The organism is Streptomyces sp. NPDC088733 (assembly GCF_044751185.1).
Classification (GTDB): domain Bacteria; phylum Actinomycetota; class Actinomycetes; order Streptomycetales; family Streptomycetaceae; genus Actinacidiphila.
In genome coordinates this window covers 57672-114573 of sequence record NZ_JBIVLH010000020.1, presented here as the reverse complement: position 1 = coordinate 114573, position 56902 = coordinate 57672, and the positions used below count along the sequence as shown (strand labels likewise).

Below are 56902 nucleotides of genomic sequence, written 5' to 3'. Positions count from 1 at the left end.
CGACCGGCTCCCAGGCCTGACGGTGACGGCAGCGAGGTAGCCACAGCCTCGTCGCAGTGACACGCAGGGCTCATCGCCCGGCGTGTCACTGCGTCGAAGCCGGGATGGTCGGCGCTCCGGCCAGGCCGGTGCCAACCAGGCGCGACGTGCTGTTCGGCCAAGGCCCGCGGCCCGACGTCGGGCGATGGGCATACGGCGCGTACCGCGCCGGCCGAACCGTCGTGCCCGGTCTGCTGAGCGTTTCCGGCTGGCCGACTCGCGCCAAGCCGAAGCCGGCCTTCCGCAAGGGAGGCCGGCACCGCAACGGGACCAGGGCAGGGTGCTGTCCCGTCGCGGCCGTCACGCTCACGGTCCTGCTCACGATCACCGCTTCCGGGTCGCCCGGTGCACGAAAGCAGGCGGAAGGTTCGGCCAGACCACCGTCGAGCGCTCCAGCCGGTCGAAACGGTGTGCCAGTTCGGCGGCGAAGTGACGGGCCGGCGGGGTCCAGGCCGCGTGCAGATACGCGAAGGTGGTGAACCGGCCGCCAGGTACGAGGACTTCGGTCACGGCGTCCAGGATGTGCGCGCGGCGTTCGCGCGGCATGACCGTCCACGGCAGCCCGGACACCACCGCATCGACCGGCTCGTCCACCGCGGCGGCCAGCTCGGCCGCCGATCCTCGTACCACGGTCAGCCGCGGGTCCCGCCGACCGGCCGCCAGCCGGGCCGCGAGCACGGGGTTGAGCTCGACCGCGACCAGTCGTGCGTCGGGCGCGAGCCGGGCGAGGATCGCATCGGTGAACACCCCCGTTCCCGGGCCGAGCTCCACAACGAGGCCGGCCCTCTCCAGACCGATGCCTTCGGTCATCGCGCACGCCAGCCGCCGGGAACTGGCGGATACCGCGCCGGTCATGAGGGGCCGTCTGAGGAACTCGGTGGTGATCGACATGACGGACATGCTGAAAGCGTCCCGAGGAGCCGCACATCGTGTTCCCGGCCGGTGCGTGTACGACCACGGGAGGACCCCGAGGCGCCCCGGAGGACGATGCGGCGCGGCGGGCCCCGACCGTAGCGTGAGGTGGTGCACTGGCTGATCGAGACCCTGCCCCGCCTGCGGCGCGGCCACCCGTGGCTGGCGGACCTGCTGCTGGTCGTGGTGGTGGCCATGCCCCCGGTGATCCACGCGCAGCCGGGCTGGCGGCCGGTCTGGGTGCAGACGGGCGTCTACATGGCCCTGGTGCTGCCCCTGCTGGCGCGCCGACGTCGGCCGGTGCTCGTCGCGGCCCTGGTGACGGCGGGGTTCTGGGCGCAGAACCTCGGACAGGTGTGGGGACAGGAATCGGGACGCGGCGCCGTCGCCCTGGCCGCGGTCCTGGCCACGCTCACGGTGCGTGGCCTGCGCCGGTCCGCGGCGACGGTGGTCTGTGCCACCGTCCTCGTACTGCTGTGGATTCCCGCATGGCAGCGGGAGCCGGCGGGCACGGGCGCTCGTGCTGCCTGGCTCACCCCGCTCACGGTGGGCCTTCTGCTGGGCGGTGCATGGGTGTTCGGCGAATACGTCCGTGCCCGGCGGGCCTACGTCGCCGAGTTCGAGCGGAGGGCCGCGCTGGCCGAGTCGGAGCGCCTCGCCCTGGCCCAGGTCGCCGTCGCCGAGGAGCGGGCACGCATCGCCCGCGAGATCCACGACGTACTCGCGCACAGTATGAGCGTGATGGTGTTGAACGCCGAGGGCGGCAGGCTGATGCGCCATGTCGACCCCACTGTCGTGGACCGCACCCTCGGCGTCATCAGCACGACCGGCCGTGAGGCCCTGGGTGAACTGCGGCGGCTGCTGGAGGTGCTGCGCACGCCCGGCGCCGACGCCTCGGCCGACGGCTGCGATCCGGGTGGGGCCGCCGCGTCCCTCCCGGCGGATCTGCGGCGACTGGTCGGACGCCTCAGCGCGAGCGGCAGGCACGCGGTCCTGGAACTCCACGGGGACGGATCCGGCCTTCCCGCGGATCTCACCGTGCAGACGCACCGCATCGTGCAGGAGGCGCTCACCAACGTCGTCAAGCACGCGCCGCCGGACGCCTCGATCCACGTACGGGTCGACACCGGTACCCAGGGGCCCGGGCGCCTGGTCCGGGTCCGGGTGGAGAACTCGGCAGGAACCGGAAGGGCAACCGCCGCCGAACGCCCCGCCCCGCTGCTCTCCTCCGGTCGCGGGCTGGCCGGCATGCGCGAACGCACCGCGCTGTACGGCGGAAGTGTGACCGCCGGGCCCACTCCCGACGGCGGCTACAAGGTCGCCGCCACCCTGCGCCCCACGCAGCCCCAACTCACTGCGGAGACCGCATGACCGGCCCGACCCCGACCCCGGCTCCCCCGCCGCCGCCGTCCCGTGTGCTGATCTGCGACGACCAGGAGCTGATCCGGATGGGGCTGCGGATGGTCGTCGACAGCCAGCCCGATCTGACCGTCGTGGGCGAAGCCGCCGACGGCGACGCGGCGATCGCCGGCGTGGCCGCCCTGGAGCCGGACCTCGTCCTGATGGACGTCCGCATGCCCGGTCTCGACGGGCTCACCGCGACGGAGCATCTCTGCGCCCAGCCCCAAGGCCCCCGGATCCTCGTCGTCACCACCTTCGACCTGGACGAGTACGCCTATGCCGCCCTGCGTGCCGGCGCGAGCGGCTTCCTCGTCAAGGACGCCCCCGCCGAGGAAATCCTGGTGACCGTCCGTGCGGTGCTGCGCGGAGAGGTCATGGTGGCGCCCTCGCTGACCCGGCGCCTGGTGGAACGCTTCGTCCTGCAAGCCCCCGCGTCCGCGCCCGCCCAGCGCGGCCGTCTGTCGGCTCTCACCGAACGGGAACGAGAAGTCCTCTCCCTGGCCGCCCGGGGACTCGCCAACGGCGAGATCGCGGACAGCCTCTTCATCGGGGAGACCACCGTCAAGACCCACCTCGGCCGCATCCTGACCAAACTCGGCCTCCGTGACCGGATCCACGCGGTGATCTTCGCCTACGAGAGCGGTCTGGTACGGGTCGGGGACGAGTCCGTGCACTGAGGAGTGCGACGGCCGTCGAAGGCGACGTCGAAGGCCTGAAGTACGGCTTGTCCGGCATCCGGACGCGGCCGGGTGCAGAGCCACTGCCGCGGGCGGCCCGTTCGTGACGTCGGCGTTGCATTCGTATGGCGGACGACTGTGAAGTCTGGTGGCGGACGCGATCACGACTCCAGACTCTTGTGTTGTCGGTCCCCGATCAGGAAACGACAGGCCCGGACACCAGCGCACCGTCGCAGCGGACCGAGTACGCGCACTTCACCATGTCAGAAAGCAGCGCCAGCATGCCCAGAACCGGCACACCCCCGCCGGACCCCCACACCGTCGCCGGCACGTCCCACATCCGGAGGGAGGCACACTCGTGCTCCGTCACCTGATCAGCAAGGCCGCCGGATGGCTCGCCATGATCGTGGTCGCCACGAACGTGACGTATGTGCTGGCCGCGTGGTTCCTCGACCCGAGGTCCAACTACCGGGGACTGCGCCCGGTCCGGACGGAGGAGCAGATCGACCGCGCTCTGGCGCCGTACGGCCTGGATCCGCGGGTCCCGCTGGCGGATCGGTGGTGGCACTGGTTCAGCGACGTGGTTCTGCATTTCGACTGGGGAAAGTCACCGGTCGGTGTGTCGGTGAACTCGGAGATCGGTTTCCGGGCCGTGGTCAGCGGCCAGTTGGTCACTGCCGCGACGCTCCTGTCCGTGGTCCTGGGTGTGGCGCTCAGTGTGTTCAGCGCGTCCCGGCAGTACGGCTGGTGGGACCGGATCACCCAGTTCGCCTCCGTGTTCCTGTTCAACGTCCCGGCGGCGGTCGCGGCACTGGCGGTGGTCCTGGCCGGGATCTGGCTGAACCAGCACCTCGGGTGGCGCTTCCTGTACGTCGCCGGGGAGAAGTCCCCGACTGTCAAAGGGTTGTGGCCGACGGTCACGGACCGGTTCCAGCACCTGATCCTGCCGACAGCGAGCCTGACCCTGCTGGGCTACGTCGGCTACCACCTGACCCAGCGTTCGCTGCTGCTGGACAGCGTGAACGCGGACTTCGTACGCACCGCGCGCGCCACCGGCCTGACGCGTGCCCAGGCGATCCGGCGGCACGCACTTCGCGCCTCGCTCATCCCGACGGCCACGTCGGTGGCGTTCGGCATCCCGGCGATCTTCACCGGCGCGGTGATCACCGAGACCGTCTTCGGGTGGAACGGCATGGGCCAGTACTTCATCCAGACACTCGCCAAGAACGACGTGCACGGCGCCGTCGCCGTGGCGGCCTTCGGCGCCGCGATGACCGCGGTCGGGGCGATCCTGGCCGATGTCGCGGTCGTCCTCCTCGACCCGCGGGTACGGGTGAGCTGAGATGGCGACCACGGTGACTCCCCTGCCCGAGCCGCTCGACGACGCCGCCGCGCTCCGGCTCGGCAGCGGACTGCTGTACCTGCGGCGGTTCGCCCGCAACCGCGGGGCCCTGCTCGGGGTGACCCTCTTTGTGCTCCTGCTGTTCTTCACGGTGTTCGGAGGCCTGTTCACGCGCTTCGCGTACACCGACACCGACTTCACGGCACTCACCCAGCCCCCCGGCGCGACGCACTACTTCGGCACCAACCAGGGTGGCAACGATGTCTACGCGGAGGCCGTACACGGCCTGCAGCGCTCGTTGGCGATCGCGGTCAGCGTCTCGGTGCTGACGATCGTGCTCGCCGCCGTGATCGGCGCGGGCGCCGCGTACTTCGGTGGGCGTGTCGAGAAGCTGACCCTGACGGTCATCCACTTTCTGCTCGTCGTGCCGTCGTTCCTCATCCTGGCCCTGGTCTCGCACCACCTCGCCGGCGACTGGCGCGTGCTCATCCTGGTGCTGACCGTGTTCGGCTGGATGTCCACGGCACGGGTCATCTGGGCGGTCTCCACATCCCTGCGGGAGCGGGACTACGTGCTGGCCGCCGAGTTCATGGGCGTGCGGCCGTGGCGGATCGTCATGCGGCACATCATCCCCAACCTCGGTTCCCTGCTCATCGTCAACCTGACCCTCGGAGTCGTCGCCACCGTGCTCAGCGAGACCGCCCTGTCCTTCCTCGGTTTCGGTGTGCAGACGCCGGACGTGTCACTGGGCACCATGCTCGCCGACGGCGCGGGGACCATCACCAGTGCTCCCTGGCTGTTCGGCTATCCGGCCGGCCTGGTGGTGCTGCTGACGGTGTCGATGACCCTCATCGGCGACGGCCTGCGCGACGCCCTCGACCCCACGTCGGCCACCGGGGCCTCGGGAGGCCGGCGATGACGTTCACCACCCCTCGGACACACCCCGCCACGGCGTCCGGTACCACGGCACCGGTGCTGTCGGTGCGCGACCTGCACATCTCCTTCCCGTCCGAGGCCGGTCCGGTCCCGGCCGTGCGGGGAGTCAGCTTCGACGTGCTGCCCGGGCGGACCCTCGGCATCGTCGGCGAGTCGGGGTCGGGCAAGTCCGCCACCGCGATGGGCATCATGGGCCTGCTGCCGGAGACCGCCCGGCTGTCGGGGCAGGTACAGCTCGGCGGCCGCGACCTGGTAGGACTGAACGACCGGCAGCTGTCCGCGGTGCGCGGCAAGGACATCGGCATGGTCTTCCAGGACCCGCTGTCCGCGCTGACCCCGATCTTCTCGGTGGGCAGGCTGCTGTCCGACGCACTGCGGGTGCACCAGGACCTGACGAGGCAGGCCGCGTGGAAGCGCGCGGTCGATCTGCTGGACCTGGTCGGCATCCCCGAACCGCACCGCAGGGCACGGTCGTTCCCGCACGAGTTCTCCGGCGGCATGCGCCAGCGCGTCGTGATCGCCCTGGCCATGGCGAACTCACCGTCGGTCATCATCGCCGACGAACCCACCACCGCCCTCGACGTGACCGTGCAGGCGCAGATTCTGGGCGTGCTGCGCACCGCGCAGGCCGAGACCGGTGCGGGTGTCGTACTCATCACCCATGACCTGGGGGTGGTGGCCGGTTACGCGGACGAGGTCGCGGTGATGTACGCCGGCCGGATCGTGGAACAGGCCGCGGCCGAGGAGCTGTACGGCCACCCCACCATGCCCTACACGATCGGGCTGCTGGGCGCGGTGCCCCGGCCCGATGTCCGGGCCGACCGGGCTCTCGTGCCGATCGGCGGCGAGCCCCCCTCGCTGCTGCGGATGCCGGCCGGTTGCCCGTTCGCGGACCGCTGCCCGGCCGCGGTCGACCGTTGCCGCACGGAGGAGCCCGCGCTGGCCCCCGTCGCCGGCCACGGGCGGGTGGCCTGCCTGCGCGCCGACGAGGTGGCCGACGGCCGCCTGGCGAGGGAGTCGCTGTTCCCCGCCGCCGCGGACGCCGGGGAGCGGACCGCCGGCTCCCCCGGTGAGGTGGTGCTCCGCGTCTCCGGCCTGGCCAAGACGTATCCCGTCACCACAGGCGCGTTGCTCAGGCGCCGTGTCGGCACGCTGCACGCCGTCGCCGATGTCGGCTTCGAGCTGCGGGCGGGCCGGACCCTGGGCCTGGTGGGCGAGTCCGGCAGCGGCAAGACCACCACCCTGCTGGAGATCATGCGCCTCAAAGCGCCCGAGCGCGGGCTGATCGAGGTCGAGGGCACGAACGTGGCCGGGCCGGGTTCCGCCGAGCGGGCGCGGGAGCTGCGCCGCGCGGTGCAGATCGTCATGCAGGACCCCATGGGCTCCCTCGACCCCCGGCTCCCGGTCTTCGACCTGCTCGCCGAGCCTTTGCAGGCGGTGGGCGCCGGCCGTGCGGCGATCCGCGCACGCGTGGCCGAGCTCCTCGACCTGGTCGGGCTGGAGGCGTCGGTGTCCGACCGCTTCCCGGCCGCTCTGTCCGGTGGGCAGCGCCAGCGGGTCGGCATCGCCCGGGCGCTGGCGACCGAACCGCAGATCGTGGTGCTCGACGAGCCGGTGTCCGCGCTGGACGTCTCCGTGCAGGCCGGCGTCGTCAACCTGCTCGCGAAACTCCAGCGCGAACTGGGCCTCGCCTACCTGATCGTCGCGCACGACCTCGCGGTGATGAGGCACGTGGCCGACCACATCGCGGTCATGTACCTCGGCCACATCGTCGAGACAGCCGCCACCGAGGATCTCTTCGCCGACCCCAGGCACCCTTACACCGAGGCCCTGCTCTCCGCGATCCCGGTCCCCGACCCACGGGTCGAGCGATCACGGGAGCACATCGTGCTGGAGGGCGAGCAGCCGAACGCATCGGATCTGCCGCCAGGTTGCGTCTTCGTCGGCCGCTGTCCCCTGTACCGGACGCTCGACGAGGCGCTGCGGGAACGCTGTCGCGCCGAGCGGCCCGCCCTGGGCGCGGCGGCAGCCGGCTCCGGCCACCGGCACGCCTGCCACGCCCGCTGAATCAAGGCCCCCCCACCCCGCCGGCATCGCGCCCCGCGGTGCCGCACGCCTCCACACAGGAACGGAACCACTCCCCCATGCGATCGCACATCACCCCCACAGCCGCGCTCGTGGCGGCCCTCGCGCTGGCCGCCACCGCCTGCAGTTCCTCCGGGTCCGGTGCCCCTGTGGCCGGCAGGCCCACCGACAAGGCGGCGACGCCCGCGGTGGCCTCGGCGAAGGTCGACTACAACCCGCAGCCGTACGAGAACATCAAGGACGGCGGGACCTACACCACCCCCGGTACTTTCGACGACCAGGGAAATCCCTTCAACGCCAACGCGACCCTCACCGCCTCCCGCATCTGGTTCTGGTACAACCCCGACGTCATCACGTACTCCCCCACCGGCGAAGTGCAGTACAACCCGGACTACCTCAGCGACGTCAAGGTCACCACCACCGGCGGCAACCAGCGGGTCGTCCTCACCATCAACCCCAAGGCCACCTACAACGACGGCACCCCCATCGACTGGAGCGCCGTCAAGGCGACCTGGCAGGCCAACAACGGCACGAACAAGGACTACAACGCGAGCAACACCGAGGGCTACCGCAACATCATCTCGGTCACCCGCGGCACCGACGACAAGCAGGCGATCATCGAGTTCAAGGGTGTCGACCCCTGGTGGTCCAGCCTGTTCACGACCTTCCTGCACCCCAAGGCCGCCACGGTCGGCGCCTTCAACGACGCCTATGTCAAGAAGGCCCACCCCGAATGGGGCGCCGGCCCCTACACCGTGGGCACGCTCGACACCAAGAGCGGCAACCTCACCTTCGTCCGCAACCCCAAGTGGTGGGGCAAGAAGGGCAAGCTCGACAAGCGGATCTACGTCAACCTGGACTCGGACGCCGCACTCAACGCCTTCAAGAACGGGCAGGTCGACTACGCCGCCACCGGCAGTGCCGAGGGCCTGAAGCAGATCAGCGGCGTCAAGGGAACCGAGATCCGCCGTGGCGGCAGCCCCTTCGAGTACTCGCTCTACGTCAACACCAAGTCGACGGTCCTGGGCGACGTCCACGTCCGCGAGGCCCTGCTGAAGAGCGTGGACCGGGCACAAATCGCCAAGATCCAGTTCCAGGGCCTGGACTACTCCGAACCGCTGCCCGGCTCGGCCCTGCTCTTCAGTTTCCAGAAGGGCTACAGCGACAACATCTCCCCGCTGATCGACTACGCCCCCGACGACGCGAAGAAGGCCCTGGACGCCGCCGGCTGGAAGCCGGGTGGTGACGGTATACGCGAGAAGAACGGCACCAAGCTCAGCGTGGGCTACACCCTCCTCGGCGACGACCCTCTGGACAAGGCCACGGCCAACGCGTTCGCCGCGATGCTCAAGCCGGTCGGCATCCAGCTCGAGATCAAGAAGGCCGACGAAGCGGACTTCGCGAAGATCCTCGGCGACCGGGACTTCGACCTCTTCCTGTCCGGCAACCGGTCCACGGACCCCTTCGGCGCCCGCTACCTCTACCAGTTCTACGGCACCGACAGCGACTCCAACCTGACCGGCGCCGGAACCCCCGACCTGGACAAGGAGATCCACGCCGCGGCCTCGATCTCCGACCCGGACCGGCAGACCGCCCAGGCCAACGCCATCGAGCGCAAGGAACTCGCGCAGTACGCCTTCCTGCCCCTGTTCAGCGGGCCGTCCATCTACGCCGTGAAGAAGGGCCTCGCCAACGTCGGCGCCACCATCTTCGGCACTCCGCTGCCGGAGACCGTGGGCTGGCAGAAGTAGCCGTCCCACGGGCCCACCCGGGCCGGCCGGGACGCGAGTCGCGCTCCCGGCCGGCATGCCGTGCTCTCGGAAGGAACGCCCATGTCCGGTCCCGTTCTGCACCTCGCCGTCGAGATCGACGGCGACGGCGCCCACCCCGCGGCCTGGCGCCGCGCCGCCCACTCCCCCGGCCGGCTGCTGACCCCACGCCGGGTGGCCGGCGTGGCAGCGGCCGCGGAGAACGCCGGGTTCAGCCTCGTCACCCTGGACGACGGTGTGCTGCCGCCCGGCGCCCCGCCGGACCCGGTGGGCCGGATCGGCGCGGTGGAGCGGGCGGCCTTCGTCGCCGCGTCCACGAGCACGATCGGGATCGCGCCGGTGCTACCCGTCACGTACGCGGAACCGTTCCACGTCTCCGGTCAGTTGGCGTCGCTGGACCACGTTTCCGCCGGACGCGCGGGATGGGTGGTGACCGAGGAGGACCTGCCCGAGGCGGCGCGCGCCTGGGGGCGCCCTCTGATCGCCGACGCGGGCGGGCGGGCCCGCGAGACCCGGGACGGGGTGGGGGTGGTGCGTGCCCTGTGGGACTCCTGGGAGGACGACGCCGTGATCCGGTCGGTGGCCAGCAGCCGCTACCTCGACCGCGAACGCCTCCACTACATCGACTTCACCGGGGAGACCTACTCCGTGAAGGGCCCGGCGATCGTGCCGCGCCCACCCCAGGGGCAACCGGTCGTCCTGGGCCGGCCGGACCTGGTGCCCGCCGGGCTGCTCGACGTGGCGCTCGTCAGCGGGCGGGACCCGGCGGCGGTGACGGCTGCCGCCGCCGCGGCGGGCACACCCCGCGTCCTCGCGGAGGTCGACGTCGCCCTCGACACGCCCCGGGCGAGCGCCGCCGAACGCGTCGCCGACCTGGAGCGTCACGCGCCGTGGGCCGATCGTGGGCGGCTGCGGCACATCGGATCGGCCGACGGCCTCGTCGCCCTCCTCGCCGGTCTGCGCGGCCTGGTGGACGGCGTCCGGCTGCACCCGCTCGTCCTGGACGAGGACCTGGCCGTCCTCTCCCGGCTCGTGGTGCCCGCCCTGAGCGAACGACGCCTGGCCGCCCGTCCGCTTCCGGGCGGGTCACTGCGCTCGGCCCTGGGTCTCGAGCGGCCCGCCAACCGTTACGCCACCACCGCCCCCGAGGAGGAGGCCCGATGACCCGCACCGATCCCCTCGACGTCCCTCGCCCCGACGCGCAGCTCCACTTGGGGGTGTTCTTCCAGGGCGTCAACCACTGGACCGTCTGGTCCGCGCCGGAGAGCGGTTCGCAGATCGACCCCGCATCGTTCCGCCGGGTCGCCCAGACCGCCGAGCGGGGCCTGTTCGACGCGTTCTTCCTCGGCGAGGGCCTGCGGTTGCGAGAGGTCGACGGCCGCATCCACGATCTCGACGTGGCCGGGCGGCCGGACGCGATCACCCAGCTCGCCGCACTGGCCGCCGTGACCCGCCGGATCGGCCTGGTCAGCACCTCCAACTCCACCTTCAACGAGCCCGCCGACCTCGCCCGCCGCCTGTCCGGGCTCGACCTGCTCTCCGAAGGCCGCGCAGGGTGGAACGTGGTGACCACGGACAACGCGTGGACCGGCGAGAACTTCCGCCGCGGCGGCTACCTCGACCATGCCGACCGCTACCGGCGGGCGGAGGAGTTCCTCACCGTCGCCCGCTCCCTGTGGGACGGCTGGGAGGACGGGGCCGTCGCCACCTCCGCGGAGGCACCGTCCTGGTCGGTACCGGGCGCCGTCACCCGCGTACGCCACAAAGGCGCCCAGTTCGATGTCGACCTCGTCCCGACCTTGCCCCGCAGTCCCCAGGGGCATCCGGTCGTCTTCCAGGCCGGGGACTCCGGCGAGGGCCGCGACTTCGCCGCCCGCAACGCCGACGTCATCTTCTCCGCGCACGGCAGCGACTTCGACGACGCACTGGCCTTCGCCGAGGACATCCGGCGCCGGCTGCGGGCGGCCGGACGACCCGAGGACGATCTGCGGATCCTGCCCGGCACGGAGATCATCATCGGCGCCACCGAGGAGGAGGCGCACGAGAAGAAGCGCTGGATCCGCCGGCAGCAGGTGACTCCCGCGACGGCGCTCGGCATCGCGGGGCTGTTGTGGGGCATCGACCTGTCGGACCGGGACGCCGACGGGCCTCTTCCCAAGGAGGATCCCGTGGTGGCCGAGAACGACGGCTCCTTCGGCGCCCGGCGCGTCGCCGACCCGCGCGTGGTGGTCGCCGAGTGGCGTGCCAAGGCGGAGGCGCACGGGTGGTCGCTGCGCGAGGCCGTCATCGCGCTCGGGCCCCAGCGTGGCCATGTCGGCACCCCGTCCCGACTCGCCGACCGGTTCGCCTCCTTCGTACGGCACGGAGCGGTCGACGGCTTCAACGTCACGCCTTACCTGATCCCGGACGGCCTCGACGACATCGTCGACCTGCTTGTCCCGGCACTGCAGGAACGCGGTGTCTATCGCACGGAGTACACCGGTAGGACACTCCGCTCCCATCTGGGCCTGCGACCGCCACTGACCCGCCGCGCGGCCTTCGGGAGCCGCCAACGGGCGGATCGGACCGAAGAGTTCGCGCCATTGACGGACGGCGACACCGCTCCGTAGGCTGCGAAGCGGCATTGAGCGTCAGCGTCAAGCCCTGGCTGGCTGACCGGCAACCCTCCGACGCGGCGGGGTGCTCCAGGTGAAAGCCCGGCGGAGTCATCGGCGACTTCCGCAAGCGCGCCGCCCCGTGAACGGAGCCCGGAGGGGGAGGAGTAGGCATGCGGCACCACGGCTACCTGAGCGCCTCCCTCGCGGCCGCGACGCTGTTCTCCGGCTTCTCGCGGCGACGCCATATCGATCTGCAGCGCTCCGCCAGCTGTCTCTGTCACAGCTGACCGGGATCCGCCCCGCCGGCTGACTACGCGCGCCGGCCGCCTCCCCGCACATCCACGCCCCCTGCGGGGTGTACCGGTTCGCGCCCACCGCCGGACCCGCTCTCTCCCTCCCTCTCCCCATCCTCTGAACAGCGTCACCCCGTCGCGGCAGCACGCCTGACGGGGCGTCATATCCGTGCGCTCTCGCTCCCTGCGCCGGTGCGCGGTGACACGAGTAGGAGAACCCTCGGTGACAGCTCATCACGATGCATCCACCGGCCGGGCCGCCGCCGCCCTGGCCGTCCTCATGACCACCGGCGTCCTGCTGACCGCCTGCGGCTCGGGCACCGGCGGGTCCGGCGCCGGTACCGGGCGGCCCAGTTCCGGAGGCACCCTGACCTTCGCCGTCGGTTCCGACGCCGGCTGCGTGGATCCGCAGCAGGTCGGCAGCAACGACACCATCTACTCCCTGCGCCAGGTCGTCGACTCCCTGACCGACCAGGACCCGAAGTCCGGCAAGATCGTGCCGTGGCTGGCCAAGAGCTGGGACGTCAGCCCGGACGCCACCACGTTCACCTTCCACTTGAGACCAGGCGTGACCTTCAGCGACGGTTCACCGCTGACCGCTCAGGTGGTCAAGGACAACTTCGACGCCGTGCCGAAGCTCGGCGCACTGGCCATCCTCGCCCAGGGGTACCTCAGCGGCGTGGAGAGCACGGCCGCCGTCGATCCGTCCACCGTGCGAGTGACGTTCAAGGCGCCCAACGCCCAGTTCCTCCAGGCGACGGCAACGCACTCGCTGGGGATCGAGTCGTCGGCGAGCGTGAAGAAGTCGCCGCAGGACAGGTGCAGCCAGGGGGTGGTCGGATCCGGACCCTTCGTGCTGAAGCAGTACGTGCAGAACCAGTCGATCACCCTGGCCAAGCGGGCCGGGTACCAGTGGGGCTCCTCACTGTGGACCAAGAAGGGCGAGGCGTACCTGGACCAGCTGGTGTTCAAGGTGGTTCCCGAGGCGGGAGTACGGGCCGGCAGCCTCCGGTCCGGCCAGGTGGACGCGATCGGCAGCGTCGGCCGGGCCGACGAGGCGACGCTCAAGGGAGGCCGGGTGAACCTCCAGCAGCGGGCGAACCCCGGCGTCGTGTTCGGACTGGGGTTCAACAACTCCCGGCCGATCCTGAAGGACGCCAGGGTGCGCCAGGCGGTCGGGTACGCCGTCGACCGACAACAGGTCGCCGCCACGGTGTTCCCGACCGGCACCCGGCCGGCCACCAGCGTCCTGTCGCACACCACGCCGGACTACACCGACCTGGGTGCGGAACTGGCCCACGACGGCGCCAAGGCGGGGGCACTGCTGGACGCGGCCGGTTGGAAGCCGGGCCAGGACGGCATCCGCACGAAGAACGGCACACGGCTGAGCCTGACCGTCAAGTGGTTCGCAAACGCGGCCACGAACCAGCCGGCACTGGAACTGATCCAGCAGCAGCTCAAGGCCACCGGCATCGAGCTGGTGCTCAAGGAGTTGCAGATCTCCCAGATCGCCCAGGTGCAGCAGTCCGGCGACTTCGACGCACTGTGGGGAAACCTGACCCGCGCCGACCCGGACATCCTGCGGACCTCGTACTCCACCGAACTCGCCAACACCTACCGCGTGCCGTCGAGCCCACTGGACGCGGTCCTGGACCAGCAGGCGGCCACCACCGACGCGAACCAGCGGGCACAACTGGTCACGCGGGCACAGACGTTGATCGTACGAAATGCCTACACCGTCCCGGTGGTCGAACTGCAGACCCAGCTGGGCGTGTCGAACAAGGTGCACCACCTCGACTTCGACGCCTCCAGCCGGATCCAACTGCACGACACCTGGATCGGCTGACGGCATGGGCGCATACGTGATCAAGCGGTTCGCACAGGCGCTCGCCGTGCTGTGGGCCGCCTACACGCTGTCGTTCGTGGTCCTGGACTACCTGCCCGGTGACCCGGTGTCGGCCATGGCCGGCGCCGGGGCGGACTCCGCTGCCATCGATCCGGCGCAGCTGGCCGCGCTCCGACACCAGTACGGCTTCGACAAGCCAGTTCCGGAGCAGTACATCGAGTACCTCGGCCGGGCCGTGCGCGGCGACTTCGGTGACGCGATCTCCACGGGCCGGTCAGTCACCGCGACCCTGGCCGACGCACTGCCGCAGACCCTGCAACTGACGGGGGCGGCGCTGCTGCTCGCAGTCGCCGCCGGCGGCGGACTGGCGGTGCTGGCGACCCGTACCCCGCGGCGGTGGCTGCGGCAGGTCCTGCTGTCCCTGCCACCGTTGGGAGTGTCGGTTCCCACGTTCTGGGTCGGGCTGATCCTCGTCGAGGCGTTCTCCTTCAGGCTGCGCTGGTTCCCCGCCTTCGGCAACGACGGACTGCGCGCCCTGGTGCTGCCCGCCGTGACGCTGGCCGTCCCGACCGGCGCGCTGGTCGCACAGGTACTGGCCAAGAGCCTGTTCACGGCACTGGGCCAGCCCTACGTGGAGACGGCGCGGGCCAAGGGCGCCGGCCGATGGCGCATCCACCTGCGGCACGCGCTGCGCAACGCGTCCCTGCCGGCGCTCACCATCGTGGGGCTGCTGGTCGGGCAGCTCGTCGCCGGTTCCGTGGTCGTGGAGACCGTCTTCGCCCGCGACGGCCTGGGCCGGGTGACGGTCACCGCGGTCACCGCGCAGGACCTTCCACTCGTCCAGGGCGTGGTGGTGTTCGGCGCGCTGACCTTCGTACTGGCCAACCTGGTGGTCGACCTCGTCTATCCGCTGCTGGACCCGCGCATCGTGGTGGCCTCGGGCAGGAGGGCGAGTTTCGCATGAGCCAGAGCCTTGTCCACGACACCACCGAGTCCACGGCACCTCAGCGGGGGCGTCCGGTGCACGGCACGCCGCCGGGACCGCGGCACGGCGACGCACGGCGGGCGCTGCGCTTCCTGCTGCACCGCCCGGGCCTGCTGGCCTCGATCGTCGTCGTCGTCCTGGTGGTGATCGCCTCCTTCCGCCCTGAGCTGTTCACCTCACGCAATCCGCTGGAAGGCACGCCGTCGCAGAACTTCCGAGGCCCCAGCGGCGTGCACTGGTTCGGCACCGACGAACTGGGACGCGACCTGTTCTCCCGTGTCGTGCACGGGGCACAACTGTCCCTCAAGGCGACGCTGATCGCGGTGGCGGTGGCGTTCGTCCTGGGCGGCCTGCTCGGCCTGGTGGCCGGGTTCGTGGGCCGCTGGATCGACGACGTCCTGATGCGCTTCGTGGACGTCCTGCTCTCCATTCCCGCGCTGTTCCTGTCCCTGGCCCTGGTCACCGCGCTGGGGTACGGGACGGTGAAGGTGGCCTTCGCGGTCGGGATCGCCGGCGTGGCGAGCTTCGCCCGGGTGGCCCGGTCGGAAGTGCTGCGAGTGCGGCAGGCCGTCTTCGTCGAGGCGTCGCGGTCCTGCGGTGCACGCTGGTACTCGGTACTGGGCCGGCACGTGCTCCCGAACGCCGCGGGCCCGATCGTCGTGCTGGCCACCCTCGAACTGGGAACGGCGATCCTGTCCGTGTCGGCATTGAGCTTCCTCGGCTACGGGACGCCACCGCCGGCCCCGGAGTGGGGAACGCTCATCTCCGTGGGCCGCAACTACCAGGCGAACGCCTGGTGGCTGACGGCACTGCCCGGCCTGGTGATCGCAGCGACGGTCCTGGCCACCAATCGCATCGCCCGGGCCCTGGACGGCGAATGGTCGGAGCAGCGATGACCGGGCCGGCGAACCACTCCGCGACACACATGGACGAGGACGTGACCGAAGCCCTTCTGGAGATACGCGGCCTGTCGGTGTCGTACGACACGCGCGGCGGCCCTGTGCATGCCGTACGCGGCGTCGACCTGGACGTCCGCCGGGGCGAGGTGACCGCCGTGGTGGGCGAGTCCGGCTCCGGCAAGAGCACCACCGCACATGCCGTCACCCGCCTGCTGGCGGCGAACGGCAGGATCGACGCCGGCTCCATCCGTTTCGGCCGGCACGACCTGACCGCGCTGACGGAGGCGGAACTGCGGGTCCTGCGCGGCGCGCAGATCGGTCTCGTCCCGCAGGACCCTTCGGTGTCGCTCAACCCGGTCAAGCGCATCGGCGAGCAGGTCGCCGAGGTGCTGCGCATCCACGGACTGGCCTCACGCCGCGCCGCGGCATCGGAGGCCGTCGCCGTCCTGGAGCAGGCCGGAATGCCCGATCCCGCCGTCCGTGCACGGCAGTACCCGCACGAACTCTCCGGCGGTATGCGGCAACGCGCGCTGATCGCGATCGCCATCGCCGCGAAACCGAGACTGATCATCGCCGACGAGCCGACCAGCGCGCTCGACGTCACCGTGCAGCGCCTCATCCTCGACCAACTTCAGCGCCTCACCACGGAGTACGGGACCGCACTCCTGCTCGTGACCCATGATCTCGGGGTTGCCGCCGACCGCGCACAGCACATCGTCGTCATGTCCCAGGGGCAGGTCGTCGAGGCCGGACCGACCCGGGAGGTCCTCCACACGCCGCAACACGTCTACACGCGCCGGCTGTTGGCGAGCGCTCCGAGCCTCGGTACGGGACGCCCAGCCACCCTTCGCACGCCGGCCGCCGGCGCCGTCCAGGCACCGCCTCTGGTCGAGGTCCGCAACGCGGTCAAGGAGTTCAGGCTGCCACGCGCGGCGGGCGAGACCCGGACGCTGCGCGCGGTCGACGAGGTCGGTCTCACCCTGCACCGCGGCCGGACCCTGGCCCTGGTGGGCGAGTCCGGCTCGGGGAAGTCGACCACCGCCCGGCTCGTACTCCGCCTGACCGAACCGACCGCCGGACAGATCCTGTTCGACGGCCACGACGTCACCGACGCCCGCGGCTCCCGGGCCAGAGACCTGCGCCGCCGGGCCCAACTCGTCTACCAGAACCCGTACGCCTCACTGGACCCGCGATTCTCCATCGGAGAGGTGATCACCGAGCCGCTGCGAGCCTTCCGCGTCGGCGACCGGCGCTCCCGGCTCGACCGGGCCCGCGAACTGCTGGACCGCGTGGCACTGCCGGCCTCGGTCCTCGGCCGCCGCCCGGCCGAACTGTCCGGCGGGCAGCGCCAGCGTGTGGCCATCGCACGCGCCCTCGCCCTCTCGCCGGACCTGGTGGTCTGCGACGAACCGGTGTCGGCCCTCGACGTATCCGTCCAGGCCCAGGTCCTCGACCTGCTCGCCGAACTCCAGGCCGGCAGCGAGGTGGCATACCTGTTCATCTCGCACGACCTCGCCGTCGTACGGCAGATCGCGCACGAGGTCGCCGTCATGCGGGCCGGTCGCATCGTGGAGACCGGGACCGTAGAGCAACTGTTCGCCCACCCCGCCCACCCGTACACCCGCGAACTGCTCGCGGCGATCCCGGGCCGAAGCACCCCCTCCCCCGTCGGCCCCGCCGCCGAGTCCGCCACCACGTGAGGACGAACCCCGCATGAGCACCCCTCGGATCACCTCGCTGGCCTTTCTCACCCCGGGCAATTTCGACGACGACGACCCGCACACCGGGCTGGAGGAGACGCTGCAACTGTTCGAGTACGGCGAAGGGCTCGGCTTCGACGGCGCCTGGATCCGGCAGCGCCACCTCGAACACGGCGTCGCGTCGGCCGCGGTGTTCCTCGCCGCGGCCGGCCAGCGCACCCGGCGGGTCGAGCTGGGGACCGCGGTCATTCCCATCGGGTACGAGAGCCCCTTCCGCCTCGCGGAGGACCTGTCGCTCGCCGACGTCCTCTCGCAAGGGCGACTCCAGGCCGGCTTCAGCACCGGCATGCCGCACGCCGAACTGCTGGGGGACCTGGTGTACGACGGGGACTGGCGCAGCTTCGACCTGTCGTACGGCAGAATCGCCCGCCTCGTCGACAACCTGCGCGGCCGCTGGCTGGGCGGCCCGGACACGGTGATCCACTCACCAGGCAACACCCAGCGGCCCCGGCTGCAACCGCACAACCCCGATCTGGCCGACCGTATCTGGTACGGCGCGGGCAGCCTCCGCTCCGCCCGCTGGGCCGCCGAACACGGTCTGCACCTGTTGTCCGGGAACATCGTCAGCGGCGGGGAGGACACCGACGACTTCACCACGGCCCAACTGCGCCTGCTGTCCCAGTACCGACACACCGTGCACGCGGTGCGGCCGGAGGCCCGGATCGCGCTGGGGCGCGTCGTCGTACCGTTCGACAGCGCCGACACCGCCACCCGGACCCGCTACACCGACTACGCCGCCGGCCGCCACAAGCGCACTCTGACGCCGCAGACCATCGGCACACGTCGGATCCTCTTCGCCCCGGACATCGTCGGGACCGCCGAACAGATCCTGGAACAGCTCACCGCCGACCCCGTGATGGCGTCGGTGTCGGAACTCCGCCTCGAACTGCCCTACGAGTTCCATCACGAGGAGTACCAGCAGATCCTGCACGACGTACGACACCTGATCGCCCCGGAACTGGGCTGGCAGCCAACCCCTCAGGGCGACACCGACCGAAGCCCGAACCTCGTGCAGGAGGCAACACCCTGAACGATCGGCCGATCGAGCAGCTCAGGCGGGCAGGCGCGGCACGCTGTCGATCAGCCTGCGCGTGTACGGGTGGGCGGGACGGCCCAGCACCTGGCCGGTGTCGCCCTGCTCGACCACGCGGCCGCGTTCGAGCACGGCGGTGCGCTCGCACAGGGACGCCACGACCGACAGGTCGTGGGAGACCATGACCAGCGTCAGACCCTGTTCCTGCTTGAGCTCCGCCAGCAGGTCCACGACCTTGACGCGGGTGGTGACGTCGAGCGCGCTGACGGGTTCGTCGGCGAGCAGTACCCGTGGGTGGCACACCACGGCCCGGGCGATCGCGATGCGCTGGCGCTGCCCGCCGGAGAACTCGTGCGGATAGCGGTGCAGCGCGTCGGCGGGCAGGCCGACGCGCTCCAGTGCGACGGCCGCTTTCGGCATGGCTACGGACCGTGTGGCGATGCCGAGGGAGCGCAGGGGCTCCGCGACGATGGCTCCCACGCGCCGGCGGGGGTCGAGCGAGGAGTAGGGGTCCTGGAAGACGCACTGCACGCTTCGCCGGAAGCGACGCATCTGCTCACGGTCGCGCAGGGAGAGAGCAGCGCCGTCGAAGTGGACACCTCCGGCCGTGGGACGGGAGAGACCCAGGAGCAGGCGCAGCAGCGTCGTCTTCCCGGCGCCCGACTCACCGACGAGAGCGAGGCTCTCTCCGGCCTCCACGGTGAGGGTGACGTCCCGCACCGCGTCGTCCGCGCTCCCGCGGTGGCGCAGGGTCACGTCCTTCAGTTCCAGTACGGGCGTCACGGTGCGCTCCTCAGGTCCAAAGCGGACTCCAGTTGCCGTGCGCTGGCCACGAGGGCCCTGGTGTACTCATGGTGAGGGGCGCGAACGAGGTCGCGGACCGTGCCCTCCTCGACGGCGCGGCCGTCCTTCATCACCAGGGCGCGGTCGGTCACCCGGGCGACGACGGCGAGGTCGTGGCTGACGAAGAGCACGGCCATGCTCCGTTCCCGCACGAGGGCGTCGACGAGGTCCAGCATCTCCGCCTGCACCGACACGTCCAGCGCGGTCGTCGGCTCGTCCGCGATGAGCAGAGCGGGCGCGCAGGCCAGTGCCATGGCCAGGGCGACGCGCTGTCGCTGTCCGCCGGAGATCTCGTGCGGGAACGCCCGAAAGACCCGCTCCGGATCGGGCAGCCGCACCTGTGTCAGCGCGTCACGCACGGCGTCACGCAGGGTGGCTCCCTTGAGGCCGGTGCGCCGCGCGAGGGGTTCGGCGATCTGCCGGCCCACGCGCATCAGCGGGTCGAGCGCGGTCAGCGGTTCCTGGAAGACGATGGCCGCGTCGCGGCCGCGTACCGCGGTGAGCCGCCTTTCGGGGGCACCGACGATCTGGGTTCCGGCCAGTTCGATGCTGCCGGTGGCGGTCATGCCGTCGGGCAGGAGACCGAGAACGGCAAGCGTGCTGAGCGACTTGCCCGAGCCGGACTCGCCGATGAGACCGAGTCGTTCACCGCTGTCCACGCCGAAGGAGAGGTCGTCGATGAGGGTGCGGCCGTCGGCGGTCCTGACGGTCAGTCCGCGTACGTCGAGGAGGCTCATGTCCGCCTCCTGCGGGTCGCGGGGTCGAGGGAGTCCCGCAGTCCGTCGGCGATCAGATTGACGCCGATGACGAGGAGGACCAGCAGGATGCCAGGGGCGAGTGCCCCGGCGGGGGCGGTGGTGAAGGTGGCCTGCGCCTCCTGGAGCATGCGGCCCCACGAGGCGTTGGGCGGCGGGGCGCCCAGGCCGAGGTAGGACAGGCCCGCCTCGGCCAGTACGGCAAGGCCGAACTGCAGGGCCAGGTTCACCACGAGGGTGGGCCAGATGTTCGGCAGCACGTGGCCGAGCACCGTGCGGGGCCAGGAGGTGCCGGACGTACGGGCTGCGGTGATGTAGTCCTGCGCCAGCACTCGTTTGACCAGGATGCGGACCAGCCGCGCGACGACGGCACTCTGCGCCAGACCGATCGCGAGGACCGCGGAACCGAGGGTCGCCGAGCGCGCCGCGACGATGAGCATGGCGAGCAGCAGCGTCGGGAACGCGATCAGGATGTCGAGGAATGCGGACAGGGTGTCATCGAGCCAGCCCTGCGCGAAGGCGGCGAGGATACCCAGGGTGAGGCCGAGAGCGGCGGCGACGAGCACGGACCCCAGCCCGGCCTCGACGGCGATGCGCGAGCCCGCCATCACCTGGGTGAACAGGTCGCGCCCGAGCTTGTCGGTGCCCAGAAGATGACCCCCACCAGGTGCCGTCAGCCGTCCGCCGGAGGTGTCGTCGGCGGCGTAGGGCGACCAGAACAGGGAGACCAGTGCGAGCAGCACGATCAGGCCCGCCAGGACACAGCCGACGACGAGCGTGGCAGAGCCGCGGAAGCGGCGCCCTGCTCGTGTCGCCCGCCTGCTCCGGGCCGGTTCGAGGATGTCGGACGTCATCGGGCTCCTCCCGACAGCCGTGCGCGCAGTCGCGGGTCGATGATCCGCTGGACCAGGTCGGCGACGAAGCCGATGACCAGTACGGCAAGCGTGGAGACGAACAGCACGCCCTGGATGACCGGGTAGTCGTGCTGCGCGATGCCGGTGGCGAGCATCGAGCCGAGGCCCGGCAGCGCGTACACCGATTCGACCACGACGGCGCCGAGCAGGGTCGTGGCGAGTTCGATGCCGAGGACGGAGATCACCGGGACCGAGGCGTTGCGCAGGCCGTGCCGCCACATCGCCCGGCCGAAGGAGGACCCGAGGGCGCGGGCGGTCCGCAGGTGATCGCTGCCCAGGACGTCCAGGGTCGCGGAGCGCACATAGCGGATCAGGGAAGCGCTCATCACCAGGGCGATGGTCACGACCGGCAGGACGAGGGAGCGGACCGCCTCGGCGGGCTCCGACCAGCCGTCCGGTGGAAAGCCGCCCGCCGGAAGCCAGCCCGCGTTCAGGGCGAACACGTCGATCAGGATCATGCCGAGCCAGAACACCGGGATCGCGATGCCCAGCTGGGAGACGCCGCTGAGCAGGGCTCCGTACCAGGTGTGCCGCTTGTACGCCGCGACGAAGCCTGCGGGCACGGCTACGAGAACGGCGAGCACGAACGCCGCCGAGGTCAGGGGGACCGTGACGTTCAGCCGGGACGCGACCTCGGGGCCGACGGGCAGCGAGCTGACGAAGGACGTGCCGAGGTCGCCCCGGGCCAGCTGCCCGAGCCAGTGGGCGAACTGCTCGGGCAGCGGCCTGTCGGACCCGATGGAATGCCGTGCCGCGGCGATCTGCTCCGGGCTTGCGCCCACCGCGGTGAGCGCGTTGGCCGGGTCACCGGGAAGCAGGCGGAGCAGCACGAACAGGACCACGCTCGCCAGGGCCAGCGACACCAGCAGGAAGACGAGTCGGCGCAGGAGGTAGCGCGCCATCAGCCCTTCTTCTTGATGTCGTGGACGTAGAACTGCGAGTTGAGGCCGTTGAGCGGATAGCCCGACAGCTTGCTGCTCGCGACGACGATCTGCGGGTACAGGTACAGCCAGTCGCTTGCGGCGTCCTCGGCGGTCTTCTCGTTGACCTTCTTCAGCAGCGCGGTCTGCTCATCGGTGGTGGCGGCCTCCTCGGCCTGCTGGACCCACTGCGTGACCTGCTTGTTGTCGTAACCCCAGTAGAAGTCGGGGTTTCCGTACCACACGAGGTCGCGGTCGTTGACGTGCTCCTGGAGCGTCGCCGTGAAGTCGTGGTTCTTGTAGACCTTCGTGTACCACTCGTCGGGGGTGATCGTGTTGATCGTGACGGTGATGCCGACCTTGGCCAGTTCCGACTTGATGAACGTGGCGGCGGTGGGGTGCGGGTCGTAGTTCGGGGTGTCGAGGGTGAAGGCGAAGCCCTTGGCGTACCCGGCCTCGGACAGGAGCTGCTTGGCGTGTGCCGGATCGTAGGCGTTGACCTTGGTGAGGTCCTCGTACCAGGGGTCGGTCGGAGGCACCATGGAGCCGATGAGCTTGCCGTAGCCGCCCCAGACCGACTCCAGCAGCTTCTTGTCGTCGATGGCGGCGGACACGGCCTGACGCACCTTGGCGTCGGTGAACGGCTTGGCCTTGTCGTTGAAGGCGAGCAGCAGCTTGGTCGTGGAGTTGCCGTCGTTGACCTTGTAGTTCTGGTTGCTCTTGAACTGGTCCAGGGCGTCGGGCGACTGCTCGCTGGTGACCACGTCGACAGCGTTGGTCAGCAGCGCGTTGTTGAGGGCTGTGGCGTCCTTGTAGTAGTGGAAGACCGCCTTCTTGTTCGCGGCGGCCTGGCCCCAGTAGCCCGGGAAGCGGTTCAGGCTCAGGGCGGAGCCGCGAGTCCACTTGTCCAGCGTGTAGGGGCCGGTACCGTCTTCCGTCGTCTTCAGGTTCTGGGCCTGGGAGTTGATGATCCAGACGTACGAGAGGTTGTAGATGAAGGAGATCGACTTCTGCGACAGCGTGACCTCGACCGTCCGTGCGTCGGGGGTGGTGATGCCCTTGATCACCTCGAGGTTGCTCTTGCGCGCGGACTGGGAGTCGTCCGCGATGACCTTCTCCAGGCTGTACTTGACGTCCTGGCTGGTGAGTTCCTTGCCGCTGTGGAACTTGACGCCGTCACGGAGGGTGAAGGTGTAGGTGAGCCCGTCACCGCTGACCTTGTAGTCCTGGGCGAGGAGCTTCTCGACCTTGCCGTCGTCGGTGAGTCCGAAGAGGCCTTCGTAGACGTTGCCGTTGAGGGCTTCGGTCACGCCCTGGCCGCCGCCGGCGGTGTTGTCGAGGTTCTGCGGCTCGTAGAGCGAGCCGATGTTGACCGTCGCGTCCTTGTCGTAGGCACCGCCGGCGCTGCTCCCGCCGGAGCCGGAGCCGCCCCCGCACGCCGTGAGGGTCAGAGCCAGCGTGGCGGCCGTCGCGGTGCCGTACAGGGAAGTCTTCTTGAGATTCATGGTGAAGGCGCTTTCGTGCTGCGGTGACGTGGCTTCTGCGGGAGATTCAGTGCTGCGCGAGGAAGCCGTCGCGGAAGACGGGGAGTTTCTCGCCGGCCTCGACGGGCAGGTGGAAACGGTTCTGCCGCGGCGGCATCGGACAGTTGTACTGATCGGAGAAACCGCAGGGCGGCACGAACGCACGGTTGAAGTCCAGCAGGACGCGGTCGTCGTCCTGGGTGCGCTGCACGAAGAGGAAGCGGCCGGCGCCGTAGGTGGTGGCCCCGTTGGTCGGGTCCCCGAAGACCAGCAGCAGTGTGCCGTCGTCGTCGAAGGCGCTGAGGGTGTACTCGTGGCCGTCGAGGGTGAGGGTGATGTCGCCGGGGACGACGAGATCCCGCGTGCCGCCGTTGTCCCGCAGGTGCTCGAAAGCGATCTTGCGCGCGCCGGGCACGGGGTTGTAGGTGGCATGCACCACCCACGCCGGATCGTAGGAGAAGGCATCGACGCGGTCGAAGTACCGGATGGCCGGTGAATCGGCGTCCCAGAAGCGCAGACCGTACTCCGGCTCGCCGGTGACGATGTCGGTGCGCTGGAGCGTGGTGACGGTCACCGTGTCCGGCTGCCCCTCCCCCTCCTTCTCCGCATCAGGGCGCTCACCCGCCGGAAACCAACGGGTCTCCACGAGGGCGAGGTTCCCCGTCGGTGCAGCGAGGCTGCGATGACGCTCCGCACGCCATGCGTGCCACAGCCCGACGGGGACGGACGCAGGTCCAATGGCGCTGGGGTGGGACACGTTGCACTCATTCGCGTAGAGGGATCGCCGACACTCACGCCGCGAGGTGACGCTGCGCGAAGAAATGGCCTATGGGCATGTCCTTTATCCGCCCGGCAGAGATCCCACGTCAAAGATGTTCCATATAGCGAGACGGCGAGCACGGGAAGGGGCGGTCGGTATCGACCCGCGATATCCCGCTGGAGACGACACAAACAGCTTCCGAGCTGGGAAGATGCACACTTCCTTCGCGTTCGGCTCGGAGGGCGACCATATCCAGGGGTGTCCATTATTTGAGATGGCCACTCGAATCATGCGTATCGGTCGGAGTCGCCGTGACACCGGCGCGTCACCGGCCCAACGCGTGTGCTCGAGGCCGCCCGCCCACGCGGTGAACCCGTCCCCGGTGCAGGCACCGCGGGACCCCCGGCTGCGCCCTCGGCCTCGGACTCACTCCCACGGGAGTCTGCACGGGCACGCGGTCACGATGGCCACCGAACCCGATGGAGCCGCCGACGGTCGTCCTGCTCACCGCCTGCGCCGCACGCTGCGAGGCCGCTGAACGGGAAGCGAACACCGGCGGAGACCTGTACGCGATGCGGATCACCTGTGCGCACACCCCGGCAGGGGACTCCGGGCCGGTGTGGCCCGGAGCCCCCTGCCGGGTGAAGCTCGCCCGTGGGTCAGGCGTTGGCCACGCACCAGTTGGCGAACGTCTTGAACGCGGCCTGCGTCCCCGAACCGGCCTGACCGTCGATGGCGCCGGTGTAGCCCCAGCCGTTGTCCCGTAAGAAGCGCTGCAGCGCCGAGACCGTGCCACCGCCGACGACTCCGTCGATGGCGCCGGTATACCCGTGATAGGCCTTGAGGTGGCGCTGGAAGGCCTTCCAGCTCTCCGGGCCCAGCTCGCCGTCGATGCCGCCGGTGTAGCCCCAGTTCGCCTTGAGCCATCGCTGGACGCCCTTGGCCTGCGTAGCGTTCAGGCCGAGGTTCACCACCGCGAACGGCGTCACCACGGCCGTCGTCGCCGACTGCGCCGATGCCGAGCCGGATGCCGCAAAGCTCGTGCTCGCGCCCGCCAAGCTCCCGGCGGCGATCCCTGCCACGGCCGTGACACTGACCAGCGACCTTGCCAGAACGTTCCTTCGCATGCGTCTCTCCCTTAGAAGGCGGACAAAGACCCGGCACCACCACGTCGCATGACCCAGTCCGTGGATCCTGCTGGTGGCACCCCGTGCGTTTCGCGCTACTTCGCATCGCTGCCACGGGGCCCCGAGGTGTGCCGGCCCGCTTCCCGGACCCGACGCAACAGCGGGAGCCCCCTTCCATCCGCTGCCGTGCACCAGAACGGTCACATGCCCGCCCTTCCCTGGCACATCAGAAGCACGCAACTGCCTCAAATCTGACGCATAGTTGGCCAGAACCGGGACTCGTGATGCCGCTGGGACCAGGTGCGCGACCGGGAACTGGTCTGCCCTGCGAGGCGGGCGCGAAGGCGTCCGGATACGGTCGCCGTCGGCTCCCGGGATTCAGTCCGCGGCCGGGGGCTGGATGAGCTCGATGAGGTTGCCCTCGGGGTCCTTCACGTAGGCGAAGCGGGCGCCGGGCTGGACGGCGTCGGCCGGCGGCCACACCGGTTGCGCGCCGGCGGCAGTGAGCGCGGCGAACACCGCGTCCAGGGCCTCGACTTCCAGGGCCCAGTGGCCGTAGCCCTGCTCCCGGCAGGCGTCCAGCGGGTCGGTGAAGACCCGCGGGCGCGTGGAGCCGGCGCGCTCGATGAGCTCGACACGGATTCCCGTGCGGGTCTGCAGGACAGCGGTGCGCACGGGCGGCTCGGGGACCTCGTACCGCTCGATGATCGTTTCGAACCCGAGTACCTGCTGGTACCAGATCGTCTGACGGTCGAGGTCGGCGACCGAGATGCTGACGTGATGGTGGCGCGGAGTGATGGTCGATGTCATGGGTCACGCTCCTGGTCAGGGAAGGGGCCCGCCCGCTTCGGGCAGTCGGCGAAAATGAAGTAGTCAACGACTACATTGCCCATGTAGTCGCTGTCAACATTGCTGGTACGGTGATGCCATGCCGACCGCCCGGAACCAGTACCACCACGGAAACCTTCGCGCGGCCCTCCTCACCGAGGCGCAGACGATGCTCTCGGAAACAGGGGCCGACGCCCTGTCCCTGCGCGAGGTCGCCCGGCGGACGGGCGTCAGCCATGGCGCCCCGCGCCGGCACTTCCCGGACAAGCAGGCACTGCTGTCCGCACTCGTGGAGCAGGGTTACGAACAACTCGGGGCCCGGATCGAATCAGCCCTGGCCGGCACCGGCGGCGACTTCACCGAACGGCTCACGGCATTCGCGTGTGCCTACGTCGACTTCACCCGGCGCAACGACGAACTGATGACTCTGATGCTCTCGTCCAAGACCTGGCCCGACGCCGGACGCCTCATTGCCGCCAACGAACGGGCCTTCGCTCCGGCGGTCGAACTCCTGCGCCAAGCCGCCGAAAGCGGGGACATCGCGACTGCCGACACCGACACCGTCAATACGGCCGTCCTCGCCATGCTGCACGGGCTCGCATACGTGGCCGGGAACGGTCTGGCAGGAACAGGACCCACCACCGACCTGGTCGCCGGCGCGGTCAGGGCCCTGGTCGAGGGTCTACGCCCGCGCTGACCTCGGGCTCCGGCGGTCAGCGTCCTGCCGCACACCCGCGACCGGCCCTGTCAGCCACGAACCGACCCCGCGGTGCACCCAAGGACAGTCCACCTCGCGCACGGGACTCCGACAACCCCGAAGAAATGCGGCCCAGGTCCGGTGTTCCCGGTCAAGGGATGAGGACCAGCTTGCCGTCGATCTCGCCGGCCTCGCCCCGCCGGTGGGCCTCCGCCGCGTCCGCCAGCGGCAGGGTCGTGCCGACCTTGGCGCGCAGTGCGCCTCTGGCGGCCAGGTGAGCGATGGCCCGCATCCCGGCGTGGTCGGACTGGACCATGAGGCCGCGGTAGGCGACACCGAGCCGGTCGGCGAGCGCCAGGGCTTCGTCGTCGGCGCCCAGAAGGGAGACGAGGACCCCGCCGCGGCGGATCGTGCACAGGGCGTCAAGACGGTTCCGTCCGGGAAGTGGGACGAGGGCCGCGTCGACTCCGGAGAGGACGTCGCCGATGGCGGTGGTGCGGTAGTCGACCACCTGGTCGGCGCCGAGCGACCGTACGAAGTCGGCGTCGTCCGCAGAAGCGGTGGCTGTGACGTGGGCGCCCAGGTGGTGGGCGATCTGCACGGCGAGATGGCCCACGCCGCCGGCGCCGCCCTGGATGAGCACACGCTGACCGCCGCTCACGCGGGCGGTGTCGTTCAGTGCCTGCCAGGCGGTCAGGGCGGCCAGCGGCAGGGCGGCCGCCTGGGTGAAGTCGATGCCGGCGGGCTTGTGGACGAAGGCACGGGCCAGACCGGTGGCGAACTCGGCGTAGCCGCCGGGGGCATGGGGATAGGGCAGCATCCCGAAGACCTCGTCGCCCTCGTTGTACAGGGTGACGCCGCGGCCCAGCTTGTCGACCACTCCGGCGACGTCCCAGCCCGTGACGGCGGGCAGTCCGTGATCGTAGGGGATGGTGCCGTCGCGGTGCTTCCAGTCGGTGGGGTTGACTCCCGCGGCCCTGACGCGGATGCGGATCTCGCCCACGGCCGGCTCGGGGATCGGAAGTTCGCCCTCGGTGAGGACCCCAGGGCCTCCGTATGTGTCCTGGATGATTGCGCGCATGCCTCTGCTCCTTCGCTGCTGGTGGTAGGTCCAGGAATGCCCGTCCTTCAGGGAGGGGCGGACGTCAAGCGGAGGTGTCGTCGCGGGCGACGGTGACGACGATCTTCCCGACCTGGGCGCCCGACTCCATGTAACCGTGCGCTTCGGCGATGTCGGCGAGATCGAAGGTGCGGTCGACGACAGGTGCAAGGGAGCCGTCGGCGAGGCCCGCGTTGACGAACGCGACTGCGCGGCGGAGCCGTTCGGGGTCGGCGGTGACCCTGAACATCGTGAACATGCCGGTGCTCAGGTCCGGGTAGTGGGCGGTGTTCGGCAGCGGGGTGGGCCGGGGATCCATGGCGCCGTAGATCAGCAGTCGGCCGCCCGGGGTGATGGCCTCGGCGATGGTCTCGACACCGGGGCCCGCGATCGGGTCGAAGGCCAACCGGACGCCTTCGCCGCCGGTGATCTCCTTGACCCGGGCCGGCAGGTTCTCCTCGTCGGTGACGATGACGTGGTCGGCGCCCGCGTCGAGCAGCGCCTGCTTCTTGCCCGCGCTGCGGGTGGTGGCGATGGAGACCGCGCCGATCCGGCGGGCCGTCTGGATCGCGGCCAGGCCGACACCGCCGGCGGCCGCGGACAGCAGCACATACTCGCCGGCGCGCAGCCCGCCCTCGTCGACGAGGGCGCCGTACGCGGTGATGTACGCCATCCACACGGCGGCGGCCCGGACCGGGTCGGTGCCGGCGGGACGCGGTACGACGGCGGCGGCCGGGACGACGACGTGGTCGCCGTACGTGCCGTAGGCGTTCATGGAGAACGCGGGTACGACGCCGACCGGATCGCCCACGGCGAGACCGGTGACGTTCTCGCCGACGGCCTCCACCGTGCCCGCGGCCTCGTAGCCGAGGGTGCTGGGGAAGGCGGGCTGCAGAAAGTAGCTGCCCTCGCGGAACATCACCTCGGCCCGGTTGAGACCGATCGCCTCCACCTGGATGAGCACCTCGTCCGCGCCGGGTGGACCCACCTCGATGTCGCGCACCGTGAGGACCTCGGGGCCGCCGAAGCGGTCGAATTGCACTTGCCTGGCCATGGAACACACCTTTTCCGGCTGCCTGCGGGGCGGGCAGCTCCGTGGCGGAGCTCCTGGGTCCCGAAGGCGTGAAGGGTCGGGTCGCGTCGGTCCGCGGACACCTGGGCCTTGACCCATGGGTGCCGAACCGCAGCAAGAGGGGTGAAAGTGCCGGTTATCGGCATCTGTGGATCATGATGCACTCCGCGCCAGGGCCGACGACAGTGGCAGGTATGTCATTACCCGATAGAATCCTGCCATGGGTCATTCCGAGCGGCCGCACAAGGTCGCCGTCCTCGCACTGGACGGCGTCTACCCCTTCGAGCTGGGGATCCCGGCCCGCATCCTCGGCTCGGCGGACGACGCGTACAAGGTCGTCGTCTGTTCCGTCGACGGTGGTCCGGTCGAGACCAACGCCGGGTTCCGCGTCGTTCCGCAGCACGGGCCGGAGGTGCTCGAAACAGCCCATACCGTCATCGTCACGCCGGTCGATACAGCCCGGATCGGCCGCGAGCCGGCCCCGGAGGTCGCCGCCGCACTCGCCCGGATCCGTCCCGGTGCCCGGATCGCCTCCATCTGCAGCGGAGTCTTCGTGCTGGCGGGAGCCGGCCTGCTCGACGGGCGTCCGGCCACCTGCCACTGGGAGAGCGCGGAGCAGTTCCGGAACTGGTTTCCACGGATCCACCTCGACGAGGACGTCCTCTTCGTCGACGACGGCGACGTACTCACGTCGGCGGGCGCCGCCTCCGGCGTCGACCTGTGCCTCCATCTCATCCGCACGGACCACGGAGCCCAACTGGCGAACCGGGCCGCGCGGCGCTGCGTGGTGGCACCCTTCCGAGAGGGCGGGCAGGCCCAGTACATCGACCGGCCCGTCGCCGACGATCCCGCCGATTCCACATCGGCCACCCGCCAATGGGCTCTGGAGCGGCTGACGGAGAAACTCACCGTGGAACAACTGGCCCGACATGCCCACATGAGCCCGCGGACCTTCGTACGCCGCTTCCACGCCGAGACCGGCCTGCCTCCCGGCCAGTGGCTGACGAGGCAACGCCTCGCGCACGCCAGGAGCCTCCTGGAATCCACGGACCTGACGGTGGACCAGATCGCCTACGAGATCGGCTTCGCGACCGCCGCCTCGCTGCGCCAGCACCTCAATGCCGAACTGGGAGTCTCACCTCAGGCCTACCGCCGCACCTTCCGGACAGCCGCCGCCTCCAGCAAGGCGTGAACACGTCGGATCGAGCAGAGTTCTTCGTCCCCGTTTGCCGCGCGTGCCGGGCACACTGGGGTCGCTCCTGGGTGGAAGGGCGATGTCAGACCCGTGCGCAAGGATGCGAGGCATGACGACAGCAATCCTTGCTCCGCTCGCTGACCGCGCCGCGTATCACTCCGCCGTGGACGAGGCCCTGGCGGCATGCGCCGCCTACTACGCCGACGGGACCAGCCCGCTCGACGACGCCGCCTACGACGCCCTGGCCGGCCGTATCCGGGTTTTCGAGCTGGAGCACCCCGGCAACGTCCGGGAGGACTCCCCCACGGGCAAGGTCGGCGGCGGCGCGGCCCCCACGGGCGACGTCGCCCACACGGTGCCGATGTTGTCGTTGGACAACGTCTTCAGCGGCGAGGAACTCACCAAGTGGGACGCCTCGCTCGCACGACGCCTCGGCGGCCCGGCGGCGGGTGGGTACGTCGCGGAACCCAAGCTGGACGGCGCCGCGATCGCCGCCCGCTACGTGGACGGGCACCTGGTCCAGCTCGTCACCCGCGGCAACGGAGCCTTGGGCGAGGACATCTCGCACGCGATCGGTTCCATCGTCGGTCTCCCCCGGGACTTGAGCACACCCGCCACGTTCGAGGTCCGCGGCGAAGTCCTCCTCACCAGCGAGCAGTTCCTGGCGGCCAACGCGATCCGGCAGGCCCACGGGGCGAAGGTCTTCTCCAACCCCCGCAACGGCACGGCCGGCACGCTGCGGGCCAAGGACAGGCCGTACGTCATCGAGACGACGTTCTACGCCTACGGTGTGGTCGGACTGGCCGGCGACACGCACGCAGAGATGATGGCGGCGGTCGCTGCCACCGGCGTGCAGACCACGGCGGCCACGCCCGCGGGTCTGCGGGTGCTCGGCACCGTGGCGGAGGTCCAGCAGCGCGTCGAGGAGATCGCGGCCATGCGCGCGGAGCTTCCCTTCGGCATCGACGGCGTCGTCATCAAGGCCAACGCGGTCGCCGAGCAGGAGAAAGCCGGACTCGCGACCCGCCATCCGCACTGGGCGACGGCCTACAAACTGCCCCCGACCGTGTCGCGGTCCAAGCTCCTGGCCGTGGAATGGAACGTCGGCCGCACCGGCGTCATCGCCCCGCGCGCCGTGCTGGAGCCGGTCGAAGTGGACGGCAGCGTCGTGCAGTACGCGACACTGCACAACCCGCGGTTCATCCGCGACAGCGGCCTCATGATCGGCGACACGGTCGGCGTGTTCAAGGCGGGCGACATCATCCCGCGCGTGGAAGCCCCGGTGGTCGAACTCCGCACCGGCGAGGAGACGCCGATCGTCCTGCCTGAGACCTGCCCGAAGTGCGGGGGCGAGATCGACAGCTCCGGTGAGCGGTGGGAGTGCGCGGGCGGCGCCGGCGGGGGCTGCGGACTGCTCGCCGCCCTGCGATATGCCGTCGGCCGCGACCAGCTCGACATCGACGGCCTGGGCGTCACCTACATCGAAGCCCTGGTCGACAGCGGCGCGGTCGCCGACATCGGCGACCTGTTCACCCTCAGCCGCGAGCAGCTGGTCGACGCCACCCGCAGCGAAAAGCGGGCCGACACGGTCCTCGGCCAGATCGAAGCGGCCAAGACCAAGCCCCTGTCCAAGGTGTTCTGTGCACTGGGAGTTGTGCGCACCGGGCGAACCCTCTCCAGGGAGATCGCACGGTACTTCGGCACCATGGACGCGATCCGCGCGGCGGACGCGGATGCTCTCGCCGCGGTGCCGAAGCTGCCCGCCGCCAACTCCTCGAAGATCGCCGCTCACATCGCCGCGTTGGGGCTGGTCGTCGACAAGCTCGTCGGCGCGGGCGTGAACATGACCGAGCCGGTCGTCCCCACCGCTGAGGGCGGCCCTCTGACCGGCGAGGTCGTAGTGATCACCGGCGGCATGCACGGCCCCTTGGCGGGGCGGAACCGAACCGAGATGAACGACCTCGTCAGCCAGGCCGGTGGTGCCTCTTCCGGCACCGTGTCGCGGAAGACGACCATCCTGGTCGCCGGCGAGGGAGCCGGGTCGAAGCTCCAGAAGGCTCAAGAACTCGGCACCAGGGTCCTCAGCGAACTGGAGTTCGCGGACCTCATAGCCGACTACCTCACGTAGGTGGCACCTCATGCCGACCTCGCACGGCGGGGTCTTGGCCGACGCCTACACCAGACGAGGTTGAAGCAGTGACAGCGGTCCCGCGGACACCCGGGCCAGGGGTCCACCGCCTCGGGGAAGCGGCCGGTGGAGCGGGGCTGCCCCGGCCAGGAGGTTTTCGGGTTGTTCACACCGGCCCGCGGGCGGAGCGTTCTACCAGCACACCAGCACCGGCGCTTCCCGACGATCCCCGCACCCCGCTGAACAGCAGGTCATGCGCGGCCGTAGTCATGCGGGAGTGACGTGCATGCCGCCCTGGTGCAGGACGTCGAGGACCTCGCGGAACAGGTCGCGGGGCTGCCCTTCCGGTGTCAGCGTCCGGGACATGTGCTCGCGTGCGGTCATGGCGTCACGCCAGAGCAGTGTCGCGGGAGCTGTGCGGCCGAAGGTGCCGCGCAAGCAGTCGGCGAGGGCGTCCAGGCAACCGCCGAAGTAACCGCCCGGCCCGTTCACCGCCTCGCCGAGCGCCAAGTAGAAGCCCGGCTCGTCGGTGACGTGTCGTCCGTCGAGTTCGTAGACGTGACCGGCCGGCCGGTCGCATCGGGCCCGTTGGAAGGCCCGCTCTCGGACGAGATCGTGCCAGGCCCCGCGGCAGCGGTTGTCCAGACCGGCCCAGGCACCCTGAGTGCCGGGCGGCCCGGCGAGCCACCGCTCCCAGATCGGCCGGGCGTATTCGGGAACGGGCGTGACGTGCTCCGCCTTGAGCTCCACGTCGATCAGATCCGTCCCGTACGAGGACGGGCGCCAGGCGCTGACTCTCGCCCACAGCAGGCGCTCGGTGAGCGGCTCCCCCTGATCGTCGCGTAGCTCAAGAGCGGCCTCTTCCAAGTCCAGTTCCCGTCGGGTGCCCTTTGCCAATGCCGCCCGCAGCTCTTTGCCCGGGGCGAGCCCTCGCAGGACGAGTGGGGGCGCCGGCTGCTCCGGCGGCAGGACACGGGCGAGTTCCCGGCAAGAGCCCAGCCAGCGGAGCCCGTCGTGCACGCGAATCCGGCCCCGGTGACCCTCGGGCGGGCCTTCGTAGTGGTCCAGCCCGGTCACTGCGAGACTGCCTGTCCCGAAAAGCCGGCCCATACTTTCCGCGCCCTCCAGCAGCCAGGGGCCGAGCGTCTTGTCGTCCGGCACCAGCCACACCCGGTCGCCCACCCACCGGCCGACTCCGGGTTGCGGAACCCAGCCGAACAGCTCGTAGGTCCCGCGCCGAATGTCTCCGAACAGTCCTTCCACCTCGGCACAGACGCCCCAGGCATGCCCGTGCTTCGTGTCCCTCAGCGTGTACCGCCTTCGCCCGCGTCGCTCCTGGTCCTGATGCACGACGCGAATCATGCCGGGACCAGGCCGCCACAGCGAAGGCATTTCCCCTGCGGGGGTCGTGATGCCGCAACAGGCGCGTTCAAGAACCGGCACGACCGACGTGCTCAAGGGCCTGCCCACGCACGACTTTGATCGCGCTGTGCCGGCGGCCGAGCATCGTCACCACGCGGGTCGACCTTGCGTGCGGCTTCCCGCGCCCCGATGAACACGGCGGGCCCCGCCCCATGAGGGGCGCGGCCCGCCGCCTGCTGGGTCATCCGTGGGGCACTGCTACCAGGAGGACTTGGTCACGCCGGGCAGGAACCCCCCATGGGCCTGTTCGCGCATCCGCACCCGGGAGAGCCCGAACTTGCGCAGATGGCCACGGGGGCGGCCGTCCACGCTGTCACGGTTGCGGACGCGGGTGGGGCTGGCGTCGCGCGGCTGGCGGCTCAGTTGCGCCTGCGCGGCCTGGCGTTCGGCTGCCGTGCTGGACGGGCGTCGGATGATCTCCTTCAGTTCGGCACGTCGCGCCGCGTAGCGCGCCACTGTCTCCCTGCGCTGGTCATTGCGGGCGATCTTGCTCTTCTTGGCCATCAGACCTTTTCCCCTCGGGCTCGGATCCTGGCGACGGCGGCCTCGATGCCGATCGCGTCAATGGTCTTGATGGCCTTGGCGCTCAGCGTGAGGCGGACATGCCGTCCCTCACTGGCGAGCCAGTAGCGCTTGGTCTGGACGTTGAGGTTGAACCGGCGCGAAGTGCGCCGGTGAGAGTGGGAGATCCGGTTGCCGAAGCCCGGCTTGGCGCCGGTGAGCTGACAGTGGGCGGACAAGGGACTACCTGCTTCCTGCGGACAACCGCGTTTCGCTAATGAAAACCATTCCCATATAGTAGCGGCATGGCTCGCAACGAACTCCGTCCCGTCATCAAGCTCCGCTCCACCGCAGGAACCGGCTACACCTACGTGACCCGCAAGAACCGCCGCAACGACCCGGACCGCATGGTCCTGCGCAAGTACGACCCGGTGGCCGGACGGCACGTCGACTTCCGCGAAGAGCGCTGACCCCCACCAGGAGGCAATCCCATGAAGCAGTCGATCCACCCCGCCTACGGCCCGGTCGTCTTCCGCGACCGCAGCGCCGACTTCGCGTTCCTGACCCGCTCCACACTGACCAGCGACAAGACCGTCCTGTGGGAAGACGGCAACACCTATCCCGTCATCGACGTCGAGATCTCCAGCGCGAGCCACCCCTTCTACACCGGCACGGCACGGGTCCTGGACACCGCCGGGCGCGTCGAGCGGTTCGAGCGCCGGTACGGCCGACGCGAGGGCGCCCGATGAACGAGGAGGCCAGCCGGCTGCCCGTGGTCATCGTCGCCGGCCTGCACGCGGATGCCCGCCGGTACGTGGTGGACCGCCTGCTGCGCACCGTGCCGGGAAGTGTCGCGCTGCACCACGACCTGTCGACGGCACAGGACACCTGGGTGCGGCGCACCGTGCGCGACGCCTCCGGCGAGTTGGACAGCGGCACTGCCCCGCTGGTCAACGACTGCGCCTGCTGCGCCCTGCGCGAGGATCTGCTGCCGGAACTGGAACGCCTGACGGGCAGCGGCCTGACCACGCTCGCCATCGTCGAGCTGTGGGACTCCGTGGAACCCAAGGCGATGGCCGAGGTGATCTGCGCGCACGGAAGCCGGAGCATGGAACTCACCGGTGTCATCACCGCCGTCGACCCCGCGCTGATCCTTCCCTACCTCGCCAACGGCGACGATCTGGCGGAAGCCGGCCTGCAAGCGGCCCCCACCGACGAACGCACCATCGGGGACACCTGGGCCCGGCAGCTGGAGTACGCGCCGGTCATCGCACTCGTCCACAGCGAGGAGACCGACGAGCGGGACGACCAGGACGCGGCACTGCTGACGCAGCTCCATCCCACGGCCCGTCATGTGTCGGCCGATTCGGGGGAACTGGCTGCCGCGGCTCTTGCGGGCTTCGACGTCGAAGCGGCAGCAGCGGCTCAGCACCCCGCATGCGCACTGCTCCCACAGGAAGCGGACGAGCACGGCGTCGCCACGGTGGTGTGGCACCGAACGCGGCCCTTTCACTCCGAACGCCTCTACCAGGCCCTGGAGGATCTGTCGTGCGCGGCCGCCCGCAGCCGCGGGCGGTTCTGGCTCGCGGACCGGCCGGACACCCTCCTGTCGTGGGAGGCCGCGGGCGGAGCCTTGTGCGTCGAGGAGACCGGGCCCTGGCTGGCCGCACTTCCCGACGCCGCCTGGGAGATGGTCCCGCCGGTGCGCAGGGCCGCCGCGGCCCTGGACTGGGATGCCGAGCACGGCGACCGCTGCCAGCATCTGGTCTTCACGTCACCCGGTCTGGACCGGGAAGGGCTGGTGCAGCTCCTCGAATCCTGCCTGCTGACCGACGCCGAGTACGGTGCGGGGCCGGAAGCCTGGAGGCGCCTGCCCGCCGCGTTCGACGCTCTCCTCGACCCCATTCACTGACCTCGCCCGAACATGTCCGGCGAATCACCCACAAGGAACCTCATGGCTCGACGTCTCGCTCCCCACAAGGCCGTCAAGGCCCGCCCCAACCCGCTCGAGGTGGCCGGGATCACCTACATCGACTACAAGAACACCGACCTGTTGCGGAAGTTCATCTCCGACCGCGGCAAGATCCGCAGCCGCCGCGTCACCCGCGTCACCGCCCAGCAGCAGCGCCGGCTGGCACGGGCGATCAAGAACGCGCGCGAAATGGCGCTTCTGCCGTACGCGCATCGGTAGAAGTCCGCGCGCCGGCTCCCGCGGCCGTCCGCCTCGGCAGGCGCCCGTCCTGCGGGTGGGGGCACCGCCGCCGCGGTGTCCCCACGAGCAGGCTCGGCTCCGCGCGTCTGCGGGACACAACGCGGCGTCACGCAGGCCGGCCCGCTTGAACCGGACTGTTTCGTCATCGTCCGCGCGGGGCCCGAGGTGATGCCATGGCCGGCCGGTGGTCAGTCGTCCTTGGCGAGTTCCTGCCGCCAGAGGCGGTCGCAGAGCAACTCCGTGCCCCTGGTGAGGTGTCGGCGGTACGTGGTGAAGGGAACGGCCAGTGACTGTGCGGCCAGTTCCTGGGTCGGAGCAGTGCCCAGGAACGTCGCGTCGAGCACCCGGTGCAGCTTCGCGAGCCGCTGGTCCGCGGCCATGGCCCGGATCGTGTGCGTCAGCAGTTCCCGCAGTTCGCGTGTGCGGTCGGCGAGGTCACCGGTGGCCACCAAATGGCTGCGTACGAGGGGATTGTCGGCCAGGGCATCGCTGTGCAACGTCCGGAGGGCAGCGCGCACCGCCTCGTCGAACTCGGGCCGGGACAGCACCGAGTACTCCTCCTCGTCGGCGTCCGGGAGGACCGCCTGGCCGGACATCGCCTGGGTCGTGAGCAGATCCAGCCAGGGCTCCAGCGGTGTCCTGCGCCAGTCGCGGGCGAAGAGGGCGAAGTCCGTGGCTCCGATCCGCCTGGTGCCGGGAACCAGGGTGTGCTGGATGCCGGCGAAGTTGTCCTGCCACAGCAGGGAATGGGCCGCGACGCAGAACGACCAGGCGAGCCCCTCTCCCATGAGCCATGCCTGCGCGTTCCTGAACAGCATCTGGTCCATCACGGGCGAGGATCGCTCGTACTGCTCGGGGTCGACGAAGAACCGCGAGATGCCCAGGTGCTCCCCCGGCCGCAGCCCGCCCTGGTCCGCGACGTGGTTCCACGCGGCGTCGACCACCGGATCGGTACGGCGGTCGTGCTCGTCCGGTTCGCTCAGCCGCAGCCACGCGGAGAAGCCGACCGGCAGTCCGGTGGAGGTCCGGCGGCACACCTGGAACGCCTCGGGGGCGCGGTCCAGCCAGTGATCCACGATCGCGGCGAGTTCGGCGCCCTCGGCCCGCCGGGCGAGGTCCAGGACTCCTTGCCGGTCGGCCTCTCGGTAAAGGTCGCCGAAGACGTCCTCGGCGCCGCCCCAGTGGAGGAAAGCGGCCATGACCGGGGAGCGCCGAAAGGTGAAGAGGAGTTCACGCACCGTCCGCAGCGCCTCCGCGTCGGCGGACGCCCGTACGCGCTCCAGCAGGTGTCCTCGGACGGAGCGGTGGATCGACGCGTAGCCTTCAGGATCGCGCCACCGCAGATCGGCCTCCAGCGCGTTGCGCGCCACGTCGTGCGGATACACCCCGCGGGCACCGGACTCGGTGAACGCCAGGCCCCGCAGCCACGTGAACAGGGGGCCCGCCTGATCGGGGGGTACCACGGCACGCACAAGGTCCTCGGTGGTGGCCTCGGCGTGCGCGCACACCGCCAGGGCCCGGCGGTGCTGGTCGGAGGGCACCTCGCCCACCAGGTGGCCGAGGAGGGACGCGACCACCTCCTGCCCGGGCTCCCAGGAACGGCCGGGGTCCCGGGACGGCAGCGAGCCTGGCTCGTCCCTGGCCACCTCGGCCGCCAGCGTCAGAGCGAGGGGATGGCCGCCGGTGAAGCCCAGGACTCTGGCACGCAGGTGCTCGGCCACCCCTCTTCTCTCCATCAAGGCAGCGGCCTCGTCCGGGTCGAGGTTGCGCAGCCTGATCACGCGCAGCGTCTCCGACCAGGCAGGGTCGGCCCGCCAGCCGGGAGTGGGCGGGAGTCTGCTGCCCAGCACCACGATCGCGTCGTAGGGCAGTCGCGGCAGGAACCTCTGGCTGAGCCACGTCTCGAGGCCCTGGCACCGTTCGAAGGTGTCGATCACCAGGACCGCGCCCTCCGCCGGCTCTCCGACGGCGTTCTCGAACGCGCGCGGCGACGCCTCGACGAGCCGCCCGTCCACCTCCACCACGGGCCGGCCGGCTCCCCGGGCATCGGCCGCGAAGCGGTTCAGCAGTGTGGACTTTCCGATGCCGCCTGGTCCGTGGACGTAGAACACCGAGAAGGCCCCGGCCTCACCGGCCAGCGCCGCGGCGAAAAGGTGACGTTCGTCGGCCCGGCCGACGAACGACCTGCGCCGGGCGGCATCCAGCCGGTCGCGCACGGTCCGCACACTTTCCCTTTCCGACGGCAGGACGCCTCCCCCCTCCCATGGCTCGGGCACCCGGCGCACCTGCGGGGGCTCACCGGCTCGCGTCCCGGGCGTAAGAGCACCGATGAGCAGTGATTGGACACCGGACGGACTGGAGAGTGGACAGCCGATCTTCTTAACGTCATCCCATGTTACGACTCCCGGCGCAGTCGCCGAGGGGTCGCGATCAAGAGTGCCGAAGCGGCATTTCCATGAGTGCAGGGCCATGCCTCGAGCGGGGCCCGGAAAGTCAGCCCCATGTCTTCTCAGGTCCGTCAGCCGGCCGACTCCACCCACCGGGGATCCCTGTGAACAAGATCCTCGTGCAGACGACGCAGGGCGCCGTTCAAGGCGTCACGGACAAGGGCGTCACCGTCTTCAAGGGCATTCCGTACGCCGCGCCCCTCGACGGCCCCAGGCGCTTCCAGGCGCCGCAGCCTCCGCAGCCGTGGGACGGCGTCCTCGACGCCACCGCTTTCAGCGCCGCGCCGCCGCAGGCCCAGATGCCTCCCCTGCCGGCGCTGTGGCACCCCGGCGACGACACCAACTGCCTCACCGTCAATGTCTGGACGCCCGATTCCGGGGCGGCCGGTCTCCCGGTGATGGTCTGGCTCTACGGGGGAGCGTTCATCTTTGGTTCCGCGAGCCAGCCCGAGTTCGACGGCACCAACCTGGCCCTCTCGGGCGTCGTGCTGGTGACCCTCAACTACCGCACCGGCTTCGAGGGCCTGGGCTGGCTGCCGGACGCGCCGCACAACCGGGCGCTGCTCGACCAACTCGCCGCCCTGCGCTGGGTGCAGGAGAACATAGCGGGTTTCGGCGGCGCCCCGGACAACGTGACGATCTTCGGGCAGTCGGCGGGAGGCAGCTCTGTGGCGGCGCTGACGGCCGCCGAGGCCGGCCGCGGGCTGTTCGGCCGGGCGATCGGGCAGAGTGTCGCAGCGGCGTTTCTGCCGGAAGAGCGGGCGCGTGAGACGGCAGAGCGGATCGCGGCGGCGCTCGGTGTTCCGCTCACTTCCGAGGCCTTCGCGGGCGTGGCGCCCGAGGCGATCCACGCCGTGCAGTCCAGGGAGGGCGAGGTCACTCCCTACGGACCGGTGGTGGACGGGGATCTGGTGCGCGACCAGCCCTGGCGCGGCCTGCGTGCGGAGGTCGACCTCATGACCGGGTACACCAGCGACGAGTACCGGTTCTTCGCCATGGCGATGGGCGAGGACCTGTCCGCCGTCGACGTCTCCGGTGTCGCGGCGATGCACGGCGTTCCGCTCGACGCCTACCGAGCCGCGTACCCGGGCGCCTCCGACGCCGATCTGTACCTGCTCATCCAGTCCGACGCGTTCTTCCGCATCCCGTCGATGTGGTGCGCACAGGAGCACACCGGCCGCAGTTGGTGCTACGAAGTGGCCTGGCCGACCCCTGTGTTCGGCGGGGCGCTCGGCGCCTGCCACCTGCTCGACGTGCCGCTGACGTTCGGCAACTTCCACGGCCCGATGGCGGGCATGCTCCTCGGCGAGGCCATTCCGCCGGAGGCGATCGGCCTGGCCGAGGAGGTCCGCAGGTCGTTGACGGCCTTCGCCGCCACCGGTGACCCCGGCTGGCCGCAGTACCGGAGGGGTGAGGCGCTCACGCGGATCTGGGACGTGCCCGTCTCGGTGGTGGCCGACCCCGAGTCCGCGTCCCGGAAGATCTGGGCGGACAAGGTGTAACGCCCTCCCCGGAGTCCGCCGGGCGTGGACGAGCGGTGGGCCCGCGCCCGACCCGGGCTGTGGGGGCGTCAGCGGTCTCCCGCCGGTTCAGCCGGCGACCGATGACGGCACACCCCACCAGCCCGAGGAGAACGCCGAAGGGGGTCCGCCCATGACCTGGGCGGACTGGATTGGTCGGGACAGGGTGCCACCGCTCACGCTGTGCTCGTTGTCCTGAACGCCGCCGTGAGAGGATCAGGTGCATGACCGATTCCCGCATGCAGGTCAATGCGCTCATCGTCGATGCCACTGACCCCGAGCGGCTCGCTGAGTTCTGGTCCGAGCTGCTCGGCAGGCCCGTCGTGGGCCGCATGGGCCCGTACGTATGGCTTCGGCGGGAGAACGGCCTCGGCCTGGGCTTCCAGCGGACCAGCGAGGCCAAGTCGGGCAAGAACCGTATGCACTTCGACATCACCTCGCCCTTCCCCGCAGCCGAGCAGCAGCGGGTGGAGACGCTCGGCGGGCGCAGACTGGAGCAGTACGACGACGGGGGTTTCCTGGTGATGGCGGACCCTGAAGGCAATGAGTTCTGCATCATCCCTGAGGGCGCTTTCGAGCTCGACGACGAAGGACGCGCGAACTACCTCGGCTGAGGCCCTCTGTATAGGTACAGCAACTCGACCCTCGCTGTCACAGGACGGTGACCCACCGATCGCCGCCTTGCTTCATGCCCGCCACCAGGGTCACCGCTCCAGCAGCCCATCGGGTTGGAATCAGAGCAGTGAGGTTTTCTCAATGAAGATCACTTCCACTGCCCGCTGAGGACGAGGGCTGCGCGGACGATGTCGCCGATGCGGGTCGGGCCGAGCGTGACGTGCTTGAGTGCGCGCCAGCGTTCCCTGAGTTCGGCGGCAGCGCGCTCGCCGAGGGCGCGCAGGTCTCTGATCAGGGTGTTCGTGGACCGGGTGTCGGTGTGCAGGGCCTGCTCGGACTGGCGGACATGATCCTGCCAAACCTGTCCTGCCAGGGAATTCAGGCCCGACCGCCGGCGGGACCCGCCCGATTCGTACCGGTCGAGATGGCTCGGTGTCCGCGTTTGAACCGAATGCCCAGTGGATCTCACAGTCGGCGCCTGCCCTTTGGCCGTGCACAACGGAGAATCCGCGGTTGGTCGCGCTTCCGCCGCAGTACCGTGGGCCGGTGGATGAGATGCCAACCCCGACGCCGGGTATGACGATCAGCGTTCGGATGCGCCAGGACGTGGTGATCATCGACCCGGAGCGCTTTGTCGCTTCGGCCCGCGCGGCATACCGGGAAGCCTCCGCTGAAATCACCGAGGAGGGGGCAGCCGAGGAAATCCGTGATGTCTACGACGCTGTCTGGGCTCTGCTGGACCGCTTCGGTCGACTCGCAGCCGACGCGCCAGCGTCCGCCGGACTCCCGGGCCAACGAGTTCTGGACCGCCCAGACGGGCTCTCACCTGCGGGCGAGTGGAAGCGCATCGTGCTGAACGATCCGCAACCACTCCAGGACTACGGCTGTTTCATGCCCGAGGGGTACGACCCGTTCGCCATCCCGCCAGGGGTGTGAGTCCGTCTACCGCGACAGGGAAGTTCGCAAGATCATTTCCCCTGAGAAAACCTCAATTCCCCGACGACGCGTTCAGTTCGATGACCTGGGGGATCATCGCGGCGTTTCCCACGTTGTGAAGAACCGTGTAGTTCACGGAGACCACTTTCCAGCTTCCGTCAATGCGACGCAGCCCGTGCGTACCCCGGCCGTAGTGAGTCCACGTGTTCACGTCTTCGCTTTCACCCAGAGCCGAGTGGTAATGCAACGCCTGCAGGTAGTACGTGACGGATGCCTCGTCACCGTCAACGGTGACAATCTGACTGGACAGCATGTGCACCACGACTTCCAGGGGCCTGAGCTGACGCTCCCAGACGTCGATCAGCGTGTCGGCGGCAACGACGCCCTCAGCCTCCGGATTGACACCCCCGAAGTCGACGGTGAGTTCGTCGGCCCACAGTGACCGCTCGCCGCTGAAATCCTTGGAGTCGCAGAGGTGAAAGTCCTGGTGCACTACGTTCAACACGTCGTTGTAATCCTGAGCGTTAATCAAGTTCCCTCACTTCGATCAGAGCAGCCTGGAAGGCCGCACGGCATGAACAGATGGGGTACCTCACGCCCAGCTCACTCCACTTTGCAATCGGAACCAGGCACTCCGCACGTTATCCAGGAATCGCCGGGCGCGCCAAAAGCTTTCACTCGATGAAAATGTCGTTCACAGGTGCCGGGACGGCCGGCTCGTACGGCGAGGGCCCTTCGGCCGTTCTGGAACAGAGCTGATGCGCCGAGACATCGCGTGGTCCCGCCGGATCGCGTGACGTCACGAGCCTGGGCGTGGCCGACGTCCGGCGCTGCTACCTGGTCCGTGCGGAGGTGGGCGGATCCACGCGTGCGACCTCGACGGAAGGAGCGCTCCGCGGGCGCAGGCCCAGCACCAGGCCGAGGATGAGCACGGTGATCCCCAGCCATACCGACGGGCTCGGCGTGCCGCTGCCCGAGATGCCGCCGACGGCCGCCGCGGCCAGCGGCGCGATGCCGGTGAGCAGTCCGGCCCGCCCGGAGCCGACGGCGCGGACCGTCGAGTACCACAGGACGAAGGCGACCGCCGTCACCATCAACGCCAGGTAGCCGATGGCGGCCCACTCGGGACCTGACAACTCCCCCACTGCCGAGGGCCCTTCGCAGGTCGCGCCGAGAACGGCCAGGAGTACGGCGGCCATCCACATCGCGTGCACGGACACCCCCCACGGGGAGTGCCTGCGCAGGACCGGTACCGCGAGAAGGGTGAAGGCGGCCTCGCACGCCAGGGCCAGCGCTGCCCAGGCCACGCCGACGGCGTCTGTGCGGCCTGTTCCCTCCACCAGTACCGCTCCCGTCACGACCACGGGAGCCGCCAACAGGATCTGCCGGCTGGGCCGGCGCCGCTCCAGCGCCGGGCCCACCGCCGCGAGGACCACCGGTACGGACGCGACCGCGACGGCGACCACCGCGGGCTCGGCATGGGCGACGCCCCGGACCACGGCCACGTTGAACAGCAGCAGACCGGTGACAGCGATCCCGGCGAACCACAGCCACTCCCGTCCACGCGGCCGCACCGGCCGTGTCCCGGCGAACTGGGCGACGACCAGCAGGATCACCGTGGCGATCGCATAGCGAACCGCCTGCGCGGTGAACAGCGGGGCGTCCACCAGGGTGCGCGAAACGGTGACGCTGCTGCCGACCAGCGCCATCCCCAACATGCCGGGCACGAGCGGGGTGAGGGAAGCGGAAGGTGTGCGCATACCACTCACGCTGCCCGCACAATGGACGTCATGGACAGGTCCACAAAGGCATCGGTGGAGGGGTCCAATCAGGCGGAGGATCCAGCCGACAAGGCGCCGGGCCCCGGTGGTTCACCGGGTTCGGACTTCCTGCAACTGGAGATCGGCCACGTACCCGCAGGCGGGCGCACCGCCTGGCTCACGGACCGGCTCCGGTCCGCCATCGCCGACGGCCGGCTGCACGTCGGAGCGCGGCTGCCCGCCAGTCGCGTCCTGGCGGAGGAGCTGCACGTCACCAGGGGCGTGGTCACCGAGGCCTACCGGCGGCTCGCCGAGTCGGGACAGGTCGCCGGTCGGGGTCGACTGGGGACGGTGGTCGTGGCGGCCCCTGCCGCTCCGCCCGGGCGCGCACACGACGTGCCGGGAACCGGAGCCGGATCCGGGGCCGCGATCTTCTCCTCGGGCGACCGCGACGGCGTCGTCGACGTGCTCCGGGCCATGCCCTGCCGCATCGACCTGTCACCGGGTGTCCCCGACCTCGCCGCCTTCCCGCGCCCCGGGTGGCTGCGCGCCGAGCGTGCCGTCCTCGCGGACGCCGCCCCGGCCGACTTCGGCTACGGCGATCCCAGGGGCACGCCCGCCCTGCGCCGAGCGGTCGTTGGCTGGCTGGCGCGCAACCGCGGCATCCGCGCCGACCCCGGGGAAGTCGTGGTGGTCGCGGGGGTGGCGCAGGCTCTGAGCCTGCTCGCGCGACTTCTCTTGGCGGACGGCATCCGCCGTGTCGCCGTCGAGGACCCCGGATCCCTCGGGGCGCGCCAGCAGTTGGAGTACGGAGGCCACTCGGTCGTGCCCATCCGTGTGGACGCGGGTGGCCTCGACGTCGGTGCGCTGCGTGCCAGTGGCGCCCGGGCGGTGCTGCTGACCCCGGCGCACCAGTTCCCGACCGGTGTCGTCCTCGACGGGGAACGCCGCAGAGAGCTGCTGGGCTGGGCCGCCGAGGGCGGGGTGGTGATCGAGGACGACTACGACGCCGAGCACCGCTACGACCGGCCACCGGTGCCGGCGCTGCGGTCGTTGATGCCCGAGGGGGTCTGCTACGCGGGCAGCGTCTCCAAGCTGCTCGCGCCCGCGCTCCGCATCGGATGGCTCCTCGTACCGCCGGACCGGCTGGACGCCGTCGTGGCCGCCAAGCGGTACGCCGACCTGGGCAACGGCGTCCTCACCCAGCTGGTCCTCGCCCGGCTGATGGACTCCGGCGAGCTGGAACGGCATCTGCGCCACGTCCGGAGGCGCCACCGCCGGCGCCGGGACGTGATGCTGAGAGCGATCGAGGAGCACTTGCGCGGTGCGCGCGTGCACGGGACGGCCGCCGGCCTGCACCTCATGGTCACGTTCGGCGACCCGCCGGACGGCGCCCGCGGCCCCGGCCTGTCCGACGGCGCCCTCGCCGCCGCGGCGCTCGACCGGGGCGTGAAGGTGCATCCGCTGTCCTGGCATCGCATCGGCCCCGGGCCGCCCGGCCTGGTGCTCGGCTACGCGGCGGGCTCCGTCCACGACATCGAGGAGGGCATCGCCACCATCGGGGCCGCTCTGCGCGGGCTGCGTCCCTGAGGCCGCGGGGGTCCCATGGCTTTCCCGGATGCCGGTCGTGTGCCTGAGCACCCCCCGCAGGGCGTGCTCAGGCACACGACGGTCGTCGGCGGCTCAGTCGACCGGCATCACCCACACGTCGGCGATCGAGGGGTCGTAGTCGGCGTCGGTGTCCTGGAAGCGGATCCGCACGGTGCCGTCCGACGTGGCGGCGGAGGGTTCGACCACGAACTGGTGGGTGATCGTGCCCTGGCCGCCCTCGCTTCGCCTCAGGTCGACGCTGTGCACGGCCTTGCCGTCGATCTGGACGTCATAGGTCTTGCGCCGGGCACCGTCGAAGGTCTCGACCATGCGGACCACGAAGCGGCCGGTGGTCGGTACGGCGGCATCGAACTCGAACCAGCCGCCCGGGTAGGAGGAGTGGGTGTACCGGCGTGTCAGCCCGGCCTCGGTGTTCGTCCCCGAGTGCTCCGACGCCGTCAGCCGGTGGGCGGACTCCGACGGCCCGTCACCGAGGTCGATGTGGTCGCTCGACTTCGCGGGCGGGGTCGGCAGCGAGACCGCGATCGTGCCGGTCGCCTGCTCCGCCGCCGTCGGGCCGGTCGCCGCGGTGACCGTGGCCTTCTGACCGACGACGGTCAGCGGCACCGTCACGACGGCTTCGACCGTTGCCCGCTCCCCCGGGTCCAGGCGGTAGCCGGTCGGGTCCGGCGCCGTCCAGCCGTCGGGGAGGGCGAGCGTGAGCTTGCCGGACTGCACCACCTTGGTGCGGTTGGCCAGCACGGCGGCGACGGTGGCCCGCTCACCCGGGCCGGCCGGATCAGGCGCGGTGGACACGCCCTCGATGGCGACGCCGGGGGCGACCACCAGGCCCGCGGACACCGGCAGCGTCGCCGTTCCCCCCGCGTACCGGTAGGACACCGAGCCGGTGAGGTCGGCGACGGAGGCCTGAGCGTCGGTCGCCACCGTGACGTCGTAGGCGTGCTCGACCGTACTGCCCGCACCCGTGGTGGACGCGTGCCGGCCCACGGACTTCACCGTCCAGCCGCTGGGTGCCCGCAGCGTCGAATCGACTCCGGTCAGCGGCTGCTTGCCGGTGTTCTTCAACGCGACGTTCACGCGGACGACGTCGCCCGGGAGGATCTCGCCGGCCGGCACGTCCAGCGTGGCCACCGCGCCGACCAGGCGCGACGATGCCCGCGAAAGGATCTTCTCGATGCCGGCCAGTGAGTCACGCAGCTTCGTGGCCGCCGCCTTGTCGATCGCGCCCTGATCGGCGTACGTCTGCGTCCACCGGTCGAGGTCGGCCACGCCGGCGAGCGCACGGTGCACCGCTGCGGCGGTCAACCGCTCGTCCGCGCCCTGGGCCTGCAGGCGCCACGCGGCGTCGAGCTCCTTCCGCGTCAGGGCGGTACGAAGCTGCAGGTGCCCCTTGGCGATCTTGCCGAGACCGCGCACCTGCAGTGCGTCGACATCGTCGGCGAACGACTCCGCCTGGGCCCGGGCCGCCCCCAGGTCGCCGAGCACCGGGTCGACCGCGAACGCGTAGTGCCCCGAGCCGACCTCCAGCACCACATCGCCGCCGGCCTGCTCGACGTAGGTCACATCATGGACGTCGCCGATCGGCGTGCCGCCCTCGGTGACCGCCCAGCGGTTCGCCGCCGGGATGCGCACCTCGGCGGTGGTGTTCGCCGGCACGGTGACGTCGAGCTTCATCGCGCCGCCCGTCGTGTCCCACGCGCTGCGCACCGTGCCGTACGGCGTCTGGTGGCTGAAGTCGACGTGGTCGATGCCCTCACCGGGCTCGGGGGCGATGAGCACCTTGCGGTAGCCCGGTTCCGCCGCCGAGACGCCCGCCATGGTGCGGTACATCCACTCGCCGACGGCGCCGTACGCGTAGTGGTTGAACGAGTTCATCCCCACGTCGTTGAAGGTGCCGTCGGGGTTGATGGAGTTCCACCGTTCCCAGACGGTGGTCGCACCCTTCCCGATCTCGTAGCCCCAGGACGGGTAGTCCGTGTGCTGCAGCAGCCGGTAGGCGATGTCGGAGCGGCCCGCCTCGGTGAGTGCCGGCAGCAGTCCGTCGACGCCGAGGAAGCCGGTCGACAGGTGGTAGTCGCGGCGCTCCAGGGTCTTGACGAACTTGGCGACGATCGCGTCGCGCCGGTCGGCGGGGGCGAGGCCGTTGGTCAGCGTCAGGATGTACGAGGTCTGACTGTCGCCCTTGACGGTGCCGTCGGCGCCGATGAACGCCGCCTGGTACGCCGACCTGATCGCCTCGTAGCGCTGCTGGTACGCCGCCGCGTCGCCGTCCCGGCCGACGGCGGCCGCCATCTGCGCGAACTCCCGTGTGCTCTTGGCGACGAACGCGGTGTCGAGTACGTCGGCCGGGGTCGCGTCGTCGAGGTTGAGCCAGTCGAGATAGCCGCCGGCGGAGCGGATGTGGTTGGTGGAGTCCGCGTCGAGGAAGTCGACGTAGGCCTTCATCATGTCGTAGTTCTCGCGGATGACGTCGGTGTCGCCGTAGGCCTGCCACACCGTCCACGGCACGTGCACGCCGGCGTCCATCCAGCCCGCCGACTCGTAGCCGCCGTCGAAGCGGCCGGGGACCACGGGAGCGACGCCGGGCAGCGAGCCGTTGGGCCGCTGGGTGTCCCGCAGGTCCTGCAGCCACTTGCCCAGGAAGGACTGCGCGTCCATGTTGTAGACCGCGGTGCGGGCGAAGACATCGATGTCGCCCGTCCAGCCCATCCGCTCGTCGCGCGCCGGGGTGTCCGTGGGGATCGACAGGAAGTTGCCCCGCATGCCCCAGACGATGTTGCTCTGCAACTGGTTGACCAGGGCGGAGTTGGTGTCGAGGCTGCTGGTGAGGTCGCCGTCGGTGCCGACGACGACACCGACCAGGTCCTTGGCCGCGGGGGCCTGGTCGACACCGGATATCTCGACGTACCGGAAGCCGTGGAAGGTGAACGACGGCTCGAACGTCTCCGGCTGGTCGGTGGCGAAGGTGTAGTGGTCGGTCGCCTTCGCGGTACGCAGGTTCGCGGTGTAGAGCGTGCCGTCGGGGTTGAGCACCTCGCCGTGCCGGATCGTCACCGTCCGGCCGGGCTCGCCCTTGAGCGTGAGGCGGACGTGGCCGACCATGTTCTGCCCGAGGTCGTAGAGGTAGACGCCGGCGGTCGGCGAGTCGATCCGCTTCGCGGTCCTGAGCTCCTGGGTGACCCGTACGTCGACCGCGGTCTGCGGTTCGAGTACGTTCACCGGCTCGTCGCGGACGTCCGCCGCGGCCCAGTTCGCGGCGTCGAAGCCGGGCTTGTCCCAGCCGGCGACCTGCTTCGCCACCCGTGCGTCATAGGACTCGCCGTCGAGCAGGTCGGCCTCGCGGGTCGGCCCGGAGGTGGTGGTCCAGGTGCCGTCGGTACGGATCGTGGTGCTGGTGCCGTCGGTGAACTCGACCAGCATCTGGGCGATCACCGAGTCGTCCTGCCCGTAGACGTCGGTGCCGAACATGGCGACCTTGCCGCTGTACCAGCCGGGTGCGACCTCGGCGCCGAGGACGTTGGCGCCGGCGCGGACCTGCCGGGTCACGTCGTAGGTCTGGTAGTCGATGCGTTTGTCGTACGCCGTCAGGCCGGGCGCGAGTTCGGCGTCGCCCACCCGCGCGCCGTTGAGGCGGAGTTCGTACACACCGCGCGCCGACGCGTAGACGCGTGCCCGGGCGACCTTCTTGCCGCCGAGGTCGAACTCCTTGCGCAGCAGCGGTACCGGCTCGTCGCGGCGCAGCCAGGCCTCGCCGCCCGCGCTGTCGACGCGCAGGCCGCCGGCGGTCACGGTGCCCGACGCGAAGGTGCGGTCGCCCGCCGGGAAGGCGGTGTCGACCAGGACGGTGCCGTCGGCGCCGGTGACCGTGACGTCGTGGACCAGACCGCGCTCCGCGCCGCTGGTGCGGAAACCCATCGTGCCGGGGCCGCCGAACGTCGCATCGGTGCGCTGGTCCAGCTGCTTGCCGTCGACGGTGGTGGTGATCGTGGCGCCGTCGACGGCGATCGCGTAGTCGTGCTCGGCGGCGAAGTCGAACCCGGCCGGGAACGGTGTCGCCTTGAGGACCGAGTAGTTGCTGTTGCGCTTCACGTGGGGGCGCAATGCGTCGTCGGTCTCGCTGATCTGCCACATGTAGGCGTTCTCGGTGTCCTGACCGCGGAAGTAGACACCGAGCGCCCCGTTGATGTCGGAAGCGGTGAACTCGACCGTGTAGTCCTTCCACTTGGCACCCAGCGCCGGTGTGTCCGCACCGATCCACGCGGCGGTCCACGGCTGGTCGCCCAGAGCGGTGCCGAACGTGGCGGGCTTGCTCCACTGCGAGGCGGTGCCCCGGTCGTCCCACACCCGGACGGACCAGACGTAGTCGGTGTGCGGCTGCAGCGCGGGGCCGCCGTATCGGACACCGACCGACTGGCCTGAGGTGACCTTTCCGCTGTCCCAGACGTCGGGTCTCTCGATGCGGCCGGCCGAGGAGGCAACGCGAATCTCGTAGGCCCGCTGCGTGACCCCGCGGCGTTCGGAGCCGAGCTGCCAGCCCAGGGCGGGCGCTGTCAACGGGATGCCGAGCGGGTCGTCAAGGGCGTTGACCGTCAAATGGCCGACGCTCGTTGCAGCTGCGGCGGGGGCGGTGGAGGTCACGGGTGGACTTGCTGCCGTCGCCGTCGCGGGTCCCACCGCGACGAGGACTGATGCAGCGACCACCGCGGCGATCTGCTGACGCACGGGCGCTCCTCAAGAAGAGTCATTGAAACGCTTCAATCACACCCTGGCGGTGACTACCCCTCCATGGCAATGAGTTGGACAGATTTGATGAAACGGTTGCGCGAGATCAATGAATCGGTTTAAGTCGACGGGCCAGGCATCCACGGGGCAGCGGGCCGACCTGGTGGCGTCCGGTGCCCGGCAGGCAGCCGTCGACGCACGGGGGCGAGTGCATGACCGCGAACGATGACGGCCGACACGGCGTATCAGGGCTCGGGGCGGGCGGCGGAACGATGGTCACCGCTCTGTGCGCCCTGTCAGCGCAGACCTCCGCCCGGAAACGGCCGAGCGGCAAGCGCCGGTGCGTCACTCAGGAACAGATCGCTCCGCCCGGGTCCGCGTGGTTCCCCGGCCTGCCTGAACGTCGCGGCGCGGCCCGGCCGACACCCGCGGCTTACCCGGCCACCTCCGCGACACCGTCGATCAGCCGCTGCACGTCCTCGCCGTCGACGTACGGTGCGAGCCCGGCACGCACCGCGCCCGTGTCGCCAAGCCCCAGCAGCCGCGACGCCTCCAGCGCGTAGAAGTTGCCCGCGGGGGCGTTCACACCGCGCCGCGCCAGCCGCTCGTACACCTCCCGGCCGGGCACTCCGGCCACGGAGAAGAACACCGTCGGCGTACGGCGTGCCGGCGCGCCGTACAGCCGCACCCCTCCGATGCCCGACAGCCCGTCCACCAGGCGTCCCAGCAGCCGCTCCTCGTATGCCTCGACCGCTCGCATCGACTCCAGGACCCGGCTGCGCCGGTCGCCCGAGGAAGAGGCGAGCGAGGCGATGTACTCCACGGCCGCGGTGGTGCCGGCCAGCATCTCGTACGGCAGGGTGCCCAACTCGAAACGTTCCGGGACGTCATCGGTGGAGGGCAGCAGTTTGTCCGGGTGCAGTTCCTCCCACAGTCCGGGATCGGCGACCACGACACCATGGTGGGGGCCGAAGAACTTGTAGGGCGAGCACGAGAAGAAGTCGGCGCCCATGCCGGCCAGGTCGATCGGCGCGTGCGGCGTCAGGTGCACCCCGTCCACGTACAGCAAGGCTCCGACCTCGTGAACGGCCGCCGCGATCGCCGCGGTGTCGGGGCGCGTGCCCAGCACGTTCGACCCACCGGTCACCGCCACCAGCCGGGTCCGGCCGGACAACTGCTCCCGGACGGCGTCGACGCTCAACTCACCGCTCACAGGGTCGAACGCGGCCCACCGCACCACCCCGCCGACGGATTCAGCCGCCTGGATCCACGGCCGGATGTTGGCATCGTGGTCCAGACGGGTCACGACCACCTCGTCACCGGCTGTCCACTGCCGCGCCAGGGACCGGGAAACGTCATACGCCCCTTGCGTCGCCGACCGTGTGAAGACAACACCACGCGACTCACAGCCCAGAAGGTCGGCCATGGCCTGCCGCGCCTCCGTGACGACCTGCTCGGCACGGCGCTCGGCTGCTGTCACCGAGCCGCGGTTGGAGATGCCCGAGCACATCACCGCAGCCATCGCCTCGGCGACCTGGCGAGGCACCTGTGAGCCGCCCGGCCCGTCGAAGTGGGCCACCTTCTCCCGCAGCGCGGGGAAGTCGTCACGGATGCGCAGGACATCGAGATGCATGCACCCATCCTGCCCGAGCCCGGACTCCGCACGCACGGTCCCGATCGCGACCGACGCATCAGTTCGCGGCCCAGTCGCCAGGCAGCGTGAAGTGCCAGCCGGGGCGCCAAGCCGGTGGCGTGCGGAGCAGGTCTTCCAGCGGCGTGCCGACGAGCAGGTGATCGAGTGCCCATCGGTTGGCCGAGTGAGCGATCACCAGGACCATCCGGCCGTCCCAGTCGGCGGCGAGCTCTTGGAGGAAAGCGCGGGTGGCCGCGACGACCTGGCGGTAGCTCTGGCCCGCGGGGAACGGATCGTCAATGCGCAGGTTTCGCTGACCGGCGACGACGGAGAGCGCGTCGCCGTTGAGTTCCCCGTAGTTGCACTCCCGCAGTCGACTGTCCTGGTGGATCGGGGGCCGGCCGTGGGGGAACGCGATGCGGGCCGTCTCCACGGCGCGGTGCAGGTCGGAGGAGAACACGGCCGCGAGGCCGTCACCCGCTCGGCGCTCACCCAGCTCCTGGGCCTGTCGGCGCCCCAGTTCCGAGAGCCGCCCCGGTAGCCAACCGGTCGCGATGCCTGCCTCGTTGTCCGTGGTGGTCGCGTGCGTCTCGTAGACGATCTCCACCGCCATCACGCACCTGCCGCTTCCCGGAGGACGACCAGGTCCGTGGGACGCATCGGCTGCGCATGTCCTGGCCGCGGGGTCAGCGGGACTGCGAACAAGACGACCGGGACGGCCTTCAGGCCGAGCCGAATCGCTACGGCGACCCTGTGATGTCCGTCCAGCGTCGCGAACTCCTCATTGAAGCCGAGTCGGAGCGGTGTGCGCATACCGTGTGCTCGGATGCTGGCCGTGAGCGCTTCCAGATGACGGGGGGTGTCCACGATCGCCGAGCCGACGATCTCGCGATCCACCGCCCGGTATCGCGCGACGAGGGCCGTTGGCAGGTGAACTTCCGACAGCGACATGGAAGCAGCTTATTTCGCCGTCCGCGCCGTGAGCCCGGGATGGGAGCGCTCAGCCGTGCCGACCGGTCCCGGTGATGACTTCTCGCGCCCGCAGCCGTCACACCTGTCGCGGGACACGACAGGACGGAAGGATGACGACGTGATGAGTGCGGACACATGGCCGGCGGAGCGGGGCGGGAGCGGCCTTGGCGAGGGCGACGAGCCGGCGTTCTCCGGGCTGGCGGAGCGGCACCGGCGGGAGCTGCACGTGCACTGCTACCGGATGCTCGGGTCGTTCGAGGACGCCGAGGACACGGTGCAGGAGACGTTCCTGCGGGCCTGGCGGCGGCGGGAGACCTTCGAGGGGCGGTCGACCTTCCGGGCCTGGCTCTACCGGATCGCCACCAACGCCTGCCTGGATCTGCTCGCCAAGCGCCGCCCGGAGCCCGCGACCGGCGGCGAGGTGCCGTGGTTGCAGCCCTACCCGGACCGGCTGCTCGACGAGCTGCCCGCGGCCGGCGCCGACGAGCCGGAGACCGTCGCCGTCGCGCGCGAGACGATCGAGTTGGCGTACCTCGTCGCCGTCCAGCATCTCGCGCCGCGCCCCCGCGCGGTGCTCATCCTGCGCGACGTGCTCGGCTGGCCGGCGAAGGAGGTCGCGGCACTCCTCGGCAACTCCGTGAACTCCGTCAACAGCGCGCTGCAACGGGCCCGCGCCGGCATGCGGGAGCACCTGCCCGCCGAGCGGCAGGACTGGAGCGGCGGCGCCGAGGACTCCGGGACGCGCGAGCTGGTCCGTCGCTTCACCGAGGCGAGCGTGGCCACGGACGTCGCCCGGCTCGCCGGCATGCTCCGTGACGACGCCCGCTGCTCGATGCCGCCGACGCCGGGCCTGTCCCTGGGCCGGGACGCGGTGGTGACCGACTGGGTCGAGGACGGTTTCGAGGGCATGCAGGGACTGCGCGGCGTCCCCACGTCGGTGAACCGGCAGCCCGCTGTCGCCTTCTACCTCTGGAACGAACGCGAGAGCGCCCACCTGCCGTTGACGCTCGACGTCCTCCGCATCTCCGGCGGGGTGATCACCGAGATCGTCATCTTCCACGCCGACCGGTTCCCGCGGCTCGGGCTGCCGGAGCGCCTGTTGGCGGACGGCGCGGAGTAGTGCGGCGAGGGGCACTCATGTCGCGGGCATCCCGCACGCTCCAAAGCCTTGCAGGCGGCGAGGTAGCTCGGGATTTTGAGAACCGGTTCGTGAGAGCCCGAACGTGGCCCGGCCATTCGCCGGCTATCGCGCCGCAACCCGGCGCGACACCCTCCCTCTTCGCTCCGGAACCCGCCGCAAGCAGGACTGGCCGAACCTGTGTCCTCGTCGTGGCGGTCAGGGTGTGACGATGGCGAAGTCGGGGTCCGGGGCTGCGAGGTAGCCGAGGAGTTCTTCCAGTTTGCCCGGATCGCCGGCGATGTGGATGCCTGGGCGTGCTTGGAGGTCGGTAGGGCTGCTCGTGCCGAGGAGAAGGTCGCGCAGGTCGGCTTCCTCCAGGGTGATGTCGAGATGCGGGTGCGGCGTGGCGGGTCCGATCGCGGAGGTGTGGGTGAGGACTCCGTTGTGGAGTGTGAGCGTGATCGGGTCCTTGCCGTTGATGTTCCAGCGGACGGTGATGTTCGCGTCCCAGCAGCGGGGGCCGTCGATGCGGATGGCGAGGGCGTCGAAGAGCTGGTCCAGTGTCAGTGCGGCAAGGACGTCGGGCGAGGCGGTGACGGTGGGGGTGCCGACGGAGCCGTGACGGAGTTCGAGGGCACCGGTGAGGTAGAGGTTTCGCCAGGTGCCGTTCTCGCTGCCGTACCCGAGTTGTTCCAGTGCGTCGGCCTGGAGCGCGCGGGCGTCGGCGTGGTCGGGATGGGCGAACAGGACGTGGTCGAGGACTTGGGCGACCCAGCGGTGGTCGCCGGTGTCGAAGGACTCGCGGGCGCGGCGTACGACGTCGTCGGCGCCGCCCATGAAGTCGACGTAGCGGCGGGCGGCTTCGACCGGGGGGTGTTCCCACAGGTGGGCGGGGTTGCCGTCGAACCAGCCGAGGTAGCGCTGGTAGACGGCCTTGGCGTTGTGGCTGACCGAGCCGTAGTAGCCGTGGGTGTGCCAGGCACGTTCCAGGGCGGGGGGCATCTGGAGGGCCTCGGCGATCTCCAGTGCGGTCATACCCTGGTTGAGCATGCGCAGGGTCTGGTCGTGGAGGTAGGCATACAGGTCACGCTGCTGGGTGAGGAACACGGTGAGGCGTTCGCGGCCCCAGGTCGGCCAGTGGTGCGAGGCGAAGACGACATCGCTGGCCCCCGCGAACAACTCGACGGCCTGTGTGAGGTAGCGGGCCCACACTCGCGGGTTGCGTACTTCGGCGCCCCGGAGCGTCAGCAGGTTGTGCAGGTTGTGGGTGGCGTTCTCGGCCATGCACAGTGCCGCGTGGTCGGGGAAGTGGATGTTCAGCTCTGCCGGTGCCTCCGTACCCGGGGTGAGCTGGAAGACCATGCGAATGCCGTCGACGGTCTCCGCCTGTCCGGTGCGGGTGATGTCAGCAGTCGGCGGGATCAGGCCGACAGCTCCGGTCGACGTCGTCAGCCCCAGACCCGCGCCGATCTGCCCACTGCCGCCCTTGGGCAGTGCCGCTCCGTACATGTAGGCGGCGCGGCGGCCCATGGCGGTGCCCGCGTAAACGTTCTCGCTGACGGCGTGCTCCAGGAATCCTTGTGGGGCCAGCACCGGCACGCCGTCGGTGAGCTCCTGCTCGCCGACCACTCCGCGCACGCCGCCGAAGTGGTCGACGTGGCTGTGCGTGTACAGCACTCCCGTGACAGGCCGCTGACCGCGGTGGCTGCGATACAGCGCCAGGCCGGCCGCCGCGGTCTCCGCGCACAGCAAGGGGTCGATCACGAAAACCCCGCGGTCGCCCTCCACCAGCGTCATGTTCGACAGGTCGAAGCCGCGGATTTGGTAGATGCCCTCGGTCACCTGGAACAGGCCGTGATCCGAGCAGAGCCGGCTCTGCCGCCACAGGCTCGGGTTGGCGGTGTCCGGGCAGTCCTGGTCGAGGAAGCCGTAGGCGCCCAGATCCCACACCGAGCGCCCCGCACGGTCGCGGATGACGTCGTCCGAGGCGGTACCGAGGAATCCGCGCCGGGCATCGGCCAGATCCTGGGTGTCGTCGAACGGGAAGCGCGATGTCACCTGCTCGTTGGCCTGGGCGACGGCAGGTTGGGCGGGCTTGGCTCCGCTGTGCTGGGACAAGGCAGTCTCCCTCGCAGGCCCGGAGCACGATCGGCCGCCGCGGCATGTGTCGTGACGCCTCGAATCCTCGCCCGGGATCTGCGGCTCCACCAGCGGTGCTGCGCTGTCGGGGAGCCTGACGCAGCCCTGCCGCCCGCGAGGCCTCATCCGAGCGGACCGGGCCGGCTCGCACGACGGCCGACCGCGCTGAATGATCGAGGTTCCATGGTCCCAGGGGTGAGAAGCGAGGTGGTCGGCCCGTGGCCGGGTGGCACGCGTGCGGCAGGCCGCGCTCCTCCCTGGCCCGGAACCGCCGGATCATGGGAGCCGGCCCCAGTGACGCCGGAAGTACCGGTTCGGCGATGCGCTCATGGCGGCCCAGGTGACAACCCGACGCCCTGTTCATTCGCGGGGCATCCACCATGCCCGGCGCCTGCACGGTCGAAGCATCGCGCTGATCCTGGTCGTGGGAGGCGGGTTGCTGGGGTGGTTCCTGCCGCTGTGGGAACGGCATCTGCCGACACCAGGTCTGGGATTCGACACCAGTACGGCGCAGGCGACACTCGCCTCCGTCGCGGGCAGCATGATCACGCTGGCGGGCTTCATCGTCACGGCCATCACCCTCATCGTGCAGACCGTCCAGGCCATGTCGCCACGGCTCGTCGCGGCCCTGGGGCACTTCAGCCGCTACCTCGTACTGTTCGGATTGCTGATCGGCACGGCTCTCTATGCGCTGGTCACACTCAGCCATGTCCGTGGCGACAGCGTCCCGCGCCTGAGCGTGACTCTGGCCGTTGTCCTGGTACTCCTGGACGCTGTCATCGTCCTGCGCCTGCTGGCCTCGCTCCGTCACGCCGTCACCGGTGGCGGCCTCTCCCGAGCCGTCGGGGAACGTCTGC

At 70.4% G+C, this 56902-nt stretch carries 51 protein-coding genes and 1 riboswitch (2 of these 52 only partly in view); of the genes, 28 read left to right on the top strand and 23 right to left on the bottom strand.

Annotated elements, in window-relative coordinates; translation table 11 throughout:
* On the top strand, positions 1-20 hold the final stretch of the coding sequence (locus ACIP64_RS30200) for a hypothetical protein (protein ID WP_401592783.1). 1168 nt of this gene lie to the left of the window's left edge; the window shows 20 of its 1188 coding nt (coding positions 1169-1188); its start codon lies beyond the left edge, outside the window; it ends in the stop codon at positions 18-20.
* Between the two features lie 343 nt (positions 21-363).
* On the opposite strand, the gene ACIP64_RS30195 is transcribed toward ACIP64_RS30200, so the two are convergent.
* On the bottom strand, positions 364-930 hold the full coding sequence (locus tag ACIP64_RS30195; protein ID WP_401592781.1) for a class I SAM-dependent methyltransferase: 567 nt from the start codon (positions 928-930) through the stop codon (positions 364-366).
* Between the two features lie 132 nt (positions 931-1062).
* Here ACIP64_RS30195 and ACIP64_RS30190 point away from each other — a divergent pair, with 132 nt between their 5' ends.
* From ACIP64_RS30190 to ACIP64_RS30125, 14 genes are all read left to right on the top strand, one after another.
* The gene (locus ACIP64_RS30190) at positions 1063-2322 is read left to right on the top strand and encodes a sensor histidine kinase (RefSeq protein WP_401592779.1); all 1260 of its coding nucleotides are present in this window, start codon (positions 1063-1065) and stop codon (positions 2320-2322) included.
* Positions 2319-3029, top strand: a complete 711-nt coding sequence (locus tag ACIP64_RS30185) for a response regulator (RefSeq protein WP_401592777.1) — start codon at positions 2319-2321, stop codon at positions 3027-3029. The genes ACIP64_RS30190 and ACIP64_RS30185 overlap by 4 nt, the downstream gene beginning before the upstream one ends.
* A gap of 400 nt (positions 3030-3429) precedes the next feature.
* Positions 3430-4371 (top strand): ABC transporter permease, encoded by a 942-nt coding sequence (locus ACIP64_RS30180; protein WP_401592887.1) that lies wholly within the window; start codon positions 3430-3432, stop codon positions 4369-4371.
* Between the two features lies 1 nt (position 4372).
* Complete coding sequence (locus ACIP64_RS30175; protein ID WP_401592775.1) at positions 4373-5290, top strand: ABC transporter permease; 918 nt, start codon at positions 4373-4375, stop codon at positions 5288-5290.
* Positions 5287-7374 carry a dipeptide ABC transporter ATP-binding protein gene (locus ACIP64_RS30170; protein WP_401592773.1) on the top strand — a complete coding sequence of 696 codons (2088 nt, stop codon included), beginning with the start codon at positions 5287-5289 and terminating at the stop codon, positions 7372-7374. The genes ACIP64_RS30175 and ACIP64_RS30170 overlap by 4 nt, the downstream gene beginning before the upstream one ends.
* A gap of 77 nt (positions 7375-7451) precedes the next feature.
* Positions 7452-9143: an ABC transporter family substrate-binding protein gene (locus tag ACIP64_RS30165; protein WP_401592771.1), complete on the top strand. Its 1692-nt coding sequence runs from the start codon at positions 7452-7454 to the stop codon at positions 9141-9143.
* A gap of 81 nt (positions 9144-9224) precedes the next feature.
* Positions 9225-10325, top strand: a complete 1101-nt coding sequence (locus tag ACIP64_RS30160) for an LLM class flavin-dependent oxidoreductase (protein WP_401592769.1) — start codon at positions 9225-9227, stop codon at positions 10323-10325.
* Positions 10322-11770 (top strand): NtaA/DmoA family FMN-dependent monooxygenase, encoded by a 1449-nt coding sequence (locus ACIP64_RS30155; protein ID WP_401592767.1) that lies wholly within the window; start codon positions 10322-10324, stop codon positions 11768-11770. The genes ACIP64_RS30160 and ACIP64_RS30155 overlap by 4 nt, the downstream gene beginning before the upstream one ends.
* Positions 11771-11780: 10 nt before the next feature.
* Positions 11781-11894, top strand: a riboswitch (SAM riboswitch).
* A 34-nt stretch (positions 11895-11928) separates the two neighbouring features.
* Positions 11929-12045, top strand: coding sequence for a putative leader peptide (locus tag ACIP64_RS30150; protein WP_401592765.1), 117 nt, complete (start codon positions 11929-11931; stop codon positions 12043-12045).
* Positions 12046-12331: 286 nt separating this feature from the next.
* Complete coding sequence (locus tag ACIP64_RS30145; RefSeq protein ID WP_401592885.1) at positions 12332-13897, top strand: ABC transporter substrate-binding protein; 1566 nt, start codon at positions 12332-12334, stop codon at positions 13895-13897.
* 4 nt (positions 13898-13901) lie between these two features.
* On the top strand, positions 13902-14861 hold the full coding sequence (locus ACIP64_RS30140; RefSeq protein WP_401592763.1) for an ABC transporter permease: 960 nt from the start codon (positions 13902-13904) through the stop codon (positions 14859-14861).
* A complete protein-coding gene (locus tag ACIP64_RS30135) occupies positions 14858-15778 on the top strand; it encodes an ABC transporter permease (protein ID WP_401592761.1) in 921 nt (306 codons plus the stop codon). The genes ACIP64_RS30140 and ACIP64_RS30135 overlap by 4 nt, the downstream gene beginning before the upstream one ends.
* Positions 15779-15807: 29 nt before the next feature.
* Complete coding sequence (locus ACIP64_RS30130) at positions 15808-17481, top strand: dipeptide ABC transporter ATP-binding protein (protein WP_401592883.1); 1674 nt, start codon at positions 15808-15810, stop codon at positions 17479-17481.
* Positions 17482-17494: 13 nt separating this feature from the next.
* A complete protein-coding gene (locus ACIP64_RS30125; protein WP_401592759.1) occupies positions 17495-18571 on the top strand; it encodes an LLM class flavin-dependent oxidoreductase in 1077 nt (358 codons plus the stop codon).
* Between the two features lie 21 nt (positions 18572-18592).
* On the opposite strand, the gene ACIP64_RS30120 is transcribed toward ACIP64_RS30125, so the two are convergent.
* From ACIP64_RS30120 to ACIP64_RS30085, 8 genes are all read right to left on the bottom strand, one after another.
* The gene (locus ACIP64_RS30120; RefSeq protein ID WP_401592757.1) at positions 18593-19357 is read right to left on the bottom strand and encodes an ABC transporter ATP-binding protein; all 765 of its coding nucleotides are present in this window, start codon (positions 19355-19357) and stop codon (positions 18593-18595) included.
* Entirely contained in the window at positions 19354-20154 is an 801-nt protein-coding gene (locus ACIP64_RS30115) for an ATP-binding cassette domain-containing protein (RefSeq protein WP_401592755.1), read from the bottom strand. Before ACIP64_RS30115 ends, ACIP64_RS30120 begins: the two co-directional genes overlap by 4 nt.
* Complete coding sequence (locus ACIP64_RS30110; RefSeq protein WP_401592753.1) at positions 20151-21026, bottom strand: ABC transporter permease; 876 nt, start codon at positions 21024-21026, stop codon at positions 20151-20153. The genes ACIP64_RS30115 and ACIP64_RS30110 overlap by 4 nt, the downstream gene beginning before the upstream one ends.
* Positions 21023-21988 (bottom strand): ABC transporter permease, encoded by a 966-nt coding sequence (locus ACIP64_RS30105; RefSeq protein ID WP_401592751.1) that lies wholly within the window; start codon positions 21986-21988, stop codon positions 21023-21025. The genes ACIP64_RS30110 and ACIP64_RS30105 overlap by 4 nt, the downstream gene beginning before the upstream one ends.
* Entirely contained in the window at positions 21988-23511 is a 1524-nt protein-coding gene (locus ACIP64_RS30100) for an ABC transporter substrate-binding protein (protein WP_401592749.1), read from the bottom strand. Before ACIP64_RS30100 ends, ACIP64_RS30105 begins: the two co-directional genes overlap by 1 nt.
* Before the next feature lie 46 nt (positions 23512-23557).
* Complete coding sequence (locus ACIP64_RS30095; protein ID WP_401592747.1) at positions 23558-24286, bottom strand: DUF1684 domain-containing protein; 729 nt, start codon at positions 24284-24286, stop codon at positions 23558-23560.
* Between the two features lie 662 nt (positions 24287-24948).
* Positions 24949-25416 carry a peptidoglycan-binding protein gene (locus tag ACIP64_RS30090; RefSeq protein WP_401592745.1) on the bottom strand — a complete coding sequence of 156 codons (468 nt, stop codon included), beginning with the start codon at positions 25414-25416 and terminating at the stop codon, positions 24949-24951.
* Between the two features lie 378 nt (positions 25417-25794).
* Positions 25795-26226: a VOC family protein gene (locus tag ACIP64_RS30085; protein WP_401592743.1), complete on the bottom strand. Its 432-nt coding sequence runs from the start codon at positions 26224-26226 to the stop codon at positions 25795-25797.
* Between the two features lie 118 nt (positions 26227-26344).
* Here ACIP64_RS30085 and ACIP64_RS30080 point away from each other — a divergent pair, with 118 nt between their 5' ends.
* Complete coding sequence (locus ACIP64_RS30080; protein WP_401592741.1) at positions 26345-26941, top strand: TetR/AcrR family transcriptional regulator; 597 nt, start codon at positions 26345-26347, stop codon at positions 26939-26941.
* A gap of 151 nt (positions 26942-27092) precedes the next feature.
* On the opposite strand, the gene ACIP64_RS30075 is transcribed toward ACIP64_RS30080, so the two are convergent.
* Both ACIP64_RS30075 and ACIP64_RS30070 read right to left on the bottom strand, forming a co-directional pair.
* A complete protein-coding gene (locus ACIP64_RS30075; RefSeq protein WP_401592739.1) occupies positions 27093-28022 on the bottom strand; it encodes an NADP-dependent oxidoreductase in 930 nt (309 codons plus the stop codon).
* A gap of 64 nt (positions 28023-28086) precedes the next feature.
* Positions 28087-29094 (bottom strand): zinc-dependent alcohol dehydrogenase family protein, encoded by a 1008-nt coding sequence (locus ACIP64_RS30070; RefSeq protein WP_401592737.1) that lies wholly within the window; start codon positions 29092-29094, stop codon positions 28087-28089.
* 238 nt (positions 29095-29332) lie between these two features.
* Here ACIP64_RS30070 and ACIP64_RS30065 point away from each other — a divergent pair, with 238 nt between their 5' ends.
* Both ACIP64_RS30065 and ligA read left to right on the top strand, forming a co-directional pair.
* A complete protein-coding gene (locus tag ACIP64_RS30065; RefSeq protein WP_401592735.1) occupies positions 29333-30304 on the top strand; it encodes a GlxA family transcriptional regulator in 972 nt (323 codons plus the stop codon).
* Between the two features lie 112 nt (positions 30305-30416).
* Positions 30417-32435 carry an NAD-dependent DNA ligase LigA gene (gene ligA / locus ACIP64_RS30060; protein WP_401592733.1) on the top strand — a complete coding sequence of 673 codons (2019 nt, stop codon included), beginning with the start codon at positions 30417-30419 and terminating at the stop codon, positions 32433-32435.
* A gap of 267 nt (positions 32436-32702) precedes the next feature.
* Here the strand turns inward: ligA and ACIP64_RS30055 are convergent, their stop codons facing one another.
* The 3 genes from ACIP64_RS30055 to rpmB form a co-directional block, all read right to left on the bottom strand.
* Entirely contained in the window at positions 32703-33797 is a 1095-nt protein-coding gene (locus ACIP64_RS30055; RefSeq protein ID WP_401592731.1) for a barstar family protein, read from the bottom strand.
* Between the two features lie 258 nt (positions 33798-34055).
* Positions 34056-34361: a 30S ribosomal protein S14 gene (gene rpsN, locus ACIP64_RS30050; RefSeq protein WP_401592729.1), complete on the bottom strand. Its 306-nt coding sequence runs from the start codon at positions 34359-34361 to the stop codon at positions 34056-34058.
* On the bottom strand, positions 34361-34597 hold the full coding sequence (rpmB, locus tag ACIP64_RS30045) for a 50S ribosomal protein L28 (protein WP_360917781.1): 237 nt from the start codon (positions 34595-34597) through the stop codon (positions 34361-34363). The genes rpsN and rpmB overlap by 1 nt, the downstream gene beginning before the upstream one ends.
* A 66-nt stretch (positions 34598-34663) precedes the next feature.
* Here rpmB and rpmG point away from each other — a divergent pair, with 66 nt between their 5' ends.
* The 4 genes from rpmG to rpsR are packed head-to-tail and all read left to right on the top strand — an operon-like array spanning position 34664 to position 36549.
* Positions 34664-34828: a 50S ribosomal protein L33 gene (gene rpmG / locus ACIP64_RS30040; protein ID WP_201843023.1), complete on the top strand. Its 165-nt coding sequence runs from the start codon at positions 34664-34666 to the stop codon at positions 34826-34828.
* Positions 34829-34849: 21 nt separating this feature from the next.
* The gene (locus ACIP64_RS30035; RefSeq protein WP_360917779.1) at positions 34850-35107 is read left to right on the top strand and encodes a type B 50S ribosomal protein L31; all 258 of its coding nucleotides are present in this window, start codon (positions 34850-34852) and stop codon (positions 35105-35107) included.
* The gene (locus ACIP64_RS30030) at positions 35104-36270 is read left to right on the top strand and encodes a CobW family GTP-binding protein (protein ID WP_401592725.1); all 1167 of its coding nucleotides are present in this window, start codon (positions 35104-35106) and stop codon (positions 36268-36270) included. Before ACIP64_RS30035 ends, ACIP64_RS30030 begins: the two co-directional genes overlap by 4 nt.
* A 42-nt stretch (positions 36271-36312) precedes the next feature.
* Positions 36313-36549 (top strand): 30S ribosomal protein S18, encoded by a 237-nt coding sequence (gene rpsR / locus ACIP64_RS30025; protein ID WP_360917775.1) that lies wholly within the window; start codon positions 36313-36315, stop codon positions 36547-36549.
* A 209-nt stretch (positions 36550-36758) separates the two neighbouring features.
* Here rpsR and ACIP64_RS30020 read toward each other — a convergent pair whose 3' ends face one another.
* Complete coding sequence (locus ACIP64_RS30020) at positions 36759-38786, bottom strand: ATP-binding protein (RefSeq protein ID WP_401592723.1); 2028 nt, start codon at positions 38784-38786, stop codon at positions 36759-36761.
* Positions 38787-39121: 335 nt separating this feature from the next.
* On the opposite strand from ACIP64_RS30020, the gene ACIP64_RS30015 reads away from it, so the two are divergent.
* Both ACIP64_RS30015 and ACIP64_RS30010 read left to right on the top strand, forming a co-directional pair.
* Complete coding sequence (locus ACIP64_RS30015; RefSeq protein WP_401592721.1) at positions 39122-40519, top strand: carboxylesterase/lipase family protein; 1398 nt, start codon at positions 39122-39124, stop codon at positions 40517-40519.
* A 242-nt stretch (positions 40520-40761) separates the two neighbouring features.
* Positions 40762-41151: a VOC family protein gene (locus ACIP64_RS30010; RefSeq protein ID WP_401592719.1), complete on the top strand. Its 390-nt coding sequence runs from the start codon at positions 40762-40764 to the stop codon at positions 41149-41151.
* Between the two features lie 149 nt (positions 41152-41300).
* On the opposite strand, the gene ACIP64_RS30005 is transcribed toward ACIP64_RS30010, so the two are convergent.
* Positions 41301-41621 carry a hypothetical protein gene (locus ACIP64_RS30005; RefSeq protein ID WP_401592717.1) on the bottom strand — a complete coding sequence of 107 codons (321 nt, stop codon included), beginning with the start codon at positions 41619-41621 and terminating at the stop codon, positions 41301-41303.
* 77 nt (positions 41622-41698) lie between these two features.
* Here ACIP64_RS30005 and ACIP64_RS30000 point away from each other — a divergent pair, with 77 nt between their 5' ends.
* Positions 41699-42088, top strand: a complete 390-nt coding sequence (locus ACIP64_RS30000) for a hypothetical protein (RefSeq protein ID WP_401592715.1) — start codon at positions 41699-41701, stop codon at positions 42086-42088.
* A gap of 52 nt (positions 42089-42140) precedes the next feature.
* On the opposite strand, the gene ACIP64_RS29995 is transcribed toward ACIP64_RS30000, so the two are convergent.
* Together ACIP64_RS29995 and ACIP64_RS29990 are read right to left on the bottom strand one after the other, a co-directional pair.
* Positions 42141-42620 (bottom strand): nuclear transport factor 2 family protein, encoded by a 480-nt coding sequence (locus tag ACIP64_RS29995; protein ID WP_401592713.1) that lies wholly within the window; start codon positions 42618-42620, stop codon positions 42141-42143.
* A 301-nt stretch (positions 42621-42921) separates the two neighbouring features.
* Positions 42922-43848: a DMT family transporter gene (locus tag ACIP64_RS29990; RefSeq protein WP_401592711.1), complete on the bottom strand. Its 927-nt coding sequence runs from the start codon at positions 43846-43848 to the stop codon at positions 42922-42924.
* 21 nt (positions 43849-43869) lie between these two features.
* On the opposite strand from ACIP64_RS29990, the gene ACIP64_RS29985 reads away from it, so the two are divergent.
* Complete coding sequence (locus ACIP64_RS29985; RefSeq protein ID WP_401592709.1) at positions 43870-45438, top strand: PLP-dependent aminotransferase family protein; 1569 nt, start codon at positions 43870-43872, stop codon at positions 45436-45438.
* Between the two features lie 93 nt (positions 45439-45531).
* Here ACIP64_RS29985 and ACIP64_RS29980 read toward each other — a convergent pair whose 3' ends face one another.
* From ACIP64_RS29980 to ACIP64_RS29965, 4 genes are all read right to left on the bottom strand, one after another.
* Positions 45532-50181 (bottom strand): family 78 glycoside hydrolase catalytic domain, encoded by a 4650-nt coding sequence (locus ACIP64_RS29980; RefSeq protein ID WP_401592707.1) that lies wholly within the window; start codon positions 50179-50181, stop codon positions 45532-45534.
* Between the two features lie 433 nt (positions 50182-50614).
* Positions 50615-51814, bottom strand: coding sequence for a cysteine desulfurase-like protein (locus tag ACIP64_RS29975; RefSeq protein ID WP_401592705.1), 1200 nt, complete (start codon positions 51812-51814; stop codon positions 50615-50617).
* A gap of 58 nt (positions 51815-51872) precedes the next feature.
* The gene (locus ACIP64_RS29970) at positions 51873-52427 is read right to left on the bottom strand and encodes a histidine phosphatase family protein (RefSeq protein ID WP_401592703.1); all 555 of its coding nucleotides are present in this window, start codon (positions 52425-52427) and stop codon (positions 51873-51875) included.
* The gene (locus ACIP64_RS29965; protein WP_401592701.1) at positions 52427-52765 is read right to left on the bottom strand and encodes a ParB N-terminal domain-containing protein; all 339 of its coding nucleotides are present in this window, start codon (positions 52763-52765) and stop codon (positions 52427-52429) included. The genes ACIP64_RS29970 and ACIP64_RS29965 overlap by 1 nt, the downstream gene beginning before the upstream one ends.
* Positions 52766-52907: 142 nt before the next feature.
* Here ACIP64_RS29965 and ACIP64_RS29960 point away from each other — a divergent pair, with 142 nt between their 5' ends.
* Entirely contained in the window at positions 52908-53906 is a 999-nt protein-coding gene (locus tag ACIP64_RS29960; RefSeq protein ID WP_401592699.1) for an RNA polymerase subunit sigma-70, read from the top strand.
* Positions 53907-54122: 216 nt separating this feature from the next.
* Here ACIP64_RS29960 and ACIP64_RS29955 read toward each other — a convergent pair whose 3' ends face one another.
* On the bottom strand, positions 54123-56024 hold the full coding sequence (locus ACIP64_RS29955; protein WP_401592697.1) for an alkyl/aryl-sulfatase: 1902 nt from the start codon (positions 56022-56024) through the stop codon (positions 54123-54125).
* Between the two features lie 349 nt (positions 56025-56373).
* Between ACIP64_RS29955 and ACIP64_RS29950 the strand changes: the two genes are divergently transcribed.
* Positions 56374-56902 carry the beginning of a DUF2254 family protein gene (locus tag ACIP64_RS29950; RefSeq protein WP_401592695.1) on the top strand. Its footprint extends 785 nt past the window's final position, so 529 of the gene's 1314 nt are visible here — the first part of the coding sequence; its start codon is at positions 56374-56376; its stop codon lies beyond the right edge, outside the window.

Coding starts and splice junctions, on each gene's coding strand:
- ACIP64_RS30150 (WP_401592765.1), top strand. CDS start 11,929: ATGCGGCACCACGGCTACCTGAGCGCCTCCCTCGCGGCCGCGACGCTG.
- ACIP64_RS30055 (WP_401592731.1), bottom strand. CDS start 33,797: ATGATTCGCGTCGTGCATCAGGACCAGGAGCGACGCGGGCGAAGGCGG.
- ACIP64_RS29990 (WP_401592711.1), bottom strand. CDS start 43,848: ATGCGCACACCTTCCGCTTCCCTCACCCCGCTCGTGCCCGGCATGTTG.
- ACIP64_RS30155 (WP_401592767.1), top strand. CDS start 10,322: ATGACCCGCACCGATCCCCTCGACGTCCCTCGCCCCGACGCGCAGCTC.
- ACIP64_RS30075 (WP_401592739.1), bottom strand. CDS start 28,022: ATGCGCGCAATCATCCAGGACACATACGGAGGCCCTGGGGTCCTCACC.
- ACIP64_RS30195 (WP_401592781.1), bottom strand. CDS start 930: ATGTCGATCACCACCGAGTTCCTCAGACGGCCCCTCATGACCGGCGCG.
- ACIP64_RS30110 (WP_401592753.1), bottom strand. CDS start 21,026: ATGACGTCCGACATCCTCGAACCGGCCCGGAGCAGGCGGGCGACACGA.
- ACIP64_RS30105 (WP_401592751.1), bottom strand. CDS start 21,988: ATGGCGCGCTACCTCCTGCGCCGACTCGTCTTCCTGCTGGTGTCGCTG.
- ACIP64_RS30175 (WP_401592775.1), top strand. CDS start 4,373: ATGGCGACCACGGTGACTCCCCTGCCCGAGCCGCTCGACGACGCCGCC.
- ACIP64_RS30080 (WP_401592741.1), top strand. CDS start 26,345: ATGCCGACCGCCCGGAACCAGTACCACCACGGAAACCTTCGCGCGGCC.
- ACIP64_RS30135 (WP_401592761.1), top strand. CDS start 14,858: ATGAGCCAGAGCCTTGTCCACGACACCACCGAGTCCACGGCACCTCAG.
- ACIP64_RS30160 (WP_401592769.1), top strand. CDS start 9,225: ATGTCCGGTCCCGTTCTGCACCTCGCCGTCGAGATCGACGGCGACGGC.
- ACIP64_RS30030 (WP_401592725.1), top strand. CDS start 35,104: ATGAACGAGGAGGCCAGCCGGCTGCCCGTGGTCATCGTCGCCGGCCTG.
- ligA (WP_401592733.1), top strand. CDS start 30,417: ATGACGACAGCAATCCTTGCTCCGCTCGCTGACCGCGCCGCGTATCAC.
- ACIP64_RS30165 (WP_401592771.1), top strand. CDS start 7,452: ATGCGATCGCACATCACCCCCACAGCCGCGCTCGTGGCGGCCCTCGCG.
- rpsR (WP_360917775.1), top strand. CDS start 36,313: ATGGCTCGACGTCTCGCTCCCCACAAGGCCGTCAAGGCCCGCCCCAAC.
- ACIP64_RS30100 (WP_401592749.1), bottom strand. CDS start 23,511: ATGAATCTCAAGAAGACTTCCCTGTACGGCACCGCGACGGCCGCCACG.
- ACIP64_RS30125 (WP_401592759.1), top strand. CDS start 17,495: ATGAGCACCCCTCGGATCACCTCGCTGGCCTTTCTCACCCCGGGCAAT.
- ACIP64_RS29965 (WP_401592701.1), bottom strand. CDS start 52,765: ATGTCGCTGTCGGAAGTTCACCTGCCAACGGCCCTCGTCGCGCGATAC.
- ACIP64_RS30090 (WP_401592745.1), bottom strand. CDS start 25,416: ATGCGAAGGAACGTTCTGGCAAGGTCGCTGGTCAGTGTCACGGCCGTG.
- ACIP64_RS30115 (WP_401592755.1), bottom strand. CDS start 20,154: ATGAGCCTCCTCGACGTACGCGGACTGACCGTCAGGACCGCCGACGGC.
- ACIP64_RS29960 (WP_401592699.1), top strand. CDS start 52,908: ATGAGTGCGGACACATGGCCGGCGGAGCGGGGCGGGAGCGGCCTTGGC.
- ACIP64_RS30170 (WP_401592773.1), top strand. CDS start 5,287: ATGACGTTCACCACCCCTCGGACACACCCCGCCACGGCGTCCGGTACC.
- ACIP64_RS30010 (WP_401592719.1), top strand. CDS start 40,762: ATGACCGATTCCCGCATGCAGGTCAATGCGCTCATCGTCGATGCCACT.
- ACIP64_RS30085 (WP_401592743.1), bottom strand. CDS start 26,226: ATGACATCGACCATCACTCCGCGCCACCATCACGTCAGCATCTCGGTC.
- ACIP64_RS30070 (WP_401592737.1), bottom strand. CDS start 29,094: ATGGCCAGGCAAGTGCAATTCGACCGCTTCGGCGGCCCCGAGGTCCTC.
- ACIP64_RS30145 (WP_401592885.1), top strand. CDS start 12,332: ATGACCACCGGCGTCCTGCTGACCGCCTGCGGCTCGGGCACCGGCGGG.
- ACIP64_RS30035 (WP_360917779.1), top strand. CDS start 34,850: ATGAAGCAGTCGATCCACCCCGCCTACGGCCCGGTCGTCTTCCGCGAC.
- ACIP64_RS30130 (WP_401592883.1), top strand. CDS start 15,808: ATGGACGAGGACGTGACCGAAGCCCTTCTGGAGATACGCGGCCTGTCG.
- ACIP64_RS29970 (WP_401592703.1), bottom strand. CDS start 52,427: ATGGCGGTGGAGATCGTCTACGAGACGCACGCGACCACCACGGACAAC.
- ACIP64_RS29975 (WP_401592705.1), bottom strand. CDS start 51,814: ATGCATCTCGATGTCCTGCGCATCCGTGACGACTTCCCCGCGCTGCGG.
- rpmG (WP_201843023.1), top strand. CDS start 34,664: ATGGCTCGCAACGAACTCCGTCCCGTCATCAAGCTCCGCTCCACCGCA.
- ACIP64_RS30140 (WP_401592763.1), top strand. CDS start 13,902: ATGGGCGCATACGTGATCAAGCGGTTCGCACAGGCGCTCGCCGTGCTG.
- ACIP64_RS30065 (WP_401592735.1), top strand. CDS start 29,333: ATGGGTCATTCCGAGCGGCCGCACAAGGTCGCCGTCCTCGCACTGGAC.
- ACIP64_RS30180 (WP_401592887.1), top strand. CDS start 3,430: ATGATCGTGGTCGCCACGAACGTGACGTATGTGCTGGCCGCGTGGTTC.
- ACIP64_RS29985 (WP_401592709.1), top strand. CDS start 43,870: ATGGACGTCATGGACAGGTCCACAAAGGCATCGGTGGAGGGGTCCAAT.
- rpsN (WP_401592729.1), bottom strand. CDS start 34,361: ATGGCCAAGAAGAGCAAGATCGCCCGCAATGACCAGCGCAGGGAGACA.
- ACIP64_RS30185 (WP_401592777.1), top strand. CDS start 2,319: ATGACCGGCCCGACCCCGACCCCGGCTCCCCCGCCGCCGCCGTCCCGT.